Origin of the sequence: Microseira wollei NIES-4236 (assembly GCF_020521235.1) — a bacterium.
Taxonomy (GTDB): domain Bacteria; phylum Cyanobacteriota; class Cyanobacteriia; order Cyanobacteriales; family Aerosakkonemataceae; genus Microseira; species Microseira wollei.
In genome coordinates, this window is record NZ_BLAY01000070.1 from 1 (window position 1) to 47,545 (window position 47,545).

Here is a 47,545-nt window from a genome sequence, read left to right on the forward strand (position 1 = left end):
CGAAAAGCCAGAAGGGTGGAAAGCATCTGGTAAGCGTATATATCGTGGGTTGTATTGCTCTTCCAACGGTTTGGTTGTTAATGCCGATCTGAATGCTTCTGCAAATATTTTGCGTAAAGTAGCCAGCTTTTCTTCGTTTAGACTTAGGCTTACTGGGTAGGCGGTGCTTGACGACCGCAGCGAGAGTTAGGCTGTGGCTAAATCCGATGCCTTCTCTGTCCGCAGAATCTCAGTCTCTTTAGAGCTGAGAGTGTCAAAGTCCCTAACGCAGTCGAGAGCTAAAGCTTGTTTCTTGAGTGCGTCTTACATTCGGAGGTTTTCTCCGAATTATATCCCTGACGGGGTGCTGACGGGGTGACCAAAAATGTAGAGACGTTGCATTGCCACGTCTCTACATTTTTGGAGAGGTCTAAAGGACAACATTTCTGATGTGAATCTGAAGTTGCCCAAAAGGGCGGTGTTTAGTTCAAATTTGCCAACACAACCTTTGAGTCGTTGGAGGAAGCTGTACTCACCATCCCTGAATATTCGCCGTTATAGTTGGTAAATTCAGACGGAGATCTCCGAATATTAGATAGACGAATTTGCCAATCGGAAACCTGCTCTTAGGTAAGGTGATTAGTATTGGAAGTCGTTGTCCATACCCCCCAAAGACAGGTGTCTTCAAACTGTAGCAGTCCTGACTTGCGTAAGTTATGAGCTTGCGGAGTTCCGGGCAAGGGAATAATGCTGTAGCACGAAGTTTGAAATTCCAACTGAGGGTTAATCTCTACCAGTTGATCCACCAGTTCTGAGATGGCTTCCTCAAGACGTAACAAGTCCTCATGGTCATCATCGGGTAGTCCGATAATGATGCCATAAGCAATGACAGGTACACCAGTTCTGACTACAGATTTCATCAACGTACAATGCTCTTGCCACGGTAGGAGTTTCTTGTATGCTTCTCGTCCAAAAACGGGACGTTCGGCAGGGATATAAGCCAAAGGACAACCGACTTTGCCATCCCAGCCAAACAGTGCTTCAATCAGTTCTTCGTCAGGTCTGAGGTCGGTGCTTTCGTAGTTACGCCCAGCACCCAGAGTTACTTTCCTCAGTTCTAAACCATTGGGCCACATGAGAGTTATTCCCATCTCCCGCGCACCATTGGTAATTTCGAGGATCTCTTGTCGCCCCTCAGGAAAGAGTCCACGGGCGAGGAATTGATCGGAACCGATATTGATCGAAACCGCCCCCGCTTCTTTCTGGATAGCCAACCATTTGAGGGCTGTTTCTGGGGACATTCTCCGATAGCCAGTGCCGTAGGTGGGTGTCATGCAAAAATCGCAGGTGCGATCGCAACCAATGTCAGCCACCAGTGAACCTACTGGAACAGTTCCCTGGACATTGGGGAGTGTCCCTAAACATTCTTTAGCCACTTCCACCGAGGGTAGTGCCCACTCCTCTGGACTTTTTGCTTTCGTCTTTCTGGGATACTGTTTCCCGTCTGCGAGAATGACACCCGTGAGTTCTTCTCGTGGAGTTTTTCCAAGTACATAGTCAAAAATCGCCCAATTAGCTGCACCGGATTTATCCTGAACTACTGCTGCTGCGCCCGCCTTCAAGTAGTGGTGTGGTTCAGCGAAAGCATCCGACCCACCAACGACAATGGGACGACCTCCCTTAGCCAGATGCTCAATCACCATACAAGTGACTTGACGATCTTGGGAGAAATTAACTGTAACTCCCCAAGCATCATAGGCGTGGGGATCGAGGGCGGCAATTTTGCCCCCAACGTATGTTTTCCGCAGAGTCATACCTTTCCAGAAAATCTGCCCAAATTCTTCACTATAATTCTCATCTCTGAGGTTGACTAATTGGGCATCAAATCCCCCGGCAAGCAAGTCAGCGAGCAAAACTTGCTTGCTGATTAACGAACGATGTCTAAATATAGCTATTCTCACTTAAGTGATGTACGGATTAAATTAATCAATCTCTTGTGGGGTGGGCATCTTGCCCGCCCTTGTGTACTTTATAAGAACGAGAAACGCTATAAAGAAGTCCAATTTTTGCCTTCTGCATCGTATAGTCCCGTTGCTGGAACTTCAATCAGTCCAATTGTTGGAGACTGTTTAGCTACCATAATCGAGGGTGCCGAATGTGGGATAAGAAAATGGGATTTTCGATGGCTCGCGATCGCCTACGACACCAGGTAAGCCGATCGCAGCCCATGGACGGTAGGACAAGTCGGTGAGCCACTCTTTAATAAAATCAGAGGATAGCAGAAAAATATATGAAATATATGAGATGGACAAAATTTCTGATTCTTTTAATCATTCCCCTGCCAAGAATGATTAGTTGTGGATCGGTTCTTCCGTACATACTATGCTAAACTATCAGTTTAAATAGCCGAAAAGCCGTCATACCTGTATTTCAGTAAATAGAGCCATAAAATAATTGAAAATTATAGCCAAAGTTATTGCTGGGTAAGGCTTTTAGCAACTTAATGCTAATAATTTAGCATAGTATGTACTGGAGAACCGGATTTACTCCAATTGTACTTTAAAGACTTTTCCAGAAGCTTTGTCAGCCTTTCGGACAGCTATATCTTATCGATTTGTCTTGTGGCTAAACCAGAATAGGGACTTGTTCGCTGCTTACCAAAATAATTTGGGCTTTGTTTGGGCTTGATATTTGTTTAAGTCTCATTAACAGCAGATGGGCTAGATAAGGTGAGATATATGCCTAACAATATTACAGCAAAAGCTAATAGGTTAGAGAAACTTAGCGTCTGTGAAAAGAATACCCAAGCGAGAATTGCCGTAAAAACTGGATCGAGAAGAATGCTAACTGAAACGAACCCTGAAGACAATAGCTTGAGGCTGTATGTTAACAGAGAATGACCAACAGCTATTGTTAAACCCAGGGCTATGACTATTAGCCACCCAGAGATGGAATTGGGAAAAAGATGATCTAGTCCATCTTCTGTAATCAAGAGCAAGGGTAATAGTGACAGACTACCGATCGCACAGCACCATAAAATTGTCGTTATACTTGTTAAGCTTTTTTGGATTTCTTCGAGAGCAAGTAGGTAAATACCAAAGACTATTGCAGAGAGTAAGGCAATTGCATCACCTTGGACTTTGTTGATGTCGATTTGCAGGTCAAGCAATCCTAGAGCGCTGGCTCCGCCAATGGCAATTACCATACCAATGATAAACTTTTTGTCAAAGCGCCGATGGAAAAAAATCCACCCTACTAGAGTGGTAAATAGTGGGGTCAGGCTATGCATAAGCGCAGAGTTAGCAACGGATGTTTGAGTTAGCGACCAAGCCCACAAGACTTGAAAGAAGCTACCAGAAATTCCTGCTATCATTAATAACCCAACAGTCCGATTGCCGTACACATTCTTTTCTACAGGTTGGGTGTTAGATAGTCGCTGACTCACAGCTTGGAGTCCACTCCAAAGTCCCAATACAGCAGCAGCAGTCCAGAGGCGATTAAAAATGGTGGCGTTTGGACTGATTGCGTTTTCGCTGAATTTGATTAAGATTGGTGCCATTGCTATAGCTACTATACCTCCCAATAAAGCAGCGATCGCCTTTAGAGTTGGGGCAGTCAATAATGATTGCTGGAAGTGTGGTTTTTCATGACTTAAATCATTGCTCATACAATTTTACAGTGATGGGGGAGGACAAAAAAATCTACATCTGGCATTTTCTCCACGCCGTATTCGGGGTAAATTTGACCTACAGGAGTATCAATATAGTCCCCAAAGCCATAATTTCAGTGTACACGAACTGGCGACGTGTGTTTGAGTAAATTTTCGATGCTTTTACAAAGCACTGTAACCACCATCAACCATCAGAATTGAACCAGTAACGTAGGAAGCAGCAGCCGAAGCCAAGAAAATTACTGAACCGACTAATTCTTCCGGTTCACCTTTACGTTTCATAGGAATCAATCTTTTTAAATTTTCTTGTTCTTGTTCTAGAGGTAAGCGGAATTTTTCAGTACCTTCCATAATGTTATTCATATATCCAGGAGCAAAAGCATTAACACGAATTTTGTAATCTGCCCATTCAATAGCGAGGGTGCGCACCAACTGATTAACACCTCCTTTAGAGGCAGTATAAGCAGCACAATTAGCTAGGCCGATTACACTAGCAATAGAAGAATTCATAATAATTGCTCCACCTGTACCTTGTTGGATCATTTGTTTAGCAGCTAACTGAGAACAATTAAAATAACCCTTCAAATTAACATTCATAATGGCATCCCATTCATCTTCTTCCAGAGAAATCATAGGTTTAAGAATCTCAATCCCGGCATTACAAACCAAAATATCCAGACGGTTGTAATAATCTACAGTTTGTTGAATCAACCTTTGACACTCTTGACGCTTAGTAACATCTGTAGTAAATGCTACTGCTTCTTGTCCAGCCGCTTGAATAATTTTGGCAGTTTCTTCTCCTTCAGCCTGTTTAATATCAGCGATCGCTACCTTTACACCAACAGCAGCTAATCCTTGTGCGATCGCTTTGCCAATTCCCCTAGCAGCGCCTGTAACAATGGCTACTTTACCTGTTAAGTCAAAAAGATGATTTTCCACTAGCTTACCTGAAATATTCAGCAGTATTATTTAACGGAAATTGAATAAAATTACTTAAAAAGCCGAAGCAGATAATCCCCCATCTATAGCAATTGTGACACCCGTAATATAACTAGCACATTCTGATGATAGAAAAACGACTATATTGGCTACTTCACTAGAGAAGCCAAGACGACCTATAGGAATAGCATTGGTAATTTTTGCTCTAATAATATCAGGTGTTTGGTTTTCTTCTTGAGCAGCAATTTCTAAATATTGTCGGTGTCTTGGCGTATCAATTACCCCTGGATTAATAGCAGTAATTAGCACATTAAACTTAGCGGCTTGCATAGCCACAGCTTTCGTAAAGTTCATGATTGCTGCATTAGCTACACCCGATTTTATGAGCAGGCTAGAAGGTTCTTTTCCTGATGTACCAACAATGTTAATAATTCGACCCCATTTTTGGTTTTTCATCGTCGGCAGAACCAGATTACTCATGCGAATGTAGCCTAGTAACTTAGCTTCAAATACCCCACGCCAATCATCATCTGACAATTGTTCTACAGCTTGACTAGAAAATGATGCTCCTTCAGAATTATTGATTAAAATATCAATAGCTCCAAATTTATCTAGTGATAAATTCACTAATTTCTCACATTCATTTGCTTGGTGAACATCAGCAGTTAAGCTGAAAATTTCTAAATTAGGGAACTCCTGAATTAAAGATTTTTCTGCTTGTTGGATTTTCTCTAGATTCCGTCCACAAATAACTAATTTGCAACCTTCTTTTGCTAATCCTTGAGCGATAGAGAATCCAATTCCAGCACTAGATCCCGTAACTAAAGCTACTTTCCCTGTTAGTCCTAAATCCATGAAGATTATTCCTTTATGCAGTAGAGGTAAGTTTTCCGACAGAATTAATCACACAGAAATCTTGTTCCCTGTTAAGAGGTTGTTTAAAAAACAGAATTTTGATTAAAGTTACTTCTTCTGTTGTCAAATTATATCCTTCATTAACTATGTTAGCAGGAGCATAATAAATTTCACCAGTTTTCACTTGCTGTTGTTCGTTGCCTACAGTGATGAGCATTTCACCAGACAAAACTATGCCGATTTCTTCAGTATCAGATTGCTGACTCTTAATTTTTACACCTGTCGGAATTTTGGCGATCGCAATTTCAAACCACGAACCAGTAGCAGCTTGATAAATTAAATCTGTGGCAGTATCTTTTGTTGGCGATAGGTTGAGTATCTCTTCACTTACTGATGAATTTACCAAGCGTTTGACATCAAGGGAAAAGATAGTTTCAGTAGAAGAACAATTCACCGCTCCATGAGGAACATTAGCACCAACAGCATAAACTTGCTGTAGTGGTTTGAGAACTTCTTTGTGACCGTTGATGTTCATCTCCATCTTACCAGAAATTACCATACCTATTTGGCTCTCTGGATGTTGATGTAATTTTAAACTAGCTCCTGGAGCAATGTAAGCAAATTGAAATACTGTATCTTGACATTGAAATGCCAACAGTTCTATATCTGAACCAATTTTGATACGTTGAGACTGGGGAAAATTTTTAGACATATATTGATTATATTTTTTTATTGTAAAAAATAGACCAACTCATAGGAATTCTTCCATAAGTACTGACAAATTCTAAATCATATAAATTTAGTGCCTTTTCATTGGTAATAGCAAAATCAGCTAAACCTTGCTTTACTAACATAGCTGCGGCACTTGTAGAGTTGACAAGCTCTACGTCAATTTCTGCTCGATCTAAAGAAATTGGCAATAGTTTTGATAATAAAGGTAACGGAGCTGGATGACTAACTATTTTGCTGCCCTTTAAATCTAACTCTGTATCTTTTCTTTTTGCTAATCCATAGATAGGGGTTGGATACGTGAATATAAGACCCAAATCAAAATCAGGTTCCATATAAAATTCATTGATTTTATCGTAAGCATGAGGAACCAAAGCTAAATCTATTTGTTTGTTTAGTAAATTCTCGGCTAAATCCGAGAATTTATCAAATAACTTTACTGACACAGTTATTTCCTCGTTTTGTAATTGACTAATAACATAATTTAGAGCTTCTTCGCTACTAGTTCCACTAGGACCTAAAGTACCTAGAATTATAGTTTTAGAGGAGGGAATAGAGTAATGAAAATCCATTGAAAACTTTAGCATTATTTCAACTCCTGATTAACTATGCGATAACACCATGATTGCGGGCAAAGTGTCAATACCCCGGATCAGGAGGATGGGATTTTCCTCCCGCTCGCGAAAGATCTTTACTCACCAGAGCGATCTCCACTCCTGGATGGTAGGAGAAGTTGTTGAGCCAATCTTTCATCGAAACCGAGGATAGGGGAAAAATATAAGAAATATATGAGATGAGCTAAATTTCCAATTTTCTTAATCATTCCCCTGGCAACGCTGTTTTCCTATACCGCTTCATCCTGAACTGGTAGGGTGAAATAAAAAGTGCTTCCTGCACCCAACACACTCTGGGCCCAAATTTGCCCTTGGTGCTGTTGCACAATGCTCTTGCAAATGGCAAGTCCTAACCCCGTTCCTCTCCTCCGTCGGGAATCCTGCACATCCACCTGCTGAAATCGCCCAAAGATGGTTTCGAGTTTATCCGCAGGAATGCCACGTCCTTGATCCTGAATGGAGAAGATAATATAGGGTAGTGGGGTATGGATGTTCTCCCTGAACTCCTCACTCGCTTCGACAACCTCTGCCCTTACCCACACTGTACTGCCAGTAGGCGAAAACTTAATGGCATTGCTCAACAGGTTGGTTAATGTTTGCACGATCGCATCCGGTGCCGCCCATACTGTAACTGGCAGCGGTTTCCAATCCAGATGGATATGGTCTGCATCGGCAATTGGCTGTACAGTTTCAACTGCCTGCTGGATCAAATCCGTCACCTCACATGATTCCATCGCCAGCTCGGTTTTGCGACACTCTAACCGCTCCAGATCGAGGATGTCATTAACCAATCGCACCAGTCTATCACTATTGTTGAGAGCGATTTGAATCAGATGGTTAAACTGTTCAGAATTGTTGCTATAAAGTCCCGATTCCAAGATGCCGAGAGAACCGTGAATAGCAGTTAGCGGAGTTCGTAGTTCATGACTAACAATCGAGATAAATTCATCTTTTATCTGCTCGATGGCATAGCGATCGCTAATGTCTTGAATTTGGGCTATGAAGTAGATAGGGTCTTCCTGGTTATCTCGGACAAGCGATACAGAAAGCAGCACCCAGACCACATGACCACGTTGATGTAAATACTGCTTCTGCACTTGGTAGGTGTGAATTTCACCTGCCAGCATTTTTTGTACTTGCTCTAAATCAATTGCCAGATCGTCGGGATGGGTAATTTCTTGAAAGGTTTTGGTCAGCAATTCGTCTTGACTGTAGCCGAGGATCTCACAAAGCGATCGATTGACGCGCATGAATTGACCCTCCAGCGCTACTAATGCCATGCCGATTGGGGCATCTTCAAAGGCGCTGCGGAACCGTTCTTCACTCCATTGGAGTTCCTTTGTCCGTTCCCCGATCTGGTACTCTAGATCTCTGGAATAATTGGTTAAAATCTGCTCGGCTTGTCGTCGCTTTGTGATATCTTGAAAAGCATTAATAGCATAGAGAACATTGCCTGCTTTATCGAAAAACGGAATGGCATGAACCTCCAATATTACTCGCTCACCATTGACTTCAATCTCCATATCATCTAGCCAAGTTGCCTCGCCGAGCAATGCTCGTGTCACTGGCAACTGTTCCACAGGATAAAGTCGATCGGTTCCTGCTTGGTAGATTGGATAGGTTTGGGACTCTTGTTCAAGCCGCAAGTTGGGAATATGTCCTCGCCCTAAAATGGTTTTACCCGCTTGATTGAGGAGAATTTGATTTCCGGTGGCATCAAAAACACTGATCCCGATTGGAACGTTGGTCAGCAGCGTCTCAAATCGTTGTTCGCTCTGTTGTAGCGCTTGAAACGATGTTTCTAGCTGATGCGCCATCTGTTGAAAAGCTTTCGTCAGGTGTGCGACTTCACCAATTCCACTGGTTTCGACTGGATAATCTAATTGTCCGATCGCGATCGCGTCTGCTGCTTCCTGCAAGCGACGAATGGGGGTAGCAATCCAATGGGCGGTCAAGATTTCTGTCCCCACTGCCACGACTAGAGTCAGCCCGCACAAGAGCCATGTTCGCTGGGTATTGGCATGAATTTTTGCCAGGAAATCAGATTCTGGAATAATCACCACAACCAGCCAATCCAATCCGTATCGATCTTGGTAAGGAGTCACTCGGACAAACTGCCGTTGATGGTTACTCCAGAGTGTCAGTTGTTGGGTTGTTTCCAGGGTGCGGAAGTTGCCAAATTTTTGGGCGAGTTGCCGAGCAATATCTCTGGTTTTGGTATCTTTGCTATTTACTGCTAACAATCGTGTCGTTTCTCCCTTTCCTGACTTGACAAAGGGTAGTTCTGGCATGGATGTGGCAACCAAATTACCAGAATGCTCCATAATAAAAGTCTGTCCAGATGGTGAGAATTTGAGCTGATTAAGAAAGGTACTGAGTCCGGCCAGGGTAACATCAGAGGCAAAAACTCCCCGCCATTTGACCGCAGGATCGTAAATGGGAGCAAGTGCAAAAATTCCTAATGTGGGTACAACCTTGTAAACAGAAATTGGCGACCAAGTTTGTTGGCTGACGGCTTTGCCATAGCGATACACGGGACTTGTGCGGTTATCGATGGGGACGGTATAGGCGAGTTTGCGAGGATTGCCTTTAGCGTCAACCAAATAGTATTTCCGTTTACCCGGATCAGTACTTCTCGATCTATAGAAGTAGGGGATACCGATAGACAAGTCCTCCCCAGTCAGCCTTTCGGCTTGTTTGACAAGTTCCTCACTCTGAAAGCGTCCGTACCCAATTAATTCTCCTAGCTCGTTGACAAAGAAGGTAGATTGGAGTGAGGGGTTCAGGGTGACTTGTTGCCAAAATTCCTGTCGCAGTTGCTCAAAGTCTTTGAAGTTAAAGGTTCCCTGCTGTACTGCCAGATGGTTCGCGGCGATCACATCTTGGGGGGTGTTTAGGTAGGTGGTGAGGCGATCGTGAATCCGAAGGGACACCTGTTGCGTGAGTTGATCGGCAAGTTCCCTCACGGATCGCTGTCCACTTTGAGCGGACAAATAACCGACTATGCCAACCGCTCCCACCAATTGCAACATAAATGGAACCGTCAGCAACACTCGGATCGGAATGTTGGCAAAGCCCTGATACCAGCGTCTGGGTAAACTCGCTCTTTCCGTCATGTAGCGATCCTATCAAAACAGGTGCCTTCAGGCGCGAGTAGCGATTGGGTTGCTCAATTAGTGACTCAAATATTTAGCTTTCTCGAAACTGTCCGGTTGCAAGCAGAAGAAGCGATATGCCTCCCTTCCCCGCAGCTCTCGCGCAACTTTATCAGTTGCTCTGCTTAGCTATTTTGGGGGTAAAATTTTTAGTTTGAAAGGGTTATCCTGTAAATGTCAGTGAGTCTAATACAGTTACATCATGATAACCATCAGCCTTGATGAGATTCAGCGCGATTTGCTGGGTTACCTCCAGCGGGTACAAGCAGGCGAAACGTTTGTGATTCTTCAAGCAGATAAACCTGTGGCAGAAATTAAGCAAGTTCGTCTAAGTGCTAAGCAGTTTCGACCTTTTGGTTTGTGTGCGGGAGAATTTCGCACACCAGACGATTTTGATGCACCTTTGCCAGAATAAATCATCGGACAGTTTGAGGGTAAATGAAGCTATCGCACCATAAAACAAAGGCGTTAATATGAGCCAAAATAACCAAGTTATACAAACAGTTTTAGATAACACCTTCAACACCTTCGCTCGCGTACTAACCAACCAAAAACCAGACCTAAAATCCCAGGAAATAGGCGTTGTTAAATTTATCGGTCAAGGGATTGCCCGCGTCGCCGGTTTACCGGCGGTAAAATCGGAAGAAGTGGTGCAATTTCGGGGAAATGGAATGGGAATGGTCTTCAACCTCGACCCCGATGAAGTGGGCATTATTTTGTTAGATAAAAGCGAACATCTCAAAGCAGGTTGCGAAGTGCGCCGCACTGGAAGAGTGTTAGATGTACCCGTGGGAAAAACGCTGCTGGGACGAGTCGTAGACCCCCTGGGGCGTCCTTTGGATGATAGGGGTTCGGTGCGGGTTTCGCAACGCCGTGCGGCGGAAAGAGAAGCGCCTGGAATTATGGATCGCGCCCCGGTAACGGTACCATTGCAAACTGGATTAAAAGTGGTAGATGCGTTAATTCCAATTGGACGGGGACAGCGAGAATTAATATTAGGAGATCGCGCGTCTGGAAAAAGCGCGATCGCTCTCGATACGATCATCAATCAAAAAGATAAAGACGTTCTCTGCGTCTACTGCGCCATCGGACAGCGCAGTTCTTCTGTTGCTAAACTAATTGCCGATTTACAAAAATACGGCGCAATGGACTATTCTTTGATAGTCGTCGCAGCAGGAGAAGAACCGCCGGGATTGCAATTTATTGCCCCCTACGCAGCAACGGCAATGGCAGAATATTTTATGGAACAAGGAAGGGATGTATTAATTATCTACGACGACCTCACCGCCCACGCTCGCGCCTATCGGGAATTATCCTTATTATTGCGCCGTCCGCCGGGTCGAGAAGCCTTCCCAGGCGATATTTTTTATATCCATTCTCGCTTGTTAGAACGTTCTACTCATTTGAATGCCGAAAAAGGTGGAGGTTCGCTAACTGCGTTGCCGATGATCGATACGGAAGCGCAGCATATTTCTGCCTACATTCCGACTAATTTAATCTCGATTACAGACGGGCAAATTTATCTGTCTCCCACCTTATTTCAAAAAGGTGTTATCCCTGCGGTTGATGTGGGAAAATCCGTATCGCGCGTAGGAGGAAAAACGCAACTCCCCGCCTATCGTGCCGTTGCCGGAGATTTGCGTTTATCTTATTCTCAATTTGAAGAATTGGAAGTCTTTTCCCGCTTTGGAACCAGGTTAGATGAAGCAACTCGCAAAACTCTAGAAAGGGGAAGGCGGGTGCGGGAAGTTTTGAAACAAAATCAATACGAACCGATGCCAGTGGCAGAACAAATTGCTGTATTGTTGGCGGTAACATCGGGAGTATTTGATGATTTGGCGATTGAAAATATTGCCGCTGCGGAAAAAGCCGTTGCCAAAGCAGTGACAGAACAATTGCCCCAGGTGTGTAAATCCATCCAATCTGGCGAAAAACTCAACGAGGCAGATTTCACAGCGATCGCGAACGCAGCCAAGAATGCGATTGTGGATATTAACAGGAAGTTCGAGTCAAAAAGCCAACCAGTATAGACGGATTGCAGTGTAGCGGCAGCAAGGGGATTGCAGCCCTATGAAGTACGGCGCCTTTTGTGTAGCGGCAGCAAGGGGATTGCAGCCCTATGAAGTACGGCGCCTTTTGTGTAGCGGCAGCCTTAAGGCTGCCGCTACACAAAAGGCGCCTAAAGGCTTTCCCTCACTCGGCAAGCAATCTGCTGTATAGGCGGAGAAATTTAATGCGATCGCATCTCCTGTGCCAAACATTAAACTGACCCATTCGGGGTTGTAAAATGGGTAAATAGTCTAAATTAAATCCAGTACTATCTATTTTAAAAATATGTTTGCCAGAATCCGCCGCCTTTTCAATCAGTTTTTTAGGAATTCAAGGACAATCAAAAACGAACCCATAAATAAAGTCAGTTTGATTGTCATTATTTTGATCGATATTTTTATATTAATCAATGTTTTTGCCGGACTCGATGATATTAGCAGGTGGTATATCATTCCTAACCAGGCTTATCCATGTTATTCCGAGTGGGGCAATTACCGGAAACAAACAAATCAAGATAAAAACTATGAAATTGTCAGGCTTTCCTTCCCCTATGGCACTAACAATCAACCCAGTTTTCAGCGAAACTATCAACAAAATGCAGAAGGACATCTGGGGAAGGTTTCTGCTACCTGCTTGCAGTATGCCGCTTATAAAGACAAGATTGCAAATCCTCAAAATCAGCAAACCATAAAAACTATCGATCGGAAACAAGTGGAAATCAGCGATCTAGAACAAGCGAATCGCAGTATTCGCGCCCAATACGATTCGACGTTGTTGGAAAAAATTGCAGGTCAGCCGCGCGAACAATCTATTAATCAAGTCGGTGCGGAAAAAGCTAAACAGGAGTTAGATCGAAATACCAGCACAATTTCTACACTTACAAACGAAATTACCAATCTACAAAATGAACTGCTAGCCAAACCAGAAACTGCCGATTTTATCGCCTTTCTGAACAACGAAGACAAATTTAATCAAGTTGAAAAAGGCTATGAAAATGCATCATTTTGGTATCCAAGTATTCAACTATGTTTTCAGTCGCTGTTTCTGCTGCCGCTGATTCTCGGCGCTTTATCAGTTCACAAATTTGCCCAAAGAAGAGGATATGGACTAATTGCGCTAATTAGCTGGCATTTGCTGGTTATATTTTTTATACCGCTCATCCTTAAAGTTTTTCAATTTTTTCAAATCGGCGCCATATTTCAATGGTTATTTGATATCATTAGCGCCTTGATGGGAGGATTGCTTTTCCTCATTAGCTATTTTTATATTTTGCTCATCCCGCTGGTTGGTTTTGGCATTATCAAGTTTTGTCAAAAAGTTGTCTTGAATCCTAAAATTCAGGCAGCGAATAGAGTGCAAAAATCCCGCTGTATCAAGTGTGCTAAGAAGATTCGCCAACAGGATACCTTCTGTCCCCACTGCGGTTATTATCAATATGTTGAATGCCAAAACTGCCACAATCTTACTTACAAACATTTGCCGTACTGCAAGCATTGTGGCTCAAATCAACAAATCAGTAATTTGTAATCCAGGACTTACGCAAACACCAAAGTTTCTCTGAAAAATCGTCGCTTTAAAAATGAGAGATCTACGCAGAAACAAAGGTGATAGGTTCGGTAATCTTTGAATTGTGTATGTAAATCTGACAAAATCATGCCAGCAATTGATTCCCTCCAACGCCAAATTACCACCGCCAAAGAACTGCAATCGGTGGTAAAAACAATGAAAGTCCTCGCTGCTGCTAGCATTCGCCAATACGAAAGGGCGGTAGAATCTCTCGCGGAATACAACCGCACGATTGAAATGGGATTGCAAATTGTGCTGGGTTATGCTAGTTCCGAAGGGCATAATTTGGCAGGAATAGAAGCCTCTATAAATAATCGTTTGGCTGCGGTTATATTGGGATCTGACCAAGGAATGTGCGGTCAATTTAACGAACAAATTACCCACTATGCTATTAATCAAATCGAGCAATTACCTATTGCATCAGAAAACCGCACAATAGTAACCGTGGGGGCGCGGGTTATCCCACCTTTGGAAAATGCTAAAGTTACCATTGCATCTTCGTTTAATATGCCGAGTTCCCTTGCTGGCATCACGCCAATGGTGCAAGAATTGTTACTGCAAATCGAAGCTTGGCGTCAAACGCAACAAATCAATCGCATTATCTTGTTTTACAATCAACCTCGTTCTAACACATCATACTCGCCCCATACGCTGCATTTATTACCCCTCGATCGAACCTGGTTATCTAACTTGCAACAACAACCTTGGAACTCGCGCACGTTACCTATTTTCACGATGGATAGAAGTCGGTTATTTTCTGAATTAATCGGGCAATATTTCTTTATTTCTCTCTATCGTGCCTTTGCCGAATCTTTAGCGAGTGAAAACGCCAGTCGCCTCGCTGCTATGCAAGTTGCTGAGCAAAATATTGAAGAAAGATTATCCGAATTTAACGCTCAATTTCAACAGTTGCGTCAAGCTGCAATTACTGAAGAAATTCTCGAAATTGTAGCAGGTTCTGAAGCGTTAGCTCAATCTGGAGAAATTGCTAATGGCTAATAGCTAATGGCAAGGAAAATAGTATACAGCGGATTGCAAGCGAGTGAGGGAAAGCCTTAAGGCTTTGTTTGTATAGCGGCAGCATTAATGCTGCCGCTATACAAACGAAGGTGTACCTCATCCATCTGCAATCTGCTATATTACTTAAGCTCATGATAGCTTCGCGCTCTTGAAGCAAGCGTTCTTCAATTAGCAATTAGCAATTAGCAATTAGCAACTTTGGTTATTACTGCAAAAATGCATTAAAAAGATTAAGCGTTCGCAGTTGCTGAGTAGCTGCTAAAGCATCGTACTGGAGCTTAATTCTTAACATCGATCTCACCCTCGCTCGCATTTCGATACTGTTAATGGGTTTTGACAAAAAATCATCTGCACCTGCTTCGAGAGAGCGGGCTAAATCTTCTTTAGAACTTAAAGCTGTGACCATAATAATGGGAATGTGACACCAACGCTGATTGGCTTTAATTTGCTGGCAGGTTTCCAATCCGTCCATTTCTGGCATCATTAAATCTAATAAGATAACATCGGGTTGAATTTCCTCGATTTGATTTAATGCTTCTTTGCCGCTGGATACGTAGGTTAAGTCATAACCTTCTCGCAAAAGCAATCCTTCAATTACTTCAAATATACTTTCTTCGTCGTCGATAATTAGGATGCGAAGTTTTTTATGATCTGGTTGATTTTGTGGGTGAGTCATTAGTTATTTGTTATTTGTTATTTGTTGGTATTAGCGATTAGTCATCTGACGGCGCCCAAGCGCCTACTACGAACGTACTACGAACTGCGCGATCGCTTCGGTGAGCTTTTTCAAACTTACGGGTTTCGTAAGATACTCGGTTGCCCCAGCTTCTAAGCATTTTTCCCGATCTCCCGGCAAGGCGAGGGAAGTCAGGGCAATAATCGGAGTTGCCGCAATTTCCCCATCGGCGCGGATTTGCCTGGTTGCTTCCAAGCCGTCCATTTCCGGAATCTGGATGTCCATTAGCACCAGGTCGGGTTTTAACTGTTTTGTCATCTGGACAGCTTGGATGCCGTTGAGTGCGGTTGCCATTCTATAACCTTTTACTTCTAAATATTCAACTATTGTATAAATTGTTGTCTCGCTGTCTTCTGCCAGTAAAATTAAAGGTGTTGTTTCCGCAGCAGGCTTCGGGTTGTCAGTGGCATCGCGCTTAGCGATCAGCTTGCGTAGCGCCAGCTGAAACTGATGGCGGGAAAAAGGTTTGACCAGATACTCGCACACTCCCAAGTCTCCTGTTCGCGCGGGTTCATCCGCCACGGAAACAATCAAAATGGGAATATGCTGCGTTTTCTGTTCGCTTCTCAATTGCGCCAAAACATCCCATCCGGAACGATCTGGCAGTTGTAAATCTAAGATTATCGCATCTGGGTTTAATTGCAGAGCGGCTGCAGTCGTCCCGGTTCCCAGAGAATGGATAGTGTAATTTTTTACTCCTAATTCTAATAAATAATGGGCAACTTGTTCGGCAGCGGGTGCAGAATCTTCGACGATTAAAACTTGGTTTAAATTGAAGCAGTAGGGATAGGAAATGCAAGATTCTTGATGCGCGATCGCTTCTGATTTCTGACGCCAAGGTACGGACACGGTGAAGCGACTTCCCTTTCCGACTTCGCTTTCTAAAGATATGCTTCCCCCGTGCAATTCTACAACTTGTCGCACTAACGCCAGTCCCAAACCAGTACCAGCATAGCGCCGGTTTAAAGCACCCTCTAACTGTACAAAAGGTCGGAAGAGTTTATTGATATCTTGTGGTGCAATCCCGATACCAGTATCGACGACGCTAAATTGCACGATTTCCCGTTCTCGATCTGCTTGGACTTCGAGCCAAACTGCACCGCCTTCTGGGGTAAATTTAACCGAATTACTGAGTAAATTAATCAGCACTTGTCGCATCCGCCGTTCATCGATTTCGATTTTGCCGATTTGGGGTGGAACCTGACAAGTTAATTGAATTCGTTTTTGATGCGCTTGCTGTCTGACAAAGGCGAGACTGGCATTGCACAACCCTGAAATATCCGTGGGAGCGAGTTGCAATTCCATCTTTCCCGCTTCAATCTTAGAGAGGTCGAGAACATCGTTGATCAGTTCCAGCAAGTGTTGACCGCTTTGTTCGATGGTGGCTAATTTTTGGTGCTGTTTGGCAGTCAAAGGGCCAAAAGTTTCTTCTCGCAAAACTTCAGAAAGTCCCAGAATTGCAGTCAGGGGGGTGCGGAGTTCGTGGCTCATGTTGGCGAGGAATTCGCTTTTGGCTTTGCTCGCTGCAAACGCTGCTGCTGCTGCTTGCTGTCGCTCTATTTCTGCGTCGTTTCTGGCTAAACCAATCGCGACTATTTCTCCTACCAGTTTGAGTAGGTTAATTTCTTCTTCTGTCCACTGTTTTGCAGCATGAACGGTGACTAAACCAATACAGCCTACGAGTTGGTTTCGATGCAGTAGGGGAATGTTGATTAATGACCGGGTAGATAGGCGAGTAAGTGCTGTTTTGTCTGCAACTGCTTCGGGGGGTAAATTATCAACATCGCTAATCAGGACGGTTTTGCCGAGCAGTAGTTGCTCGTACATCCAAGGGAAGGTTTCGCAGGGGATTTCTTGCAATAATTGGGTTGGCGGAACGGCTGTTTTTGCACACCATTCGTGAGTCATACTCAAGTATTTTTGCTGGTCGCAGAAGCGAATAATGTAGCTGCGATCGCTCCCAGTATATTCCCCAATCTTACTCAGGGTAAAATCAATCGCCGTGTCGATATCTTGGTCGAGGAATGCGCGGGAAATATTTCCCAGTAGGTTATCTATTATTGCTCGCCGTTTTTGCGCTGCTTCTGCTAATATGCGATCGCTTATATCCCTCGCCACCCAAACTACTGTATTTTCTGATGTGGGAGCAATGCTGGCAATAAACCAAATTTGCTGATTTTCTAGTTCTAGGCTGTACTCAAAATTAATCGGTTGCTGTATTTCTCTTGCTTGCTTAATTTTACTGTTAAAAATCTCGGCTTTTTCCCCAGAAAAAAGTTCGATTGTTTGACCCAGGATATCGGTATCAGGCGGATAAAAGCGATCCGGATTCGTTGGCGCAATTTTAATGCTGTTATCCTCCCCATTGATAAACAAAACGATGTCGCTCATCGCTTCAAAAAAACCCCGCATCTCCGCCTCAGAATCCCGTAACCTTTTTTCTAGAACCTGGCGTTCGCGAATTTGTTTTTGTAGAATAGTATTTTGTTCGAGCAGTTGTTTTTGTAGCGATCGCAACCGCAATTGATTCTCGACGCGGGCTAAAACCTCTTCCACGTGAAAGGGTTTTGTGATATAATCCACTCCCCCAACAGAAAAGGCTTTAATTTTATCTAAAGTATCGTTCAAAGCACTTAAGAAAATCACCGGAATATCGCGAGTTTTTTCCTCCGCTTTAAGCTGTTGACAAACCTCAAAGCCGTCCATTTCTGGCATCATAATGTCGAGCAAAATTAAGTCAGGAGGCGCTAACTGTGCCGTGGCGATCGCTTTTTGACCTTTGGGTACGCCTCGCACTTTATAGCCTTCCTGGGTCAGCATATTAGAAAGCAGGCGCAAATTTTCCAGGGTATCGTCAACGATGAGAATATTGGCTTTTTCGGTAGCAATAAACTGGTTGTTCATTGTTTTTGGATGGCGATGGATGGTCGATTAGCTATTAACGCAAGTTGCTAGTTATAAACTTTGGCGTTGCTAATTGCTAATTGCTAATTGCTAATTGCTAATATAGGAGATTTACCAATCGATCCATTAGCCATTAGCCATTAGCCGCTGTGAGAGAGATAACTAGCAACTTGAGTTATTAAATAAATTTTCGATTAAATTTTCAATCGTTTCAAAATCAAAATTATCGACAAGCTTAGCTAAAGCGACAGCTAATGTTGCGCGTTCAGAGCGAATTTGTTCAATTAACCGGAAAGCAGCTTCAGAATCTGCTAAAGCCGCCGCTTCATAAAGGGAATTCAACCAACTTTCCGGTAAAACCGCTAAATCTTCAGGCGTTAAAGCCTTGTCGCTATTATATCCTAAATTTGCAGTTTTGACCGATTCATTTTCATAGATATATAGCACTCCAATATGCTTGTTAATCAGGTTAAAAATATCCATTTCGCGGAAAGGTTTACGCAAAAAATCGTCGCATCCAGCAGCAATAATAATGGCTCGCTCTTCTTCAACGGTACTCGCCGTCAGGGCAATAATTTTTGTATTTTTACCTTGACTTGTGGCCTTGATTCGTTTAGTTGCTTCGTAACCATCCATCACCGGCATCCGCATATCCATCCAAATTAAATGCGGCTCAAAAGCTGGGAAAATTTCTATGGCTTCCAGTCCATTACTCGCTTCTTTAACTGCAAAACCCAGGGGTTGCAGGAGTTGGAATAACAGGTGACGATTGTAATCTTTGTCATCTACTAATAATATCCGATATTGGGGTTGATTGGGTGCTAAACCAATAACACGATTTTCAGAAATATCGGGTGGTATTTCGCTATTTTCAACGACATTTACCGAAATATAAAAATTAAAAATACTGCCGCTTCCGACTTGACTTTTAACGCTCATCTCTCCCCCCATCAACTGCACGAATTTGCGAGCGATGCACAATCCCAAACCCGTTCCTTCTGCTTGTTGTCCGGCTTTGGTTTGCACAAAGGCTGCAAAAATGCTGTCGAGTTCTGAGGTCGGAATGCCAACTCCGGTGTCTTCGACGTTAAACCAAATGCTGAGATGATTTGAGTGCAGAGGGGCTGAGGTGCAGAGGGGCAGAGGGGAATTTTTATCTGCGCTCTCCTCTGCTCCCCAGCTCCCCAGCTCCTCTGCTGTTTTTACGCGCAAGGTAACGCTGCCTTTATGAGTAAATTTAATTGCATTGCTGAGTAAGTTAATTAAAACTTGGCGCAGTTTGAGGGGGTCGGTTTGGATGTAGCGAGGTACTTGGGGGTCGATTTGGAAAATTAGCTGTAACTGCTTAGTTTCGGCTTTGAGCCAAAACCAAGATTCCAACTCGTCTAGGAGGGAAAAAAGGTCGAAGTTTTGGGGGTTAAAAGTCATGCGACCTGCTTCAATTTTGGATAAATCTAAAATCTCGTTAATCAGGTCGAGGAGGTGTTCGCCGCTGCGGGTAATAATGGCAAGATTTTCCCGATGTTTTAACGCGAGATCCTCGCTTTTAATTGTAAGTCGAGCAAAGCCGAGAATGGCATTTAAAGGCGATCGCAACTCGTGACTCATGTTGGCGAGGAAGGCGCTTTTGGCGCGGGATGCGGCTTCGGCGGCGTCTAAGGCAGTTGCCAGTTGTTCTTGGGTGCGCTGGCGCTGGATAATTTCTTGTTCGAGGGATTGGGTGCGATCGCGCACTTTTTGTTCGAGCGATCGCGCATACTCTTCCAGTTGTGCGCGAGATTGCTGAATTTCCCGACTCATCTGATTAAACGAATCTGCCAACACCTTTAATTCTGCACTTCCTTCCACATTCACCCGCTGATTGAGTTCGCCGCTGGCAATTTTTTGACTCGCTGCGCTTAACTTAAGAATCGGTCGCGTTACAGTTCGCGCCGTCAAAATGCCAATAATAATTGCCAATCCCAACGCTCCCAAACAAAGCAAAATTGTTCTTTGGGTATTGGCATTGATTTGTTCCATAAAATCTGATTCCGGCACCACCACCACAATTAACCAATCCAACCCAAACTGCTCGGAAAACGGCGTTATTTTCACCAATTGCCGTTCGCCATTCAGTTTAAAACTGAGTTGCTTGCTGCGGTCAATATTATGAAAATTCCCAAAGCTTTCTTGCAGGTGATTTACCGTAGATCGAATCAAAGCATTGCTACTTTCTTTGGCGTACAATTGTCGCAGTTTTTGCACATCAAAGGGTAATATATCCGATGAACTAGCTACCAGCGTTCCATCTCGCTCGATAATAAAAGTTTCCCCAGACTGCCCCAATTCTATGCGCCTGAGAAACTCTCCCACCGAAGAAAGCAAACAATCTACCCCAATCGCCCCCCGCAGTCGCCCTTGCGAGTCGTATACCGGCTGCGCGAGCGCAATTTTGGGGCTTTCTTGCCTAAAATCGGGATAAACTCGACTCCAAACCGGCTCGCCCTCCCGCATCGCAGCTTGATACCAAGGGCGCTTTCTGGGGTCGAAACTTTCCATAGTTTCTGTTAGGTTTGCCGCATTTCCCAGGGAATCAACCGTATAGCTATAGTATCGATTGTTGGTAGCTTGCCCCGCCCTACCAATTAGCCAGATTTTGCGTTTTCGCAGTCCCAAACCTGTAAATTCGCCTTCGGTACTGCCAAAAAAAATTGCCGCTCCGCACACCCGATCGAACAAAAACCGCTGCTGCCAAAATTGGCGCGTCAAGCTATTGGGATCTTGCAGGTTTATCTGCCCATGTTGAATCGCTTCGGCATTAATTTGATTGATGACTTGGGGATTTTCCAAGTAGTGTTTCAGTTGCTGTTCAATGCGATCGCTCACCTTGTTCATCAACTGACTCGCCAGTTCTTCCACCGCCCTTTGCCCGTTTGTAAACGAAAGATACCCCACAATTCCCACTGTCGCAACAATTTGCAAGACAACGGGAACGATCAGGATAGTTCGCAACGGGACTTTTCCCGATAGCTTGGCGAGTCTGCGTTTGATGAGTTTGGCTAACATAGAGCAATCGAGCCATCTTTCCCCCTATTTTGTACCAAAGACTCGCGAGATTTTAAATTTCTCGTTCCCAGGTTTTAGATTTCTCGTTTTTCTCGTTCCCAGGTTTCTCGTTTTTCTCGTTCCCAGGTTCAACCTGGGAACGAATTGTGGGAGGTTCCACCTGCCTTTCTCGTTCCCAGGTTCAACCTGGGAACGAATTCGCGCTTGTTTGTGTAGCGGCAGCAAAAATGGCAGCGCGCTTGACAAACAAACCGTACCTCATACGGCTGCAATTCGCTATAGATTTCTCGTTCCCAGGTGTTAGATTTCTCGTTCTCGTTCCCAGGTTCAACCTGGGAACGAATTATGGGAGGTTCTCGTTCTCGTTCCCAGGTTCAACCTGGGAAACCTCCCTCGTTCTCGTTCCCAGGTTCAACCTGGGAACGAATTATGGGAGGTTCCACCTCCCACAAATACAATACATTAGTACGCCGATCCCCCTTGTCCTCCTTGTCCCCCTTATCTTCCTTGTCATATCACCACCGAGGTTCTCTGGCAATTAGTTCGATAACTTCATCCGCTTGTAAAGGGTGAGAAAAGAAGTATCCTTGACAGCAGTCGCAGTCTAACATTCGCAGTCGCTCTAATTTTTCAATTGTTTCAACACCTTCAGCGATCGCATTCATTCCCATTGTCTTAGCAAGGCGAATAATTGCTAGCACAATTCCCGTATTGCTCGGTGCTTCATCGAGGTTCTGCACAAAAAATTTGTCCACCTTTAGCGCATTGACGGGTAGGGAATGCAAGTAACTCAGCGAAGAGTAACCGATGCCAAAGTCATCAATACTCAACTGAATTTTTCTGCTGCTTAATTGCTTCATTAACGACACATTTGCTTGGGAATTTTCCATCAGCGCAGTTTCAGTAATTTCCAGTTTTAAGCAATAGGGATTGAGTTGGGTTTGAATCAGAATTTGGTCAATCAGGTCGAGCAAGTCTCCTTGGCTAAACTGTTGCGGGGACAAATTGATGCTGATTGTGAAAGAATCATTCACCATTCCTGCTGCTTGCCACTGGCGAAGTTGATGGCAAGCTTCCTGCAATACCCAATTGCCAATAGGGGCAATCAAACCACTTTCCTCGGCTACCGGAATAAACTCGGCTGGAGCAATTAAACCCCTAGTGGGATGCTGCCAGCGCAGCAAAGCTTCTACTCCATCAATTTTACCCGTATTTAGGCAAATAATCGGTTGATAGTAGACTATAAATTCTTGTTTTTTTATCGCTTGACGCAGTTCTGTTTCTATCTGTAAAAACCGTCTTGCTTCCTGGTGCAGGGTAATATCAAAAATTTGATAGCGGGATTTTCCCAGTTCTTTGGCACGCCCCATCGCCGTCGCTGCATCTCGCAGAATATGTTCGGGTTGTTGATAATCTCGACCACCCAAACATATTCCAATACTGGCACTGATAAATACTTCATGTCCTTGCAGGTTAAAAGGCTGCTTCAGGGCTGCTAATATTTTATTAGCGACTTCAGAGGCAGTGGTGATATCTTGAGCCTCGGTCAGGAGAATGGCAAATTCATCGTCTCCTAACCGCGCGAGCGTGTCTTGTTCGCTCAAATTATCTTGTAAGCGACGACCCATAGCATTGAGCAGTTCATCTCCTACCAAATAACCTAGGGAATTGTTGATGACCTTGAAGCGATCGCCATCTAAAAATAGCACCCCAAACCGATAGTCATGCTCAATTTTAGAGCGGTTTATCGCTGAATTCAACTCTTCCATAAACAACACCCGATTCGGTAAACCCGTCAGCAGATCGTGACGGACAATTTCCATTTGATTTTGAGCATACTTGATCTGCTCTTCCCGTGCTTGTGTTAATTCTTCAATTCGCCGATCTAGTAACATAATTTCTTTTCCTGCTATCCTCAACGATAGATAAGTCTGAACTTTGACTAAAAGTTCATCGATGACTAATGGTTTGTTAATATAATCAACGCCGCCGACTTCAAAGGCTTTTAGCCTGTCAAATCCCTCATTGAGAGCGCTGAGAAAAATTACTGGAATTTTGGCAGTTTTTGGCTCTGCTTTCAATCTACGGCAAACCTCATATCCATTCAGTCCCGGCATCATAATATCCAGTAAAATTAAATCAATATCGACGGTTGTTGACGCCCTCAACGCCAATTCACCGTTGATGGCTTTGAGAACGTTATACCCTTGTTGAGTTAGCACCGAATCTAGCAAGCGCAAGTTCGTTGGCAAGTCGTCAACAATGAGAATGGTTGCTGAAGAAAACAGCAGGTTATGATTCATTGCTTAAGGTTAGTTGAAGTGATAGGACGGAGATTTCCGCATACTGTCTTGATAATTCCAGTGTTAGCTTGCCCAATTGCTTTTATGCGAGAAGATAGTGACTTTAGAAAGAACTTAAGAAAAAGAAGAAAAAGTAAAGGCGCTGGCAAAAGTCCGCGCACATCTGAACCCAGGTGAGGAATGGGCGTTCTCATGCCAGAGGTTTAAGGACGTTCGTCCTTACTAGGAACAATCAACCCAAATTTTTACTATTTTATCATATTGAAAGTCAAAATACAATGAGTTATCAAAATGTAAAAAACGCCCAGCTGATTTCACCTCCCCTTGACCCTGGGAGTCCGACAACTTGTTGACGCAGCATTGCCAATTATTGCTGGAGAGATTCGTAGGTATTGTTAGAAAAACCGGGTTTCTTGATGTTCAATTGCTCCTAATTCTTTCAAGGTTAATTTCTGTGCGGGGGTCAATCCCGTCACCCCGGTAATATTCGTGTCTTCATAAATTCTTTCCGGTCTAAGGGTATCCAAACAAACCCCGGTTTCTACATCCCAAAACTTTATTGTTTCATCGTTACTGCTACTAACTAAAGTTTTACCATCGGGAGTAAACGCCACCGACCACACGGCGCTATTATGCCCTTCTAATACTTTAATACACCGCCCCTCGCTCACATCCCAAAGTCGAATTGTTTGGTCAACGCTACTACTTGCTAAAATCCCCCCATGCCCGCCTTGGTAAGGGAGGTTAGGGGGGATCGGACTAAAAGCAACTGACCAAACAAAACTTTGATGACCTTGCAGGGTTTGATGGGGAGAGGAGTTAGGGGTGAGGTTTTGCAGGTTCCAAAGTTTAACGGTTCCATCTTCGCTGGCACTGGCGAGAATTTTCCCATCCAGACTAAAGGCAATTGACCAAATAAATCCCTGATGTCCAAATAAAGTTTTTATGCATTTTCCCGTGGTGATATCCCAAAGTCGAATTGTTTGATCGGCACTGCTGCTAGCTAAAATCCCCCCTTGGGATCCCCCTTCCGTCCCGCTCCCGGGGGATGTGAGCGGGATAGCTTTGTTTATCGGGGGGTGAGCGGGGATCGGACTAAAGGCAACAGATAACACCCAACTATCGTGTCCCGACAGTATTCGCAGACAGTGACGGTTACTAATATCCCAAAGTCGAATTGTTTGGTCGGAACTACCGCTAGCTAAAATTTTGCCATCGGGACTAAACGCCAGCGACCAAACGCACCCTGTATGTCCTAAAAGTTGAATTGGGGATAAATTTTCTCGACTAATTTTATCTGCAATTCCTGTTTTATTTAGCTGCCAAACGCAGATGGTTTTATCTTCGCTACCGCTGGCTAAGATCCCCCCATGCCCCCCTTGCCAAGGGGGGTTGGGGGGGATATAATTCCCCCCTTGCCAAGGGGGGTTGGGGGGGATATAATTCCCCCCTTGCCAAGGGGGGTTGGGGGGGATATAATTCCCCCCTTGCCAAGGGGGGTTGGGGGGGATCGGACTAAAGGCGAGAGTGCGGATTGATTTTTGATGTTGGGATAGAGTCCCTAAACAGCGACGGGTTGAAATATCCCAAAGACTGATGGTTTGATCTGCACCCCCAGATGCGACGATCCCCCCCTGCCCCCCCTTACCAAGGGGGGGTAGGGGGGGATCCGGAATAGAACTAACCGCAACCGACCAAATCGAGTTAGCATATCCTTGTATTGTTTGCAGCGGATTGACACCGTTTTCGTTAATTTGCCACAACTTTAAGGTTTGCTTATCGCTCGCTGCAATAATTTGTCCGTTGCTACTAAATGTTACCGACCAAACCTGACTGGTGAATCCCGATAATATTTGACAGCATTCTCCTGTTTTGATATCCCAAACTTTGATAACTTTGTCATCTCCACCCGCGATGGTTTCCCCATCCGGACTAAAGGCAATTGACCAAACAAATGTCAGAGCTTTACAGATAGTTTGGTGGCATTCTCCGGTTGTAATGTCCCAAATTTTAATACTTTGTCCGTCGCAACTTGCCAAATAAAGTCCATCGGGACTAAAGGCAACCGCAGAGATTTGACTTTTGTGTCCGGTGAGAATTTGGCGGCAATCTCCTGTGGTTATATTCCATATTCTTACTGTTCGATCCGCACTCCCGCTGGCTAAGATACCCCCCCCTTGGGATCCCCCTCCCGTCCCCCTTAAAAACGGGGATGTGAGGGGGATCGGACTAAAGGCAACTGTATGGACGATATCGGTATGTCCTTGCAAAGTTGTAAGGCAATTTCCCGTGGAAATATCCCAGAGTTTGACCGTGCGATCGCTACTCCCACTCGCCAATATTTTACCATCCCGACTGTATGCAATCCCCCACACCCAATTCCCATGACCGATAAACGATAAAGTATTGCGAATCGGCGATAAATTTCTCGCCCCCTCCCCAATATTTCCCGTTTCATCCTGCCACAATCGAATTGTGTTATCAAAGCTGCCGCTAGCAAGCATCTTTCCGTCTGGACTAAAGCTTAAACACCAAACAGTACTGCTATGTCCTAAGAAGCGAAACAACAATTTCCCATCTGCTACTTGCCACAAACGCACTTCCCCATCTTTATGTCCCGTTGCTACTTGAGTTCCATCTGGACTCAAAGCAATTCCATAAATCTTGCCAAAATTTTCGCTAAAAACCGATTTGGCTAAATTCGCCCCAGTCAAGTTAACTCGCCGTAAATTAACCCCAGGGAAATACCCTTGCCAAATCGTCAGTCCAGAAAAGTCATACCCGCTCAAATCTACTTTTAACTTAATTAGTAAATTTACCACATTGCCAGCAAGATAACCGGGAGTTGTCAGTAAATTTGACTTCAAAGATGCTATAATCTTATTGAAGAATGCTATTAAATTTTCCCGGTTACCGAAACTGGTTAATAAACCTTCAACAATTGGCTGTAAAATCAAATTAAATTGCGCAGCTAGCACCGATTCGGAAGACTCGGCTTTGATTAAGGCATGGTGTTTCAGGAGGTTGAGGCTATCGAGGTTTCCCGACTCGCTGGCGGTGCGGACTTCTGCACAGACTTGCTCGATCAAGCGATCGCTCAAATACTCCATCACCACAGGTTGCAAAGTAAACAATTGTCCGGCGTTGGTAGTTTGGGTTTCTATCAGCGATCGCCACCCAATAAACTCCAAAGATTCCAGAATTCTCCCCGATGAAACCCGAGGCACAATATCTTCCCGTAATTGGGCGAGGGAAACTGGTTCTCGATTAATAGCCAACCAATAAAGAATTTGCTTTTCTAGCGTCGCCAAGCGATCAAACTGCTGTTCTAATAAACTGCGAATCCCGTTAAAAACCGCTACCCCTTCATCCAAAAATTCAGCAATATTGCCAGCAAATAACTCTTGAATCGAAGTCGCGACAATTTTTAAAGCTAGGGGATTTCCTTGATACAGTTGCGCGAGTTGCTTGATATTTGCTTGGGAACCCCTCAGTCCTTTAGTACTTAATATTTTTTCCCCTTCTACATCGGGTAACCCCTTTAATTGCCAACAACGCACCGGCAAGCTTTCGCCTTCGAGAGACGAAATACATTGAGGTTTTTCTCGTGAAGTTAAAATCAAGCAACTTTGGTGAACCGTTTCTGCCACTCGTCTAAAAAGTTCCCCATACCCTTCATATCCTTCCCGATAGCGTCCGGCGGGACTACCAGGTTTTAACAGGGTTTCGATATTATCGAAAACTAACAAACAGCGTGAGGAGCGTAAATAATGGTTGATTCGGGAAATTTTACCGCCGATAGTTTTGGGTAAATTAACAGCAGTTTCCTGCTGCTGAGAAAGGAATTGAATTAAGTCTGGGAGCAGTTCTTCTAGAGCAGGGGCATTTTTGAGCGATCGCCAAATCAAAAACTCAAAATTATCCCCAACTTTCTCCGCCAATTTCACCGACAGTGCCGTTTTACCAATGCCACCCATTCCCAACAGCACCACTAGGCGGCAATCTTCTTCCAGAATCCACTCGGACAGACTTTCTAATTCCAACTCCCGACCGTAAAAAACCGAAACATCAACCGCCTCACCCCAATCTTGAGTAGCATTAATCCTAACAATATTATCAATTCCCGGTTGCGTGTAATCTTGGTCTGACAATTCCAAGTTTACTACCTGGAAAATCAACCGCAACGAACTTTCATCCCCGCCTTGTCCCCGCAATATTTTTCTGATCGTTGTCGGATGCAAACCGGAAATACTAATCAATTGAGATTTTTCAGAAATTTTGGCAGCATTGTACTTGATTCCGGTTTTATCCTCTAACTCGCTAATCCGGTTTTGCAGTTTTTTCGCTCCCGTTGGCGTGAGGACATAACCGCGATGACGCTTAGATTGAGAAGGTGGTTTGGATTTCACGGCATTTTATCCCTACTACTGGTTTAGATTTTAGATTACTCGTCAATTTCCTCACACTTCTCTTGGATTACAGAATCGGCAATTACTCCAAAAATTGAGGTCGTGCTTGTTGGGTGTGCTTCAGTTGCTGTTCTAATGCTTCCCAATCTTCCCGTTCAATATCAGCAATCAATTTGTCGATGGTGTGGCGATATTGTTGGAGACTTCGCAACAACTCCCCGCGATTGTACCGCGCCATCATCACCCCCAATTCTGGATTTCCACCTCCTACCCGCGAAGTATCTTTAAAACCAGAACTTGCCAAATTTTGGGCTAATTTTAAAACCGCCCCATCGGTTTCGTTCATACAAGCAGTTATTAACCCCGCGCTTATCATTACTGGTAAGTGGGAAATCCAAGCAACTGCGCTGTCGTGGTCTTCTGGCGTGCAAAAATAGATTTGGCAACCCAGACTTCGCGCAATTTCCTCCACCGTTTTAACCGCCTCTGTAGGCGTTGTTTCCACTGGGGTAAGCACATAAGGTCTGCCCACAAATAAATTCGATATAGCCGCATCTAAACCGCTTTCTGCGGTTCCCGCCATCGGATGTCCGCCGACAAAATTAGGCCAAATCTCGCTAACTTCTGGAACGATTGGCGTTTTTACAGACCCCACATCGGTCAAAATCGCCTCAGCCGAAAGATGGGGAATTAATTCCTTGACTATTGGAACAATTAATGATATTGGAGAACAAATAAAGATAACATCAGCTGTTGCCAAAAAGCTGAGATTGGTGCTGGCATCATCTACTATGCCGCGAGCGATCGCCGCCCTACAAGTTTCTTCTTTGCGACTGACTCCCAGTATTCGATAACCTTTTGGGCGCAAATCTAACGCCAGCGAACCACCAATCAATCCCAATCCAACAATGCCAATCTTCATAGGTAATGGGTAATAGGTAATGGGTAATAGGTAATGGGTAATGAAACGATTTTGGATTGAATTCACTATACAATTAGCAATTAGCAATTAGCAATTCCCAATTACCCATTACCAATTACCAATTTACAGATAATATCTGACCGTCGTAACAACGCGGCTTTTCTTCGATCTCAAAGCAGCTTTTAAGAAAATTGTAGTTTGGTTGTGGAGAAGATTTTCCCACCAATTCCGCGTCACAAAAGCCGGGATAATGATAGTCGATAAAACCCCCGGATGTTGCGCTTCAAACTTGCCGATAAAATCCACAATCGGAGAAACGACAGAACGATAAGGTGAATCCAAAATTACCAAAGGAATATCGGGTTCTAATTCTTGCCATCGTTGTTGCAGTTTTTCTCGGTCAGTTGAACCGATATCGACGTGAACGGCTACAATTTCATCGGCAATACTGCGAGCATAATCAAGTGCTTCTACCGTTCCTCGGTTTAAATTGCCAACTACAACGACTGCTGGGTGGTTAGCTACTTCCGATTTAGGTCTGGGAATGTAACTCCTCGCCGGTATTTCACTAATACTGAGACGTTGTGCCACATATTGATAGTGACGGCGAATCGCTACAAATAAACCGACTACTAAAGGAATCGCTAAGATAACTAACCAAGCACCCAAGAAAAACTTGGTTGATATGATGACAGCGAGAACGACGCTTGTTGCGAGCGATCCCACTCCATTCATCGCAGCAGAAGCACGCCACCCGGCAGTTTTTTCCTTAAACCAGTGGCGTATCATCCCTGCTTGGGACAGGGTAAATGAAGTAAATACCCCCACCGCATAAAGCGGAATCACGGCGCTAACTTCTCCTTTAAAGATTACCAACAAAACCGCCGCACAGAAGCTGAGAACCATAATACCATTTTCGTAGACCAAGCGATCGCCCAACAATGCTAATTGTCGAGGTAAAAATCCATCGCGGGCTAAAAAGTAACAAAGTCTGGGAAAATCGGCAAAACTGGTATTGGCTGCTAACAGTAAAATTAACAGCGTCGCGACTTGCAGAAAGTAGTAAGCCCAACTGTTATTGCCAAAAATTTGGCGTCCTAACAGGGAAACTACAGTTTGTCCTGCTGCGGGAACAATATGATAGGCATTAGCTAAAAACGTAATGCCAACAAACATAATTCCTAGAATTTCCCCCAGAAATAGCAAGGTAAGGCGAGCGTTTTTCCATTCAGGCGATTTAAACGCCAAAACCCCATCCGAAATCGCTTCTACGCCGGTAAGCGCCGTACACCCCGCAGCAAAAGCCCGCAAAATGAAAAATAAACCCAGCGGTTCTTTGATGGGAACATCGGGATAAATAGGAGGGACGTACCCGGTAAAGATTTTATAGAAACCAATCCCAATCATGACAAAAACACCAGCGATAAACCCATAGGTTGGCATCATAAAAATTTGGCCTGATTCGCGGACTCCCCGCAAATTTACAACCATGATTAAAAGCGTAAAAACTAAGCAAAGCTCAATTGTGTAGGGTTGCAATTCCGGTTTTGCTGAAGTCAGCGCCGCAGTTCCGGCAGAAACGCTCACCGTGACGGTTAAGATATAGTCGATCATCAACGAAGCCGCCGCAACTAACCCTGGATAGAGACCGAGGTTTTCGCGGGCGACAATATAAGATCCGCCGCCTTTGGGATAGGCGCGAATTGTCTGGCGATAGGAGAAAATTACGATGGCTAGTAGCAGGATAATAGCGATCGCAATCGGAATCGACCAACCGAGTGCTAAGCTACCAGCAGCCACCAGCACCAGTAAAATCTCCTCGGTCGCGTAAGCTACCGACGAAAGCGCATCCGACGAAAGCACCGCCAGTGCGGCGGCATTAGTCAATCGTTCTTCGGCATGAGCGCTCGTGGGTAACGATTTACCCAGCAAAACTTGTTTAATCTGAGAAAAAAACGACATAGATTAGTCTTGGGTATTGAAGAGTTGTAGCTTTGTTCCGCTTCTGGTTAACAATAGGAAATAGGGACGCAATAGAAACGACTTGTACCATTTCACCCATGCTCGTGCTAAAGTTCTTCGGCAGGTATCGGTTTAAGCGTTCCTGTTCGGAAACTTGAATGCCGCGCTTTGTTTTTCTCTGTTCCGCTTCCCCTACCCAGAGTACCTAATCTTTTTTGCCACAGTACCCAATGCCGATCAACAGCGTCCCTGCATACATCCCATACTTAAAAAGGAAGTAACATATTTATCCTACTGTTTAGTCAGGGTCATCCATGCTATTACTGATACACTATGTCTATAATCGAGGTAATTGAATTTGTTGGCCCGGTCGGGGTTAGTCCCGAGCATCCAGTGAGGATGTTTTCAAGGTAGCCATAATGACAGTCGAAGAATTTTTAAAGCAATACGCGGCGGGGGTCAGAAACTTTGCATCTATCAACCTGAGCGAGGCTAACCTGAGCGGCGTCAATCTGAGCGGCGTCAACCTGAGTGGCGTCAACCTGAGCGTCGCCAACCTGAGTGGTGCCAATCTGAGCGGCGCCAACTTGAGCGGTGCTAAACTCAATGTTGCCAAACTCAGCGGCGCTAACCTGAGTGGCGCTAACCTCAGCGGTGCCATTCTCAACGTGGCGAATCTAGTTCGAGCCGATTTACGCGAAGCCGAACTCATGGGTGCTTCCCTAATCAGAGCGGAACTGATCCGCGCCGATCTGGGCGGCGCTAACCTCAGCGGCGCTAACCTCACAGGAGCCGATCTGGGCGAAGCAACGCTGAGGACTGCTAACCTCAGGGGCGCCAACTTAAGCGAAGCGAATCTCAGAGGTGCTTTGTTGACCGCAGCTAGCTTGCAAGAAGCCAACTTGCACGGGGCGGAACTGAATCGAGCCGATCTGGGCGCAGCCGACCTCAGAGGGACGGAACTCAGACAAGTCAATCTTGGTTTAGCCAATCTCAGCGGTGCTGACTTAAGCGGGTCGAATTTGAGATGGGCGGACTTAAGCGGGGTAAATTTGAGTTGGGCTAACCTGAGCGAAGCGAAATTGAGCGGGGCTAACTTGAGTGGAGCAGACTTGAGCCACGCTAATTTGTTGAATGCTAGTCTGGTTCACGCGGATTTAAGCAGCGCCAATTTAATTAAGGCAGATTGGGCGGGAGCCGATTTAACCTGCGCCACAATCACCGGAGCCAAACTTTATGCGGCTTCGCGTTTCGGTCTGAAGACAGAAGGATTAATCTGCGAGTGGGTGGACTTGAGTCCCGATGGGGATCGCAGCCAAATTTACCGCTTCTCAAAAGGAGAAGCCAAAAAGTTTTTTCTTCAAACTTTACCCACAGTCCGCATTATCGTTGATGGCCCACTCGACCAAGACGCTAACTTAGCCTTAGCTTTCACTTACCATCAACTCGCAGTCGCCTACCCCGTCATCAGTCGTCCACCCAGCATTGAAGTCAGCGATCGCAGAACAACTTTAACCTTTAAAATTGACAACGACGAGCTATTGTTTGCCACGGCTTACCTTGCCATATTTCCGTTTCAAGATGCTGCAATCGCTCAGAAAAATCTCCTCACGTTGTCCCAAGTTAAAGCAGAGGAAGAATCCATTGGCATCCAAGAGCAATATTGGTTAGAAAAAATCGCGATCGCTCTAGAACAAGTAGTTAAAATTTTAGAAAAAGTTAAAACAGAGGAAGGTTTAACTAAGGCCAGAAAAGAAAATTTTTTTCAAACTCCGACGCAGATTATTTTAACAAATTCTAGCGAGCAAGCTTTAAATATCTACGCTCATCCTAGCTTTGGCAAACGTTTGAGCGGTTCAGTGGCATTGATTGCTTACCCCCAAGAAAACGCCATCAAACCACAAAAAAACCCCCGGCTGACAACGCCTGGATTGTTGAATTTCCTCAGCAGCTTTCATTGAAAAAAATTAAAAAGTTTAACCAGGGGGTAGACAAGTTAAAAAAATGTTATGATAGAGTGATAGGATTTAAAATCAGAAACACAGACAATCTTTAACTATCTATCTGCTGACAAGGTAGCCCGAATGGAAGTAGAAGAACTGCTAAACCAATACGCAGCAGGAGAAAGAAACTTTGCTGGTATCAATCTAAGCGAAGCTAAACTAAGTGGCGTCAACTTGAGCGGCGCCAATTTGAGCGGCGCCAATTTGAGCGTAGCAAACTTAAGCGGCGCCAACTTAAGCGGCGCTAACTTAAGTGATGCCAAACTCAACGTCGCCAGACTGAGCGGAGCAAACTTGAGCGGAGCCAACTTAAAGAGAACAATTCTCAACGTAGCCAACTTAATTCGGGCTGACTTTACCAGCGCCGATATGACGGGCGCTGCACTAATCAGAGCGGAACTGATCCGCGCCGAATTCAGCAAAGCCAACCTCAGCGGTGCAGATCTCAACGGTGCAGATTTCCGAGAAGCAAGGCTAAGACAGGCTAACCTAACTCGAGCTAACCTGAATCAGGCTAACGGCAGGGGCAGCTCCTTCACAGAAGCCGACTTGGAAGGGGCTAACTTGCACGGAGCCGATCTCAACCGAGCAGACCTCAGCGCAGCTAATTTAAGAGATGCAGATCTCAGACAAGCAAATCTGAGCTGCGCCAACTTGAGTGGAGCCAACTTGAGTGGCGCAAATCTGAGATGGGTGGATTTGAGTGGGGGAGTGCTGAGATGGGCAGACTTGAACGAAGCCAAATTGAGCGGTGCCAACTTAATGGGAGCCGACTTAAGCAGCGCCAACTTACAGAATGCCAGTTTGGTTTACGGAGACCTGACGCAAACCAGATTGATCCGGGCAGATATGACCGACGCCGATCTATCGGGAGCGATTATCACCGGGTCTAAAATTTATGGCGTTGCCCGCTTCGGACTGAAAACAGAAGGCATGATCTGCGAGTGGGTGGATTTAAGTGCGAATGGCGATCGCAGCCAAATCCAACGCTTCAACAGCGAAGAAGAAGCCAAAAGGTTTTTTCATCAAACCTTACCCACAGTACAAATTATTATCGACGCACCCTTAGACCAAGAAGCTCACTTTACCTTAGCTGCTACCTACTATCAACTCTCTCAACAATACTCCGTACTTTCCCAACCCCCCAGTATTAAAGTAGGCCGCCGCCGCACTCTCCTCACGTTTGCCATCGACAACGAAATTCAATTATTTGCTACCGCTTTCGTAGCAATTTTACCCTTTGAAGATGCAAGTCAAACCAAAAAAACCATCATCGCTTTAATGCAAATGCTTCAATCCCCTGGAGCGGAAAAATTGGAAATAAAAGAATTTAAAGTGATACAAAGCCTGAGTAAAATTCTCAATCAAACAGTCAGCGAAGTTTTTGAGATTCAGGTGTTAAATACTCAGTTAAGGACGGAAAAAAAGAAGTTTTTCAAAGCGCCGACCCATACAGTTTTAACCAACTCGAATTCGCAAACTTTTAGCCTTTATCATCACCCGGATTTTGGCAAACGTCTGGTTAAAGCATCGAGTTTCAACAGTCCCGATCTAGTCACGTCCATCGAGCCGATGGCATTTACCCTACCGCCCCTGAGTATCCTGATTGATTTTATCAAAAAATTTCCGATGGAAATATAGCAGGTTTGAGGCGAAAAATCAACCCAATTATAGACCCAAGCAACCCGGGCGAATCGATAAAATTAAAATAGATTTGAAGTAAACTAAAAGCGCGAATAAATTGTAGCGCGTTGTCAACGACCCACCCCTATTAGGGGTGGGGCTTCACAGCCGTGAAGCCCACAGTTGACCAGACTAAGTCGGGACTTAGGCACCCGGAGCCAAAAACCGGGTTTCTGCGTCAATCTCGCGACTGGAAACCCAGCATTTTTCGGAGAAAGCGGGTTTTTTTGCCTAAGTCCTGTAAGTATCTCGCGTACTACGTTTAGGGCAAGCGTTCTGTGAACCTACCTTGGGATGCGTAGCCAGTCCCTTGCTCTAGAACCGAACGATTAAACAGATTTATCGGTTAAGTCAGTGTCGTTTGGAGAGTTACCGACCCTAAACGTTGTCGAGGCTAACTTTACCCCGCAAGGGAGTCGGCAGCAATTGCCTTTTCTTTGACGGCAACTCGCAGTTGCCTGTGAACCTTCCACCCCTATTAGGGGTGGGCTGCCAAACGAGGTATTTTGTGAGGGAAAAATCATGAGTGATTGGCGCGATCGCTTCGGGAAAATGATGGGCAAAACTCGCTTTGTCGTTTGTCGCCTGTTTATCCACCTAGCCGGTGACCAAGTAGCGCCCCTGCTGGGCGTCCTGAATCGAGTCGCAAGGCAGGCAATCGACTCGGAAGGCGAATTAGAAGTCTTAGGCGAAGGATTGGTCGAAATCTGCCAAAGCCTATTGCAGTACGATACCTACTGGCAATCAGCCGCAAACGAAGGCGATGTATTGTGGAACGAAGGCGAAGCGGGCGACTATTTCAACGATTTGTTTACCGACTCGGCGCAACGCTACCTAAGCGAACCCGACTTGGGAATACCTGCTGGAGCGAGGGATACATTCTCCTTGCCAGTGACTCGCAACCTAATTGTGATGATAACAGTAGCCTGTGAAGGCGAAGTGCCGCAATTAGAAACGGATTTGGCGAATATCGCCGCACTCAAAGCCGGATTGAAGGCGTTGATTAACTTACACTATCAAAAAACCCTGCGGGCGATTCAAGTTCATTTCTCACCCGCTCAATTGGGAGATGAATTAACCAGCGACCAACTGTTGCAGCATTTCCCGGAATTAATTCCGCTCTAATTGGGAGTTGGCGTCAAATTGAACCCTCGTCGTGCTAAATAATTAACCGATCTGCCATCTGTTGTGAAATTCTCATGATTGCTTACTCATCCCGGATGCGTAAAATCGCAGTAATATTCCTAACGCTGACCTTGTGTTGGACAACGGTTGCTTGTAGCGGTTCTAACTCAACCACACAACAACCCCCGAACCAAAATGTCGCGGTAGCGCCCCAGAGTCGCTCCAACCTGAGTAGCGGCGAGTATGCAGTGCAACAAGCCAGCTACAGCGATGCCAATGGGGAATACACCTTGTTTTTACTCAATACACCAGCGGGTACTCCCCCAACTTATCGCACGAGCAATTTACAGATGGCGCGACTGACACCGGAAGAAGTTTCTGCCGGTAAAAAGAGCTATCTCAAAATTGACAACAATCAAGCGTCTTTGCACTTGACTGAAGACTTCAAAATCGAGTACGTCCGCGCGGTGAGCGAAACCCGAACCGATCCCCAAACCGGACAACCCCAAACGGTGATTGTACGTCAGGAATCTGGTGGCTTTTGGGCACCGTTTGCAGGCGCTGTGGCGGGTAGTGTTATCGGCAATATGTTATTTAGGCCCCAGTACTACGTGCCGCCGGTGTATCAACCCGGTGCGACGGTTATGACTGGCTTTGGCGGATATGGCAGCACTTATGACCAAGCCGTCAACCAGTATCAAACCCGTTACCAAACGCCGCCACCCGCAGTCAGAAATCGTCCCGCCTATCTCCGCACCACAGGTCGGATCAGAAGCTATCCTTCCGGCGACTCGACCGTGCGGACTCCGCGGGTTAATACAAGCGATCGCCCCACAGGTTCCGGTTTCGGTTCCAGTACCCTGCGCTCCTCCGATAAATCCCGTCCCAGCTCCGTTGACCGCAGCCCCAGCTTCGGCAGCGGACGTCCTGCTCGCAGCGGCTTCGGCAGCAGGCGGCGTTAATATCTTCCAGCATCGGACAGGTGCTCCAGGGGCAGGGGGGCAGGGGGGCAGGTGTGCAGGTGTGCAGAGGGGAATTTGAATGTACATTCTCCCCATCTCCCCATCTCCCCATCTCCCCATCTCCCCTGCTCCCCTGCTCCCCTGCTCCCCATCTCCCCTGCTCCCCTCCCTCAGCCAAGAGGCAGGGCTTTTTATTGACTGTGCCAAAATAAAGGACAGTCCAACAATTGCTAAAGTCGTCAGGTGATAGAGGCAGAAGTCCACAACTCACTCCGCGCCTTTCTGCGCGAGGCAGGCGAACCCCACTGGCCCCATCATTTGACGATGGCAAGGCTGGTAGCACGCGCTTTGCGGCTGGGGCGCAGCGCCCTGATGCAGGTGGGAGTTTATGGCGGCTATGCCAGATATCGCCTGAGTTACTTGACACCGGCGCTGATTTGGCCTGGACCTGCGATCTTAGTCGCTGCGGAAGCAGTTCAGCAGCGTCTCGTTAGGGTGGAAATTCCCCAGTTGCGTCAGTGGATACAGACTTCTAAGCCAATTCGCATGGGGGACGCTTTGCCCGATGCCGAGTTTCAGGGACTGTTGCTGGTGACTCCCCAAGTTTGGTTACAAGATCGATTAACAGGGCAAAATCGGTTTGGCACTGGCATTCCCACGATTCTCGATGGCGTTGACGATCTGGAAGATTGGACGCGAAACGCCCTGACTGCTTGCATTCAACCCCAAGACTGGGAACAGTTGATGCTAGCTTGTCCGGATAAAGCAGAGGCGATCCGAGAAGCGCGGGTACAACTAACTAAGGCGGTTTTCCAGCATCCCCCTAACCCCTATGAATGCTGTCTGATTGAAACATCAGAGCAAGATATCATCAGACGCTTGTATGAAAATCTGGGCGAGGAAGCAACTGCCCCCGATGGGGAAAGCAACTGCGCCGAAGAGTGGAAAGAGCGGGCGATTGAACATTTACCCGATGCCTGGAAAATTTTCTGGCAGCGGTTTTCAACTCCAGGACAGCTAATCTGGGCAGAAATTGCTCGCCCTTTGGGTCAGTTTTCCTTATATTGCGGCCCGCTGGAGGTCGCTTGCGCGTTGAGCAAGATTTGGCAGTTGCAGCCAGTAGTGTTAATTGGCGGTGCTTTGGAGTTAGATGCAGAAGCACCGATCTACCGTCAACGGATGGGATTGGCAGATTTAACTTGTCTGAAGTTTGCTCCAGACCGCAACACCGAACTGATTAAACTGTATCTGCCCGATGGGCTACCCATGCCCAACACGCCGCAATTTCAGACAGCGCTGTTGCAAGAATTCCGCAAGTTGCTGTTGGCGATCGCACCCGTTGGGGGACTAACGGTGCTGCTAGTCGGCGATGTACCGCTGAAGGCGATTGTGGCTGCTACCCTGGCGGCTGAGTTTGGTTCGCGGGTGCAAGTGGAAAAAACTTGTTTGGATGACAACGGTATTCTGGTCACCGGGTGGGAATTCTGGCGGCAGCATCAAGGCGTTTTGCCCGCCCCCTTAGCGATCGCGATCGCCACTTTACCCATTCCCTCCCTAGAGAATCCCCTCGTTGCGGGTCGCGTTGCCTATTACAAGCAGCAACGCTTGGATTGGTTTCGCTTATATTTATTGCCAGAAGCTTTAAGCTTTTTGCAGCGCGCCATCGCCCCCGTACGAGAATCTGCTGGTGTCGTTGCCCTGTTTGACACTCGCGCCATCCACCGCAGTTACGGTAATCTTGTACTCGCTGCCCTCAGCCCCTTTGCCCGGATTAACTATTTAGACAAGAGCTTGTTCGGTAGCGATCCGGATAATACTACCTAACTCAAGTTGCTAGTTATTAGCTTTGGCGGCAAAGAAACCCGGTTTCAAGGAATTATCGTGGGTTTGACGCTAAAGAAACCCGGTTTCAAGGAAAAATCCGGCGTTTGACAGCGAGAAATCGACGCAGAAACCGGGTTTCTGACGCTGAAACCGGGTTTCTGACGCTCGGTAATTGGTAATTGGATTCATTGGCAGTAGGGGCACACTTTAACGATCAAAGAAACCGGGTTTCGACCACGATCTCTTTCCTGGCTCAACAATTTTTCACACAAACCCGGTTTCTTTGATCGGAAACCGGGTTTCGACCACGATCTCTTTGCTGGCTCAACAATTTTTCACACAAACAAAGGTGATGGCAGGTCAAACCCGCCCCTACTCTTGACAATTACCGATTACCCTCGTGACCACGGCAGAGCCTAGTAACGCCATTACCAGCGTCCTTGGATGTAACTAGCAACTTACATATACTCCAATGTTGTCGTTTTGTGAAAATCTAGCCACAATTTTGAAGTGAACGCTATCATCAAGCCAAAGTTGAACTTTCACCGCAACGAGTCATGGGCGAATCTAAACGTCGTAAAGAAGCACTGGGAGAAAAATACGGTCAAGAATCTACTATCCTTCCCTGGCTGCCAATCACCAAAAGCCAAGGGGAACGGTTTGCCAAGTTAACTAACCGTGGTACTTGGATCGGCATTATTCTTCTAATTGTTTACTGGGTAACGATCCGATTTATTGGTCCTGCCTTCGGCTGGTGGCAGGTAGATTAAAACCCGCTACAACCGGGCAACCCACTTAACTGAGTCTGGCGCAACTGATGCCAGACATAGTTCTATGGCAGCTGACGCCTTCCCCACATTCCCCCGCCAGACAGAACCCACTCTAGGTTGTTGCGGTCTAAGATCCAAATAGATTTAGGGAAATGTGCGTTTTGCTACTTTGCTGCGTAGGCGAGTCAGTTAAAAAGGTTATAGACCTCTAGGTGACAAGAGTTATGGCGGATCATAACAAATTTTAAAGTGTGGAAATCTTAAAAAAATATAAATAAGGTCTAAAATTAGGTGTGGTGTTTGGAGGAATACCGTGTTTATCAGATTGGCAGAACAACACCGACAATTTGTCCAAGATCTGGTGATGAACCTCCAAGCCCTAGCGATCGTGCTAGAGCGTAGGGGATATCCAGCTTCCTGCTATACCTGCGGGAATCAAATGACAAGCGCCTCTTTTATGGTCAGCTTGGGGGAAAATCATCTGATTCGATTTTTAGTGTCGGACTACGGCATCACCTGGACAGAGATGCGCGACGACCGAGAACTGATGAAGCTAGAGGGTGCTGAGGCGATCTCTCAGTTGCAGGAACTAGCCAATCTGATCAAATACAAAACTGAGCCTAGCAAGCCATATACTGCTATTTGGCAGGGAAAAGCACCTGCAGCGGTATCAGGAGAATAAACTTTAAATAAGATCAACCCACCCTTGACGCCATCGATGGCAACAGCTAAAGATGGGTCAAATCCTGGCTGGCAATAGGGTGTAGGTGCAAGTAAACCAATAGGGGGGTATAGCCGCTAAATTCTGTGTTCGGCGTGCCAAATTTTGCTTGAGGGCTTGTTACCTGCATTCAAAAGATGCGTTCTGGTGACTGCTGGCGATATGCCTGGGGCACGCTCTGGGAACGCATCAGTTGCTGGCTGGGTGAAAATTTATACATGACCCTCGGTTTAACCTACCCCATCTCAGTTTTTATTAAGATCTATTTAGAACATAGCCCAAAACTCAGCGTATTATTATAATTTTTTTCATTTAAAATTATGGCATAAACTCTGAGTAAATTGGGAAAAAGCCCTAGCTCGCTCTTTTTTTGCTCAACTTTGCCAAAAATTTAAGATCGTTCAGTAGTTGTGCGGGACACAGACTGGGAACATTCTAACCTAAGATGTGGTTAGTTTATCGACTGCACTTTGTGGGTGAGCAAAGCGGTCGAATAGTTACAGTAACTTACTGTAGCAATCTTGTCAAGTGCTGGCTGATTGAATGAAGCCATCCTTGGTAAATATGACAAACCAATAGCAACAACAACTGGATTTTACCGTGCAATTTGAGAATAAACGGCTGGTTTATCATGATTGACCCGCATTCGACGACAGCATTAATATCATCACTCCTGGAGTCGTCTCAAGATATGGAATTAGAAAACAGACTTGGTTTGTATCAAGTATTTTTAAAGCTCTACCACCATCATCGCAGCCTTTTGGATGATATTCTGCGGTTAGAAAACGTAGGGAATCCATCTGTTAGGGGTACAGCACCCGCTTACGTGCATGCAGGTATACATCATGGGCGACCCTATCTGATTACCAACTTGCTGGATGGTAAAACCCAGGGACTGTTTCAACCAGAGGGGGTGTGGATCCTAGGTCGCGATCGCCGTGCTAACATACCGATTCTAGAGCAATGCATGTCTCGCGTCCACGCCGCGATTCATTACGTTCCCAACCAAGGATTCTACCTAATTGACCTGGGCAGCACCAACGGTTCGTTTATCAACAGCGAACCCGTATTTGAGCGGCAGTTACTCAAAGATGGCGATCAAATTCGTTTAGGCAGTGTGGCGATTTCCTTTTTTAGCTGTCAAACTACCCAAACGTTAAGAGCGACACCGCCAGAAATCCTGGCTAAAATCCAGGCAATGGCTGCATCTGATGCTAATGTGACTCCACCCCTGCTTGGTGAGAAATCTAAAGACACAGAATCTTTGCCGCCGCTCAATAGCCTCAAAGAAGAACCGCCTTCTGAATCTTCGCTGTCGCAGTTGAGTTCGTCGGTGCAATCAGAAATTTTAGACCGCTTTTTCAGCCAACAGATGCCAGCAGAGCGAAACTAATGGATTCGTGGTAAGCAGAGCGCTTTGCTTCTAAACGTAGGGCATTTGCCCTACGGTTAGAAAGCTTTGAGACTATTCTTCTTCTTCTTCTACTAATAGTTCCTCTTCGTCTTCAGCACCACTTTGAGTCACCGAGTTGGCGGAAATGACGGCTCCCTTCTCTAGTTTTTCGCGAATCTGCTGTTCGATTTGCTTAGCAAAGTCAGGCTTTTCTTCCATTAATTTAATGGTGTTATCCCGCCCTTGGGCAATATTGTCACCGTTGCAGCTATACCAAGCGCCTTTGCGGGTAATCACGCCGGTTTCTTCCGCGATATCGACAATACAACCCATCTTGGAAACGCCTTTGCCAAAGATAATGTCAAATTCGGCGACGCGGAAGGGGGGGGCGACTTTATTCTTGGCTACCTTGACTTTGACGCGGTTGCCAAATTCCTCCGAACCCTTTTTCAGCGTTTGAATCCGACGAATGTCCAGGCGCACCGAAGCGTAGAACTTAAGCGCGTTACCGCCAGTCGTCGTTTCTGGGTTGCCGTAGGTGACGCCGATTTTTTGGCGCAGTTGGTTGAGGAAGATTACCGTACAGCCGGATTTACCAATGTTACCCGTGATTTTACGCAATGCTTGGCTCATCAACCGCGCTTGCAAACCTACGTGAGCATCCCCCATATCGCCTTCAATTTCAGCGCGGGGGACTAGCGCCGCCACCGAGTCAATGACTACGATGTCAACCGCCGCAGAACGCACCAGTTGATCGACAATTTCTAGAGCTGCTTCCCCGTTGTCTGGTTGGGCGACAAACAAATTGTCAATATCTACCCCCAATGCTGCGGCATAGGTGGGGTCGAGGGCGTGTTCCGCATCGACGAATGCTGCGACGCCGCCTGCTTTTTGCATTTCTGCGATCGCGTGCAGCGCCAGAGTTGTTTTCCCCGAACTTTCCGGACCATAAATTTCAATTACCCGCCCTTTGGGTAACCCACCGCCCAACGCTATATCTAAAGTCAGCGCACCGCTGGGAATGGTTTCCACCTTCATGCGCGTGGCGTCTCCCAAGCGCATGATTGACCCTTTGCCAAATTGCTTCTCAATTTGGTTCAGTACCAAGTTCAGGGCTTTTTGCTTGCCAGCAGTATCGTTTGATGCAATAACCATTATCCGCCTCTAGGGTATGAGGTTTAAATATTGTATGTTCTCTTCGTCAGCACTAGAACAGATATACCATTCTAGTTTAGATTTCCAAGTGCGGGAATGTCCGCCCTCGCCTAATCTATATTTGGTTTAGAGTTGCTTTGATGTATCGGAGTTTAGCATCTGACGAGGGTAGCTGGCGCCGTAACATTTCTTAAGTAATTTCCACCTGGTGGATTGCGATCCAGACGCGATCGCCCGTTTAGTCGGAAATCGCCGTTACACCCTTGAAGTTAAAAGTATTATGGATAGATCGCATATCAATCGCCTCGTCGAAAGTGTCCGCTCTGAGCTACTTCCCAGCTTAGGCATCGAAAGCGTCGATCCTCATGACCCGGTGAGAGTCCGCCACCTTCCCGAACCCTGGCGGCTCCTGGGAGCGGGGAACTACGCTGCGGTAGTCTATCACCCTGACTACCCAGACTTTGTAGTAAAAATTTATGCCCCCTCGCGTCCAGGCTTTGAGGAAGAGGTGGAGGTTTATCGCCGCCTGGGTTCCCATCCAGCCTTCTCCGAGTGTCTGTATGCCGAAAACGGCTTCTTAATCCTCAAGCGGCTGTATGGAGTCACCCTCTACGACTGCATCCACCTTGGTAAACGGATACCAAAGCAGGTTATAGAGGACATCGACCAAGCGCTGGATTATGCTCGCAAGCGCGGTCTGTATCCCCATGACATTCACGGTCGCAATGTCATGATGTACGAAGGTAGGGGACTCGTCGTAGATATCTCGGACTTCCTTCAAGAGGAAAAATGCTCAAAGTGGGATGACTTGAAGAAAGCCTACTACTGGTTTTATCGCCCCATATTATCCCCACTGGGGTTGCGGATACCCTACTTTCTCCTGGATGTTGTCCGCAGGAACTATCGCCGCTGGCGTCGCTTTGCTTCACGCCTGAAGCCGTTTTTTACTGGGGAAATTCAGCGCTCGCATTGAGCTGAAACTGTAGAAGCTGCACCGCCGTTGCGACGAGATTAGTATAAAGCTTATCGCAACTTTTTAGTGCAATTACATTAAATTTATGAACGAACAAGATGCCATAAACTTAGCTCAAAACTGGCTGGATGATTGGAATCGTCATGACTTAGACGCAATTTTGTCTCACTACGCTGAAGATATTGAATTTACTTCGCCATTTATAGTTCAGTTAATGAACGATAGTCGCGGAAAAATTCAAGGTAAATCGGCATTGAGAGAATATTTTGCCAAAGGGCTGGCAGCGTATCCGGAACTTAGGTTTGAACTGGAACAAATTCTGGTTGGTGTAGACAGTATTGTTATCTATTACCGCAGCATTAAGAACTTGTTAGCAGCGGAGTGGATGCTAATTAACGAAGAGGGGTTAGTTGTGAGTGTCAGATCGCACTATTCTTTGCGCTTGTAGTAAGGACTTTAGTCCTTGCTACGAACAATGGAGGAAAAATGAATAATCTTAGTTACTAGGAAACAATGGCAGAGTATAACCAATGGATGAATCAAAAACTCTATGCCATTTGTGCAGAAATACCGGAGGAAAAACGCCAAGAAAATTTGGGTGCTTTTTTCAAGTCGATTCACGGAACATTGAATCATATCATGTCCGGTCGATTACCCATAATCATCAGCCGGGACACGGCACGATCAAAGTTATCTGTTTGTCCGAGATATCTCTGATGCCGTGTCCCTACGCAACGACTGGGTGAGGTTTTTTTATTATGGGCAATTCAACGGACATCATATCATTTACTTGATAGCGATTGCGTGTGGATCGGACGCTTCACCAGACAAAGTTTTGCGGGTAATATCATGTCCGGCAAATCACCATGAATAAAAATAGCATACCAGCAATGTGGATGGTAAAACTCGCGTTCTACCAACTTGGATTTTGGTGACGCATATGTTTAATCATCAAACTCATCATCGGGGTCAATTAACTACTCTATTGAGTCAATTGGGTGACAATCCGGGAATTACCGATCTGCCTTGGTTGCCAAGTTTGTCGGATTAAAATTAAGGAGTTTGGCTGAAAACCCCGCATAAATGTAGGGTGATCTCTTCCAGCAGAGTACGGCACCGCAACCACCAACCACTGCGTAAGACCTGCAGTTGTTTTGTACACCCAAATCTGGCACAACACAAGGGGATTGAAAACATTACAAGACTTACACAAATGCTCTATCTCTAGGATGCATATGTTAAATTAGGGAAAAATCTGACCAGATATAGGCATTACAGCCTATTTTATCCTTGGCATTCTAAGACTATCCCCTACTCGTCAAATTAGTTACTTATGAACCGCAATACTCGTCGTCAGTTTTTGCAATTTGCTGGTTCAGCACTGGCAACCATTGGCATCGACCAGTTATTATTCCAACAGCAAGTCCAACGCTACGGTCAAGTGCTTGCCCAAAGTACCCCCCGCAAACTGGCGTTACTGGTTGGTATTAATCAATATCGAACGCAACCTTTGGAAGGATGCCTCAACGACGTAGAATTGCAACGAAATTTACTGATTCATCGCTTTGGATTTAATCCCAAAGATATTCTCGTTTTACCCGATGCACAAGCCACAAGGCAAGGACTTTTAACCGCGTTTGAAGAACATTTAATTAAACAAGCCAAACCGGGAGATGTGGTAGTTTATCACTATTCCGGACATGGTTCGCGCATCTTTGACCCGAACCCGATTGTCGTTGTGCCAGGAAAAGATGGACTAAACGGGACATTTGTGCCGGTGGATGGTGATTTACCAGATGGATATCCCGAAGTCGGAGGGTCTGTGAAAGACATCATGGGGCATACTTTATTTTTGCTCATGTCTGGCCTCAAAACTGAAAATGTCACGGTTGTTTTAGATAGTTGTTTTTCCGGTGGCGCTACTAGAAAAGAGCGGATACGTTCTCGCGATGGTGGTGAGAATGTGTTAGTTTCTGCTGATGAAAAAACTTACCAGCAACAGTGGTTATCCCGGTTAAATATGTCGCCAGATCAATTTGTCAGGGGGTATCGCGCCGGGGTTGCTAAAGGTGTAGTGTTAGCGGCGACTGCGCCTAACCAAGTGGCAAGGGAAATCAATATTAATGGCTTTAAAGCGGGGATATTTAGTTATTTACTGACTCACTATCTTTGGCAGGAAGATAGCAATATTGAGCGCATATTTCCGAAGATTCTGCCAGAAATACCCGAACAATTCGATCAATTACCCCGTTATGAAGTGAAACCGGGGAGTAGGTATCAGCAGCAATCTCCCTATTTTATTGGTTCTCCCAATTCGACAGCACAGGCGGTGGTGACGCGAGTCAGTGGCGATACTGCCCAATTGTGGTTAGGGGGAGTTGATTTGCGAAAGGTGAATGCGGGAACGGTATTTACTGCGGTTAAGGGGACAGGACAGGTGAGAGTTTTGTCTCGCGATGGGATGGTTGCACCGGCAAAGGTTGAGAAAGCGGTAACGGAAGGAACGCCGTTGCGTTTGATGGGGTAGATGGGGAGATTTTGGTGTTTAGAAGTTAAGTAAAGGTGCTGTAATGGGTAAAAAATTGTTTTTTGCTTTGCTCAAAGGCATTTCAGTATCAGGAACGATCGGTGCAGCGTTGCTATCCGAGTCAGTAATATCCACTCCCAAACCCTCAGAAACCGGGTTTCTTCACAGCAGATCTAATGACCAGAAACCCGGTTTCTTACCCGATCAAAACACCATCATCGCCCAAAATAGCAGCAACTCAGAAGCGGATAGACTTTATCAAGAAGGAGTACAACTATTTCAGCAAGGAACAGCAGAATCTCTGCGACAGGCAGTTCCTAAATTTGAACAAGCCGTCATCCTCTATCGTCAAGCGGGTAACAAACGCTTAGAAGCTGTATGTCTCGGTTACATCGGCTATATCTACGACTCACTGGGAGAAAAGCAGCAAGCCCTAGACTACTACAACCAAGCCTTACCCCTAATACGGGCTGTGGGGGATAGAGGGGGGGAAGCCGCAACTCTCAACAATATTGGCGGTGTGTACAACTCTCTGGGAGAAAAGCAGAAAGCCCTAGACTACTACAACCAAGCCTTACCCCTAATACGGGCTGTGGGGGATAGAGAGGGGGAAGCCACAACTCTCAACAATATTGGCTTTGTGTACGACTCTCTGGGAGAAAAGCAGAAAGCCCTAGACTACTACAACCAAGCCTTACCCCTAATACGGGCTGTGGGGGATAGAGGGGGGGAAGCCGCAACTCTCAACAATATTGGCCTTGTGTACGACTCACTGGGAGAAAAGCAGAAAGCCCTCGACTACTACAACCAAGCCTTACCCCTAAGACGGGCTGTGGGGGATAGAGGGGGGGAAGCCGCAACTCTCAACAATATTGGCCTTGTGTACGACTCTCTGGGAGAAAAGCAGAAAGCCCTAGACTACTACAACCAAGCCTTACCCCTAATACGGGCTGTGGGGGATAGAGGGGGGGAAGCCACAACTCTCAACAATATTGGCTTTGTGTACGACTCTCTGGGAGAAAAGCAGAAAGCCCTAGACTACTTCAACCAAGCCTTACCCCTATTACGGGCTGTGGGGGATAGAAGGGGGGAAGCCGTAACTCTCAACAATATTGGCCTTGTGTACAACTCCCTGGGAGAAAAGCAGAAAGCCCTAGACTACTTCAACCAAGCCTTACCCCTAAGACGGGCAGTGGGGGATAGAGGAGGGGAAGCCACAACTCTCAACAATATTGGCCTTGTGTACGACTCCCTGGGAGAAAAGCAGAAAGCCCTAGACTACTTGAACCAAGCCTTACCCCTATTACGGGCAGTGGGGGATAGAGGAGGGGAAGCCGCAACTCTCAACAATATTGGCGGTGTGTACGACGACCTGGGAGAAAAGCAGAAAGCCCTGGACTACTACAACCAAGCCTTACCCCTAAGACGGGCTGTGGGGGATAGAGGGGGGGAAGCCGCAACTCTCAACAATATTGGCCTTGTGTACGACTCACTGGGAGAAAAGCAGAAAGCCCTCGACTACTACAACCAAGCCTTACCCCTAAGACGGGCT

31 protein-coding genes and 2 pseudogenes are annotated in these 47,545 nt (G+C 45.7%); 18 read left to right on the top strand and 15 right to left on the bottom strand.

Features of this window, described 5'->3' with window-relative positions; translation table 11 throughout:
- Positions 1–605 precede the first annotated feature (605 nt).
- The 7 genes from MiSe_RS22420 to MiSe_RS22455 form a co-directional block, all read right to left on the bottom strand.
- Complete coding sequence (locus MiSe_RS22420; RefSeq protein ID WP_226585065.1) at positions 606–1,940, bottom strand: radical SAM protein; 1,335 nt, start codon at positions 1,938–1,940, stop codon at positions 606–608.
- A gap of 734 nt (positions 1,941–2,674) precedes the next feature.
- Entirely contained in the window at positions 2,675–3,646 is a 972-nt protein-coding gene (locus tag MiSe_RS22430) for a DMT family transporter (RefSeq protein ID WP_226585067.1), read from the bottom strand.
- Positions 3,647–3,811: 165 nt separating this feature from the next.
- Complete coding sequence (locus MiSe_RS22435; RefSeq protein ID WP_226585069.1) at positions 3,812–4,588, bottom strand: SDR family NAD(P)-dependent oxidoreductase; 777 nt, start codon at positions 4,586–4,588, stop codon at positions 3,812–3,814.
- A 54-nt stretch (positions 4,589–4,642) separates the two neighbouring features.
- Positions 4,643–5,443, bottom strand: a complete 801-nt coding sequence (locus tag MiSe_RS22440; protein WP_226585071.1) for an SDR family NAD(P)-dependent oxidoreductase — start codon at positions 5,441–5,443, stop codon at positions 4,643–4,645.
- A gap of 13 nt (positions 5,444–5,456) precedes the next feature.
- Complete coding sequence (locus MiSe_RS22445; protein ID WP_226585073.1) at positions 5,457–6,155, bottom strand: cupin domain-containing protein; 699 nt, start codon at positions 6,153–6,155, stop codon at positions 5,457–5,459.
- A gap of 7 nt (positions 6,156–6,162) precedes the next feature.
- Entirely contained in the window at positions 6,163–6,759 is a 597-nt protein-coding gene (locus MiSe_RS22450) for a type 2 periplasmic-binding domain-containing protein (protein WP_226585076.1), read from the bottom strand.
- A gap of 257 nt (positions 6,760–7,016) precedes the next feature.
- A complete protein-coding gene (locus MiSe_RS22455; protein WP_226585078.1) occupies positions 7,017–9,902 on the bottom strand; it encodes a HAMP domain-containing sensor histidine kinase in 2,886 nt (961 codons plus the stop codon).
- A gap of 241 nt (positions 9,903–10,143) precedes the next feature.
- Here MiSe_RS22455 and MiSe_RS22460 point away from each other — a divergent pair, with 241 nt between their 5' ends.
- From MiSe_RS22460 to MiSe_RS22475, 4 genes are all read left to right on the top strand, one after another.
- Positions 10,144–10,356: a type II toxin-antitoxin system Phd/YefM family antitoxin gene (locus MiSe_RS22460; RefSeq protein ID WP_226585080.1), complete on the top strand. Its 213-nt coding sequence runs from the start codon at positions 10,144–10,146 to the stop codon at positions 10,354–10,356.
- A gap of 58 nt (positions 10,357–10,414) precedes the next feature.
- Positions 10,415–11,971, top strand: coding sequence for an alternate F1F0 ATPase, F1 subunit alpha (locus MiSe_RS22465; RefSeq protein ID WP_226585083.1), 1,557 nt, complete (start codon positions 10,415–10,417; stop codon positions 11,969–11,971).
- A 304-nt stretch (positions 11,972–12,275) separates the two neighbouring features.
- Positions 12,276–13,517, top strand: coding sequence for a hypothetical protein (locus tag MiSe_RS22470; RefSeq protein WP_226585085.1), 1,242 nt, complete (start codon positions 12,276–12,278; stop codon positions 13,515–13,517).
- A 126-nt stretch (positions 13,518–13,643) separates the two neighbouring features.
- Positions 13,644–14,555, top strand: coding sequence for a F0F1 ATP synthase subunit gamma (locus MiSe_RS22475; protein WP_226585087.1), 912 nt, complete (start codon positions 13,644–13,646; stop codon positions 14,553–14,555).
- Positions 14,556–14,781: 226 nt separating this feature from the next.
- On the opposite strand, the gene MiSe_RS22480 is transcribed toward MiSe_RS22475, so the two are convergent.
- The 7 genes from MiSe_RS22480 to MiSe_RS22515 form a co-directional block, all read right to left on the bottom strand.
- Positions 14,782–15,252 carry a response regulator gene (locus tag MiSe_RS22480; RefSeq protein WP_307731505.1) on the bottom strand — a complete coding sequence of 157 codons (471 nt, stop codon included), beginning with the start codon at positions 15,250–15,252 and terminating at the stop codon, positions 14,782–14,784.
- A 66-nt stretch (positions 15,253–15,318) separates the two neighbouring features.
- Complete coding sequence (locus tag MiSe_RS22485; protein WP_307731506.1) at positions 15,319–18,216, bottom strand: response regulator; 2,898 nt, start codon at positions 18,214–18,216, stop codon at positions 15,319–15,321.
- A 162-nt stretch (positions 18,217–18,378) separates the two neighbouring features.
- On the bottom strand, positions 18,379–21,261 hold the full coding sequence (locus MiSe_RS22495) for a hybrid sensor histidine kinase/response regulator (RefSeq protein WP_226585089.1): 2,883 nt from the start codon (positions 21,259–21,261) through the stop codon (positions 18,379–18,381).
- A gap of 515 nt (positions 21,262–21,776) precedes the next feature.
- The gene (locus MiSe_RS22500) at positions 21,777–23,564 is read right to left on the bottom strand and encodes a putative bifunctional diguanylate cyclase/phosphodiesterase (RefSeq protein ID WP_226585090.1); all 1,788 of its coding nucleotides are present in this window, start codon (positions 23,562–23,564) and stop codon (positions 21,777–21,779) included.
- Between the two features lie 395 nt (positions 23,565–23,959).
- Positions 23,960–27,973, bottom strand: coding sequence for a WD40 domain-containing protein (locus MiSe_RS22505; protein ID WP_226585092.1), 4,014 nt, complete (start codon positions 27,971–27,973; stop codon positions 23,960–23,962).
- Positions 27,974–28,055: 82 nt separating this feature from the next.
- Positions 28,056–28,895, bottom strand: a complete 840-nt coding sequence (locus MiSe_RS22510; RefSeq protein WP_226585094.1) for a prephenate/arogenate dehydrogenase — start codon at positions 28,893–28,895, stop codon at positions 28,056–28,058.
- A gap of 123 nt (positions 28,896–29,018) precedes the next feature.
- Entirely contained in the window at positions 29,019–30,857 is a 1,839-nt protein-coding gene (locus MiSe_RS22515) for an APC family permease (RefSeq protein ID WP_226585095.1), read from the bottom strand.
- Between the two features lie 419 nt (positions 30,858–31,276).
- Between MiSe_RS22515 and MiSe_RS22520 the strand changes: the two genes are divergently transcribed.
- The 8 genes from MiSe_RS22520 (at position 31,277) to MiSe_RS22555 (ending at position 41,338) form a co-directional block, all read left to right on the top strand.
- A complete protein-coding gene (locus MiSe_RS22520; RefSeq protein WP_226585097.1) occupies positions 31,277–32,818 on the top strand; it encodes a pentapeptide repeat-containing protein in 1,542 nt (513 codons plus the stop codon).
- Positions 32,819–32,941: 123 nt separating this feature from the next.
- The gene (locus tag MiSe_RS22525) at positions 32,942–34,501 is read left to right on the top strand and encodes a pentapeptide repeat-containing protein (protein WP_226585099.1); all 1,560 of its coding nucleotides are present in this window, start codon (positions 32,942–32,944) and stop codon (positions 34,499–34,501) included.
- Positions 34,502–35,065: 564 nt separating this feature from the next.
- Positions 35,066–35,668, top strand: a complete 603-nt coding sequence (locus MiSe_RS22530; protein WP_226585101.1) for a DUF1517 domain-containing protein — start codon at positions 35,066–35,068, stop codon at positions 35,666–35,668.
- A gap of 95 nt (positions 35,669–35,763) precedes the next feature.
- Positions 35,764–36,630, top strand: a complete 867-nt coding sequence (locus MiSe_RS22535) for a hypothetical protein (protein ID WP_226585103.1) — start codon at positions 35,764–35,766, stop codon at positions 36,628–36,630.
- Between the two features lie 243 nt (positions 36,631–36,873).
- Positions 36,874–38,454, top strand: a complete 1,581-nt coding sequence (locus MiSe_RS22540; RefSeq protein ID WP_226585105.1) for an ATP-dependent DNA helicase — start codon at positions 36,874–36,876, stop codon at positions 38,452–38,454.
- Positions 38,455–39,011: 557 nt separating this feature from the next.
- Entirely contained in the window at positions 39,012–39,224 is a 213-nt protein-coding gene (locus MiSe_RS22545) for a DUF2839 domain-containing protein (protein WP_226585107.1), read from the top strand.
- A 313-nt stretch (positions 39,225–39,537) separates the two neighbouring features.
- Positions 39,538–39,906 carry a DUF1815 family protein gene (locus tag MiSe_RS22550; RefSeq protein WP_226585109.1) on the top strand — a complete coding sequence of 123 codons (369 nt, stop codon included), beginning with the start codon at positions 39,538–39,540 and terminating at the stop codon, positions 39,904–39,906.
- A gap of 670 nt (positions 39,907–40,576) precedes the next feature.
- Complete coding sequence (locus MiSe_RS22555) at positions 40,577–41,338, top strand: FHA domain-containing protein (RefSeq protein WP_226585111.1); 762 nt, start codon at positions 40,577–40,579, stop codon at positions 41,336–41,338.
- A 72-nt stretch (positions 41,339–41,410) separates the two neighbouring features.
- Here MiSe_RS22555 and recA read toward each other — a convergent pair whose 3' ends face one another.
- A complete protein-coding gene (recA, locus tag MiSe_RS22560) occupies positions 41,411–42,493 on the bottom strand; it encodes a recombinase RecA (RefSeq protein ID WP_226585113.1) in 1,083 nt (360 codons plus the stop codon).
- Positions 42,494–42,773: 280 nt separating this feature from the next.
- Here recA and MiSe_RS22565 point away from each other — a divergent pair, with 280 nt between their 5' ends.
- The 6 genes and pseudogenes from MiSe_RS22565 to MiSe_RS22590 all read left to right on the top strand — a co-directional run.
- Positions 42,774–43,466 (top strand): protein kinase family protein, encoded by a 693-nt coding sequence (locus tag MiSe_RS22565; RefSeq protein WP_444980535.1) that lies wholly within the window; start codon positions 42,774–42,776, stop codon positions 43,464–43,466.
- Positions 43,467–43,551: 85 nt separating this feature from the next.
- Complete coding sequence (locus MiSe_RS22570) at positions 43,552–43,914, top strand: nuclear transport factor 2 family protein (RefSeq protein ID WP_226585117.1); 363 nt, start codon at positions 43,552–43,554, stop codon at positions 43,912–43,914.
- 65 nt (positions 43,915–43,979) lie between these two features.
- Positions 43,980–44,115: pseudogene (locus MiSe_RS22575) on the top strand (DinB family protein); the annotation flags it as partial.
- Between the two features lie 231 nt (positions 44,116–44,346).
- A pseudogene (locus MiSe_RS22580) lies at positions 44,347–44,517 on the top strand (DinB family protein); the annotation flags it as partial.
- Between the two features lie 282 nt (positions 44,518–44,799).
- Entirely contained in the window at positions 44,800–45,993 is a 1,194-nt protein-coding gene (locus MiSe_RS22585; RefSeq protein ID WP_226585123.1) for a caspase family protein, read from the top strand.
- Positions 45,994–46,036: 43 nt separating this feature from the next.
- Positions 46,037–47,545: tetratricopeptide repeat protein (locus tag MiSe_RS22590; RefSeq protein ID WP_226585125.1), on the top strand; the 1,509-nt coding region annotated here is incomplete at its 3' end.

What these genes read in the sequence shown, in the direction of transcription:
- MiSe_RS22430 (WP_226585067.1), bottom strand. Translation starts at nt 3,646, where the DNA reads ATGAGCAATGATTTAAGTCATGAAAAACCACACTTCCAGCAATCATTA.
- MiSe_RS22440 (WP_226585071.1), bottom strand. Translation starts at nt 5,443, where the DNA reads ATGGATTTAGGACTAACAGGGAAAGTAGCTTTAGTTACGGGATCTAGT.
- MiSe_RS22445 (WP_226585073.1), bottom strand. Translation starts at nt 6,155, where the DNA reads ATGTCTAAAAATTTTCCCCAGTCTCAACGTATCAAAATTGGTTCAGAT.
- MiSe_RS22450 (WP_226585076.1), bottom strand. Translation starts at nt 6,759, where the DNA reads ATGCTAAAGTTTTCAATGGATTTTCATTACTCTATTCCCTCCTCTAAA.
- MiSe_RS22455 (WP_226585078.1), bottom strand. Translation starts at nt 9,902, where the DNA reads ATGACGGAAAGAGCGAGTTTACCCAGACGCTGGTATCAGGGCTTTGCC.
- MiSe_RS22460 (WP_226585080.1), top strand. Translation starts at nt 10,144, where the DNA reads ATGATAACCATCAGCCTTGATGAGATTCAGCGCGATTTGCTGGGTTAC.
- MiSe_RS22465 (WP_226585083.1), top strand. Translation starts at nt 10,415, where the DNA reads ATGAGCCAAAATAACCAAGTTATACAAACAGTTTTAGATAACACCTTC.
- MiSe_RS22470 (WP_226585085.1), top strand. Translation starts at nt 12,276, where the DNA reads ATGTTTGCCAGAATCCGCCGCCTTTTCAATCAGTTTTTTAGGAATTCA.
- MiSe_RS22475 (WP_226585087.1), top strand. Translation starts at nt 13,644, where the DNA reads ATGCCAGCAATTGATTCCCTCCAACGCCAAATTACCACCGCCAAAGAA.
- MiSe_RS22480 (WP_307731505.1), bottom strand. Translation starts at nt 15,252, where the DNA reads ATGACTCACCCACAAAATCAACCAGATCATAAAAAACTTCGCATCCTA.
- MiSe_RS22485 (WP_307731506.1), bottom strand. Translation starts at nt 18,216, where the DNA reads ATGAACAACCAGTTTATTGCTACCGAAAAAGCCAATATTCTCATCGTT.
- MiSe_RS22495 (WP_226585089.1), bottom strand. Translation starts at nt 21,261, where the DNA reads ATGTTAGCCAAACTCATCAAACGCAGACTCGCCAAGCTATCGGGAAAA.
- MiSe_RS22500 (WP_226585090.1), bottom strand. Translation starts at nt 23,564, where the DNA reads ATGAATCATAACCTGCTGTTTTCTTCAGCAACCATTCTCATTGTTGAC.
- MiSe_RS22510 (WP_226585094.1), bottom strand. Translation starts at nt 28,895, where the DNA reads ATGAAGATTGGCATTGTTGGATTGGGATTGATTGGTGGTTCGCTGGCG.
- MiSe_RS22515 (WP_226585095.1), bottom strand. Translation starts at nt 30,857, where the DNA reads ATGTCGTTTTTTTCTCAGATTAAACAAGTTTTGCTGGGTAAATCGTTA.
- MiSe_RS22520 (WP_226585097.1), top strand. Translation starts at nt 31,277, where the DNA reads ATGACAGTCGAAGAATTTTTAAAGCAATACGCGGCGGGGGTCAGAAAC.
- MiSe_RS22525 (WP_226585099.1), top strand. Translation starts at nt 32,942, where the DNA reads ATGGAAGTAGAAGAACTGCTAAACCAATACGCAGCAGGAGAAAGAAAC.
- MiSe_RS22530 (WP_226585101.1), top strand. Translation starts at nt 35,066, where the DNA reads ATGAGTGATTGGCGCGATCGCTTCGGGAAAATGATGGGCAAAACTCGC.
- MiSe_RS22535 (WP_226585103.1), top strand. Translation starts at nt 35,764, where the DNA reads ATGCGTAAAATCGCAGTAATATTCCTAACGCTGACCTTGTGTTGGACA.
- MiSe_RS22545 (WP_226585107.1), top strand. Translation starts at nt 39,012, where the DNA reads ATGGGCGAATCTAAACGTCGTAAAGAAGCACTGGGAGAAAAATACGGT.
- MiSe_RS22555 (WP_226585111.1), top strand. Translation starts at nt 40,577, where the DNA reads ATGATTGACCCGCATTCGACGACAGCATTAATATCATCACTCCTGGAG.
- recA (WP_226585113.1), bottom strand. Translation starts at nt 42,493, where the DNA reads ATGGTTATTGCATCAAACGATACTGCTGGCAAGCAAAAAGCCCTGAAC.
- MiSe_RS22565 (WP_444980535.1), top strand. Translation starts at nt 42,774, where the DNA reads ATGGATAGATCGCATATCAATCGCCTCGTCGAAAGTGTCCGCTCTGAG.
- MiSe_RS22570 (WP_226585117.1), top strand. Translation starts at nt 43,552, where the DNA reads ATGAACGAACAAGATGCCATAAACTTAGCTCAAAACTGGCTGGATGAT.
- MiSe_RS22585 (WP_226585123.1), top strand. Translation starts at nt 44,800, where the DNA reads ATGAACCGCAATACTCGTCGTCAGTTTTTGCAATTTGCTGGTTCAGCA.